The sequence below is a fragment of the Pseudomonas sp. FSL L8-0168 genome, from assembly GCF_037976155.1.
GTDB classification, from domain to species: Bacteria; Pseudomonadota; Gammaproteobacteria; order Pseudomonadales; family Pseudomonadaceae; genus Aquipseudomonas; species Aquipseudomonas paracarnis.
In genome coordinates, this window is sequence record NZ_CP150262.1 from 4,149,049 (window position 1) to 4,206,719 (window position 57,671).

Here is a 57,671-nt window from a genome sequence, read left to right on the forward strand (position 1 = left end):
CCATGTTCTTCATCTGTTGCAGCTGGTCGCGGAAGTCTTCGAGATCGAAGCCCTTGCCCTTCTTCAGCTTCTTGGCCAGTTTGTCGGCCTTGTCCTTGTCGAGCGTGGCTTCGGCCTGCTCGATCAGGCTGAGCACATCACCCATGCCGAGGATGCGCGAGGCGATACGCTCAGGGTGGAACGGCTCGAGCGCTTCGCTCTTCTCGCCCATACCGATGAACTTGATCGGCTTGCCAGTAATGGCACGTACCGACAGCGCGGCACCGCCACGGGCGTCGCCGTCGACCTTGGTGAGGATCACGCCGGTCAGCGGGAGTGCGTCACCAAAGGCCTTGGCGGTATTGGCCGCATCCTGGCCGGTCATGGCGTCGACCACGAACAGGGTCTCGACCGGGTTGATCGCGGCATGCAGCGCCTTGATCTCGCCCATCATCTCTTCGTCGATGTGCAGGCGACCGGCGGTATCGACGATGACCACGTCGATGAACTTGAGCTTGGCTTCTTTAATAGCCGCGTTGGCAATGTCGACCGGCTTCTGGCTCAGGTCGGACGGGAAGAAGGTCACGCCCACTTCGCCCGCGAGCATTTCCAACTGCTTGATGGCCGCCGGACGGTACACGTCGGCCGATACCACCATCACGGATTTCTTCTTGCGCTCTTTAAGGAAGCGCGCCAGTTTGCCGGCGGTGGTGGTTTTACCCGCACCTTGCAGACCCGCCATCAGCACGACGGCTGGCGGCACGGCGCTGAGGTTCAGGTCTTCGTTGGCCGCGCCCATCAGGCTTTCGAGCTCGGCCTGGACGATCTTCACAAAGGCCTGGCCCGGGGTCAGGCTGCGGGACACTTCGGTGCCGACCGCACGTTCCTTGACCGAGTTGACGAAGTCCTTCACCACCGGCAAAGCCACGTCGGCTTCCAGCAACGCCATGCGCACTTCACGCAGGGTGTCTTTAATATTGTCCTCGGTCAGCTTGGCCTTGCCGGTAACGTGGCGCAGCGTCTGCGAGAGACGGTCAGTCAAGTTTTCAAACATGCGCGATCCTTTCAGGCCCTATTCATCGAAATGCAGGTAGACCGAGGTAATGGCGGCCCAGGCTGGGGGAAATCGCTATTAAAAACAGCGTTCGCCGAGCCTGCGGCGTGGGCAGGTCGCGGATTATAGCGAAGACTGCGCCCATGCACACCCGCTGTCTGGCCCGGGAGTCTTTCGTGCAACGCAGGTGTGTGCCAAACTCAACGCCTTTCGGGCTTGCCTACCAGGATTTATGCTCCCCTTGTCACCCAGTTTGCTACCCAGCCTCGCCGCCGCCATTTTGTATGCCGCTGCGACACTCTATCAGGGCACTCGTCTGGCCCAAGGCGCCAAAGCGGACAAACGTCTGCTCGTCGGCCTTGGCGTGCTGGCCCTGCTAGCCCATGCCGCCAGCCTGTTCACCCACCTGATGACCCCGGTCGGCCTGGGCCTGGACTTTTTCAGCGCCGCCAGCCTGATCGCCGCGGCCGTCATCGCGCTGACGCTGCTGGCCTGCTACCGGATTCCGGTGGAGAACCTGCTGGTGCTGCTATTCCCCCTGGGAATGCTCACGGTGCTGCTGGCGCAATTCACCCCTACTGGCACCGTACAGGTGATCGACGAGGAGCCGGGCATCCTCGCCCACATCCTGCTGTCCATCCTCGCCTACGGCATGTTCACCATCGCGGTGTTCCAGGCCCTGCTCCTGCTGCTGCAGGATCACCAGCTCAAGCACAAGCACCCGTCGGGGCTGATCAAGAACTTCCCGCCCCTGCAAACCATGGAAAGCCTGCTGTTCGGGTTCCTGTGGGCCGGCTGGACCCTGCTGTCACTGTCGCTGATCTCCGGCTGGCTGTTCGTCGAGAACCTGTTTGCCCAGCACCTGGTCCATAAAACCTTGCTGGCGTGCCTGGCGTGGGTCGTGTTCAGCGTGCTGCTGTGGGGGCGCAACCGCCTCGGCTGGCGCGGGCACAAGGCCATCCGCTGGACCCTGGCCGGTTTCTGCCTGTTGATGCTGGCCTATTTCGGCAGCAAGCTGGTTCGCGAATACATCCTGCATATCTGACGGGCAGTGATCATGGACAACTTGCCCTTAGGGCCGATGCTCGCCGTAATTGCCCTGCTGATCTTGTGGGCGGCGCTGTTTACTGCCATAGAAGCTGCGCAACAACACCTGCTGGCCCTGCGCCCTGGCACCCGCCAGGGCGACAAGGCGGCCGCCCGCCTGAGCTTCCCGCGCCATAGCCTGATCCTGTGCAACAGCCTGTGTCGCGCCGCCGTGGTGATTCTTTGCACCCTGCTGGCAATCTATGCCTGGGCAGAAAACGGGCCCTGGCTAGGCTGGCTGATTTCCTGCGCAGCGCTGCTGGTGTTGGCCGACTACCTGCCCCGCGCCCTGGCCACCCGTCACCCTCAGGCAGTGCTGGGCTTTGGCAATACATTGCTGGGCGTGCCGCTGAAAATCCTCTACCCCCTGGCCTGGCTGCTCAATGGCATCAGCCTGCTGTTATTGCGCCCGTTTGCACGCAAATCCGGCGTGGCGAAAAACAGCGACGAGCCCCTGCCCGACCATGATGACAACCCAGAGCCCGATACCGACGCCGACCGCACTCCCGGCCTGCCCGGTATCCATGCCCTGGACAACATCACGGTCAACGACATCCTGGTGCCGCGCAGTGAAGTGGACGGCATCAACCTCGATGAGCCAATAGAAAACATCATCGAACAGTTGCGCACCTCGCCGCGCACACGCCTGCCGGTGTTCCACAGCGACATCAACCAGGTGCAGGCCGTGCTCAACACCCGGCAGGTCCAACACCTGCTGCCTGACGCCAGCCTGACCAAAGAGGCCCTGCTCGCCGCCTGCCACGAGCCTTACTTCGTGCCGGAAAGCACGCCGTTGCAGCTGCAACTGCTGAACTTCCACAAACAACAGCGGCGCCTGGGCATGGTGGTGGACGAGTACGGTGAAGTGCTGGGCATCGTCACCCTGGAAGATATTCTGGAAGAGATCGTCGGCGAATTCGAAAGCGATCAGGCGGTGGATAACCCGCATATCGAAGCCCAGCCCGATGGCCGCTACATCATCGACGGCGCCGCTTCGATCCGCGAACTGAACAAAAGCCTGGGCTGGCACCTGCCCAGCGACGGTCCCAAGACCCTCAACGGCCTGGTGACCGAAGCGCTGGAAACCATCCCCGATTGCGCGGTGTGCCTGAAAGTCGGCCGCTATCGCCTGGAAATTCTCGAGACCGAGGACAACCGGGTGAGCAAAGTATTGATCTGGCATACCAGCCACGTGCCAGTGGCCGCCTGACCTCAGCAGGCTCAACCCGGTCAATGTGGGAGCTGGCTTGCCTGCGATGCAGGCGACTCGGTCCTTCAGTTGAACCGAGGTGATGCTATCGCAGGCAAGCCAGCTCCCACATTGATCCAGTTCCAGGCCATAGATCCTCACCAGCCCCTTGTTGGATCCTTAGCCCCCTTCCTATAATCCCTGCGGCTTACCCAAGCCCCGCCCGACCGCGTGCTACCCGCACTCAGCGTGTCCTGGCACCGCCTTACCATGTCCGACCGGCGTTTGCTCCCATCCCGAGCCGCTCCGCGCATAGCCCTGATCCATGGGTGTTCGACCAATAATAATCCGCGTCCAAACGCGCAATAACCGTCAGGGATAACGTTATGAGCACCACCTACCAAGAGGCCGCGAGCGCCGCACCTGCCAACTCGACCGCCCGCGTCGCCACCGCGAGCATCGTCGGCACCGCCATTGAGTTCTACGATTTCTACATCTACGCCACGGCTGCCGCTCTGGTGATCGGCCCGGTGTTTTTCCCACAGACCTCTGGCACCGCACAGATGCTGGCGTCGTTTCTGACCTTCGGCATCGCCTTTATCGCCCGGCCACTGGGGTCGGCGTTATTCGGTCACTTCGGCGACCGCATCGGCCGTAAATCAACCCTTGTGGCTTCGCTGCTGCTGATGGGGGTGTGCACCACCTTGATCGGCTTGTTGCCGGGCTACGACAGCATCGGCGCCTGGGCCCCGATTCTCTTGTGTGTTCTGCGCTTCGGCCAAGGCCTCGGCCTGGGTGGAGAATGGGGCGGCGCGGCCTTGCTGGCGACCGAGAATGCCCCCAAGGGCAAGCGCGCCTGGTTCGGCATGTTTCCCCAACTGGGCCCGTCGATAGGCTTCCTGGCGGCCAACGGTTTGTTCCTGATTTTGGCCATGAGCCTGAATGACGAGCAATTTCGCAGCTGGGGCTGGCGCATTCCGTTCATCCTCAGCGCCGCGCTGGTGATGGTGGGCCTGTATGCGCGCCTCAAACTGCATGAGACGCCGGTGTTCGCCAATGCAGTGGCCAAGGAAAAACCCGTGAAAGTGCCGCTGGTGGAACTGTTCAGCCAGCATTGGCTGCCGGTACTGCTGGGCGCCGCGTCGATGGTGGTGTGCTATGCGCTGTTCTACATCACCACGGCGTTTTCGTTGAGCTACGGCGTTTCCACCTTGGGCTACAGCCGTGAAACCTTCCTCGGCCTGCTGTGCTTTGCGGTGCTGTTCATGGGGCTGGCAACGCCATTGGCCGCCTTGGCCAGTGATCGCTACGGGCGCAAGCCGGTGCTGATTGTCGGCGCGGTCCTGGCAATTCTGTCGGGCTTTACCATGGAGCCGCTGCTGACCCATGGCTCGACCTGGGCCGTGGCGCTGTTTCTGGCGTTGGAGCTGTTTTTGATGGGCGTGACCTTCGCACCGATGGGCGCCCTGCTGCCGGAATTGTTCCCGACCCGCGTGCGTTATACCGGTGCATCGGCAGCGTATAACCTGGGTGGGATCGTGGGGGCCTCGGCGGCGCCGTTCTTCGCGACCAAGCTGGTGGCGATGGGTGGTTTGAGTTATGTCGGGGGATATGTATCGGCAGCAGCGTTGCTGAGTTTGATTGCAGTGCTGTGCCTGAAAGAGACGCGGGATAATGATTTGAACAAGGTCGCCTGACCCCATGCTCGTTCCCAAGCTCTGCGTGGGAATGCAGTTAGGGACGCTTTGCGTCCCCAAGCGCGACGCAGAGCGTCACAAGAGGCATTCCCACGCAAAGCGTGGGAACGAGCGTGGAGGCTTAGAGCTCTACAACAACAGCCTTGGAAGCACGGGTCGCCTTGGCACGAGCCGCTTCAATCGACTCGTCCCGCGCCAGTGCCACGCCCATACGGCGCTGACCATTCACTTCAGGTTTGCCAAACAGACGCAACGCTGTATCCGGCTCGCTCAGCGCGGCGCCGAGGTTGGCGAATGCGGTCTGGGTGGACTGCCCTTCCACCAGGATCACCGCAGACGCCGAAGGCCCGAACTGACGGATCAACGGGATCGGCAGGCCGAGGATGGCGCGCGCGTGCAAGGCAAACTGCGACAGGTCCTGAGAAATCAGGGTCACCAGGCCAGTGTCATGGGGGCGCGGCGACACTTCGCTGAACCACACCTGATCGCCTTTGATGAACAACTCCACACCAAACAGACCACGACCGCCCAAGGCTTCGGTCACGGCTTTGGCTACGCGCTCTGACTCTGCCAGGGCAATCGGGCTCATGGCCTGCGGCTGCCAGGACTCCTGATAGTCGCCCTTCTCCTGGCGATGCCCTACCGGCGCGCAGAAGGTGGTACCGCCGATGTGGCGCACGGTCAGCAGGGTGATTTCGTAGTCGAAGTCGATAAAACCTTCGATGATCACCCGGCCCTTGCCGGCACGCCCGCCCTCTTGGGCGTAGTCCCAGGCTTTCTGCACGTCATCAGTGCTGCGCAACAGGCTCTGGCCCTTGCCCGACGAACTCATCACCGGCTTGACCACGCACGGGAAGCCCAGGTCCTGGACAGCCTTACTGTAGGCTTCGAAGGTGTCGGCGAAGTGGTATGGCGAGGTCGGCAGGTCCAGTTCTTCGGCGGCCAGGCGACGGATGCCTTCACGGTTCATGGTCAACGACGTGGCGCGGGCGGTCGGAATGACGGTAAAGCCTTCGGCCTCCAGTTCCACCAGGGTCGCGGTGGCGATGGCTTCGATTTCCGGCACGATAAAGTGCGGTTTCTCCGCCTCGATCACCGCACGCAATGCGGCCCCGTCAAGCATGTTGATCACATGGCTACGGTGCGCCACCTGCATGGCCGGCGCGTTGGCGTAGCGATCCACGGCAATCACTTCAACGCCCAGGCGTTGCAGTTCGATTACCACTTCCTTGCCCAGCTCACCGCAGCCACACAGCAAAACGCGGGTCGCGGTTGGCGACAATGGAGTTCCGATTCGGGTCATCTCAGGTCCTCAGGGGAGCGGATCATGGGGGAGAAAGGCCGGCATTTTACATGAACTGTAAAAATTGGCCTCAGTTGGCGATGGCCCGTCGGCGGATGCGCCAGGCCATGATCAACCACACCACGGTGACACCGGCGAACTTGGACACCAACGCCGTGCCCGCCACCGCCGGCGTCAGTGCGCCGATCAGGCCGAAAAAGATAAAGGTATCGAGGGGAATGCTCAGCGCCGAACTTATCCACAGGCGGTCATGCAGCGGGCGCTTGGTGATGCTGAACACCAGCCAGTCGATGCATTCGGACACCGCAAACGCCGTGGCACTGGCCAGGGCGATGGACGGGTCGGAGGTGATATAGGACAGCACCAGTGCCGCCAGCATGGCGATGATTGCGCCATGGCCGAAGCGGGTTTGCACCATGTCGCGCAGGATAAATACCAGGCCGCCCCAGGCGGACCAGATGATGTCCAGGTGTGGGGCGGTGGAGAAGGCGAAGTTGATCAGCACGACGCTGCTGATGTAGGCGATCAGGAAAAACATGGAGGATGGACCTGTGGGCAATGCCGCACAGGGTACACAATTACAAGGATGTCGTCTGGCAGGGCCTCATCGCAGGCAAGCCAGCTCCCACATGTGAGGGTATTCACACATCAAGGGTGGGAGCTGGCTTGCCTGCGATGGCGGCCTGTCAGGCGCCAGATTTCCCAGGGGTCATCCACATCATCCCACTCGCCACCGCCCGCTCATGGCACAACCCCAGCACCACCCGGCGCTCGGCGTTGTCCATGCGGCTCCAGCGCGTGATTTCATCCACATTGCGCTGGCAGCCGGTGCAGATATCGTCATCATTCAGTGCGCAAATGCTGACGCAGGGCGAGGCGACCGGTCGTTCAATCGTGCTCATTCCTGCTCGACCAGGTCACGGGCATAACGCTGCGAGTTATGCACATAGTGCGCGGCGCTGGCTTCAAGCATGCGCTTTTGCGCCTCGGTCAGCTCACGCACCACTTTGCCCGGCGAACCCATGACCAGCGAGCCGTCGGGGATTTCCTTGCCTTCACCGATCAGCGAGTTGGCGCCGATGATGCAGTGCTTGCCGATCTTGGCGCCATTGAGGATCACTGCGTTGATGCCGATCAGGCTGTAGTCGTCGACGGTGCAGCCGTGCAGCATGGCGTTATGGCCAATGGTCACGCCGGTGCCAAGGGTCAGCGGGTAGCCCATGTCGGTGTGCATCACGCTGCCGTCCTGCACGTTGCTGTTCTTGCCGATCAGGATCAGCTCGTTATCGCCACGCAACACCGCGTTGAACCAGACGTTGGCGCCCTCCTCCAGCTTGACCTTGCCCACCAGCGTGGCATTCGGTGCAACCCAACTGTTGGGATGGGTCTCGACGCGGGCGTCGCCCAGGCGGTATTTCATGGTTTTTCCTCACGGCATGCCATTTAAACGATGGCTTATAGATTGATGAAGCTCTTGGGCGGATGGTGCAGGCTGATCTTGGCATCGTCATAGAGCAGGTTGATCAGCTCGACAATCATGATTGCCGTCAGCCCCCAGATTTTGTATTCGCCGAACCGGTAGCTGGGCACGTACCAACTACGGCCCTGGTAATCAATGCGGTGAGTATGTTCGCGTGGGTCCTGTCGGAAAAAGTCCAAAGGCACGCTGAAAACGGCGGCAATCTCGGCGTCGTTGGCCAGGTATTCGACGTAATCGGGGACCACGCCCACATAGGGCGTTACGCGGATGCCGTGCAGGGAAATCAGCGGGCTCAACGGGCCGATGACTTCAACCAGCCCCGGCGGCAGGCCGATTTCTTCTTCGGCTTCGCGCAAGGCGGTAAAGATCAGGTCCGGGTCTTCGGGGTCGCGGCGCCCGCCGGGAAAGGCCACTTCGCCACCGTGGGTCGACAGGCCGCTGGCGCGCAGGGTCAGGATCAGCTCGGGTTCGTCACTGCGGGTAATCGGCACCAGCACCGCAGCCTCGGGGAAACGCCCGTCGGTTTCCAGAGTGTGGGGGGTGTGGTTGCTTACCCGGCGAAGTAGCTCGTCCAGCATGAGTCATCTCGGTCTGTTGGCTACCTTGCATCATGCACCAAAGCGTGCGAGCGCCCAACCCCAAAACCGCAGCGCTGTCGCGAAACGACAACTTGCAGGAACGCCCGGCACCGAGCCAAGATGTGCCCATTGTCCAGGAACCCCAGCATGAATTTCTGCAGCCAGTGCGGCAAACCGGTAACCCAACGCATTCCCGAAGGCGACGCACGCCTGCGCTATGTATGCGACCACTGCTCGACCATTCATTACCAGAACCCCAATATCGTCGCCGGTACCGTGCCGGTATGGGGCGACCAAGTGCTGCTGTGCCGCCGCGCCATTGAGCCACGCCTGGGTTACTGGACCCTGCCCGCAGGCTTTATGGAAAATGGCGAGACCGTCGAACAGGCCGCCATGCGTGAAACCCTGGAAGAAGCCTGCGCCCGGGTGCGCAACCTGAGCATCTATACCCTGATCAACGTGCCGCACATCAGCCAGGTGCATATCTTCTACCGCGCCGAACTGATCGACCTGGACTTCGCCGCTGGCCAGGAGAGCCTGGAAGTGAGGCTGTTCGACGAAGCCGACATCCCTTGGTCCGAGCTGGCTTTCCGCACGGTCGGGCGTACCTTAGAATGCTTCTTCGCTGACCGTCGCCAACAGGCGTACCCGGTACGTAGCGAATCTGTGCCACCGCTGTCCAAGCCCGCCCAATAACAAGCCGGCCAATGTCGCCAAAGGGATACCGTTTCAATGCGTTGGTTGCTTGCTCTGATCTGCCTGTCGTTCGCCACGCTGTCCCCGGCCTCCACGGTGCAAACCCTTGGCGGTAAAACGGTCGAGAAAGTCCTGGTACTCAAGTCCGCCCACCAGCTGCAGCTGATCAACGACGGCAAGCCGTTCAAGACCTATCGCATTTCCCTGGGCAAGAACCCCAAGGGCCACAAGCTGATCGAAGGCGACCGCCGCACACCCGAAGGCCTCTACTGGATCGACTGGCGCAAGACCAGCGACCGCTTCAACCTGGCCATGCACATTTCCTACCCGAACATCAGCGACGCCGCCCGCGCCCGCCGCGAAGGCGTGAAGCCAGGCAGCATGATCATGATCCACGGCACCCCCGACACCGAAGACTACCCGGAACAGTGGTTCCACACCCTGGACTGGACCGACGGCTGCATCGGCATGCGCAATGTGGATATGCGCGAAGTGTGGAACCTGGTCAAAGACGGCACCCTCATCGAGATTCGGCCGTAATCGCGTGCCGTTCGTAAAATAATTCGAAAATAATTCCTGCCCCAGGCAGCGCCTGCCGGTGAATACCAGTTCACCGCGCGGGACCCTGCACTTGTGCGCGCCACAAAGACCTCTCTAATACCACTTGATACCAAGCCCCATTAAAGCGCCCTGAAACCGGGATTCGCACCGTTTTGGTAGCATTGACATGGTATTTAAGTGGTATTAGTTTTCGGCCATTACCGGGCGACAACACTCCAATAACGCATCGGAAACCTGACAGATGAACCCCATCCTGGCCCTGCGCCCCGACGATAAGCAATCCACGCCGCTGTACCTGCAACTGGCCCGCAGCCTTGAAGCAGCGATCCATGCCGGCCAGTGGAAATCCGAACAGGCCCTGCCTTCGGAACGCGCCCTCAGCGAGCAACTGAGCATCTCGCGGGTCACCGCCCGTAAAGCGCTGGAAGTGTTGCTGGCTCAAGGCCTGATCCGTCGCAGCCAAGGCTCCGGTACCTTCATCACGCCGCGCCTGGAACAACCCTTGTCACGCCTGTCGGGGTTCAGCGAAATGCTGCGGCTCAAGGGGTTTGTGCCCACGTCTCAGTGGTTGGAGCGCGACATCACCCCGCCGACCCATGAAGAACTGATCCGCCTGGGCCTGTCGCCCACCGACAAAGTGGCGCGCCTCAAGCGACTGCGCAAAGCCGATGACACGGTGATGGCGATTGAAATGACCGCCATGCCGGCCTCGGTGTTGCCCCATCCCCAGGCCATCGGCAATTCGTTGTACGAATACCTGGAAAGCATCGGCAAGCCCATCGTGCGCGCCTTGCAGCATATCCAGGCGATCAATGCCTCGGATGAGTTCGCCGCGCTGGTCGGCATCGCCCCCGGCACCGCCATGCTGCTGATGACCCGCGTGGGCTATACCGCCGATAACACGCCGATTGAAATCACCGACACCTACTGCCGCAACGATTACTACGACTTTGTCGCAGAACTGCGCCGCCATGATTACTCCGCCGAATTGCGAACTTAGAGAACTGCCCATGACTGAAGACAATATCCTCACGCCCAGCGGCTGGATGCGTGGTCGCCTGGTGCACGAGCACGGCAAGGTTGTCGCCATTGACGGCACGCCGTGCGACCCGGCCGACAACGACCTGCCCTACCTGCTGCCGGGCTTTATCGACCTGCATGTGCATGGCGGTGGCGGCGCGGACATCATGGAAGGTGCGGGCGCCTTCGAGACCATTACCCGTACCCACGTGCGTTTTGGCACCACCTCGCTGCTGGCCACCACCATGACGGCGCCGGTGGAAGAAATCTCCCGCGTGCTTGGTGAGCTCGGCACGTTCTGCGAACAGCGCCCAGCCGGCAGCGCCCGCGTACTCGGCGTGCACCTGGAAGGCCCCTACATCAATCCGGGCAAACTCGGCGCCCAACCCAACTTCGCCCACACCGCGTTGATGCAGGAAGTGGAAGCCTACCTGCGCCTGGCGCCGATCCGGGTGATCACCATCGCCCCGGAAATCGCCGGCCACGACGGCCTGATCCGCGCCCTCAGCGAACGCGGCGTGCGCATGCAGATCGGCCATACCCTGGGCAGCTATGAAGAAGGCGTTGCCGCCCTGGCCGCTGGCGCCACCAGTTTCACCCACTTGTACAACGCCATGAGCCCGCTGCATCACCGCGAACCCGGCATCGTCGGCGCCGCGCTGGCCCACGCCCAGTACGCCGAGCTGATCCCGGACTTGCTGCATGTGCACCCTGGCGCCATGCGCGTGGCGTTGCGCTCGATTCCCTGCCTGTATTGCGTCACCGACTCCACCGCCGCCGCCGGCATGCCCGACGGCGAGTACAAGCTGGGCAGCCACACCGTGACCAAATGCCTGGGCGGCGTGCGCCTGGCCGATGGCACCCTGGCCGGCAGCACCCTGACCATGGACCAGGCGCTGCGCAACCTGGTGAAAATCGGCCTGCCCATCAGTGAAGCCTCACAACGCCTGTCGCAATTTCCTGCGGACTACCTGGGCTTGCAAGAACGCGGCCGCCTGCAACCGGGCAGCTTTGCCGACTGCGTGCGCCTGGACCGCTCCCTGACACTCACCGACGTAATGGTCGAAGGAGACACCATTGACTTCAAAAATGCTTGAAGAGGCCCTGGCCTCCTGCGACGCCGTCGCGGCCCAACTGCAACGCCTGGACCCGATGCTGGAAGAAATCGCCGGCCGCCTGCGCCGCCAGCCACCACAGGTGGCGATGACCATCGCCCGCGGCAGCTCCGACCATGCCGCCAGCTACTTCGCCTACCTGGCCATGCAACACGTGGGCATTCCGGTGGCGTCGCTGCCGATGTCGGTGGTGACCCTGTTGCAGGCGCCGATGAAAGTCAGCGGCCAAGTGGCGTTTGGTTTCTCTCAATCGGGGCAGAGCCCGGACCTGGTCAACAGCCTGCGCCTGCTACGCAAGCGGGGTGCCTTGAGCATCTCGATGGTCAACGCCGAAGACTCACCGCTGGAAGCCGCGTGTGAATTTCATGTGCCGCTGTGCGCCGGGCCGGAACTCAGCGTGGCCGCCACCAAGAGCTTCATCGCCACCCTGAGCGCCAGTGCACAGTTGGTCGGCCACTGGAATCAAGAAGCCGACTTGCTGCAAGCCTGTCAGGCCTTGCCCGAGGGCCTGCGTGACGCCGCCAGACAGGATTGGCGCCTGGCCGTCGACGCCCTCAAAGGCAGCCAGCGCTTGATGGTGATCGGCCGTGGCGCCGGGTTTGCCATCGCCCAGGAAGCCGCGCTCAAGCTCAAGGAAACCTCGGCGATCCAGGCCGAAGCGTTCAGCAGCGCCGAAGTGCGCCACGGGCCGATGGCCTTGATCGACGAGAACTACCCTCTGCTGGTGTTCGCCCCACGCGGCGCCGAGCAGGCCGGCCTGCTGAGCCTGGCCGCCGACATGCGCCAACGCGGCGCCCGCGTGCTGCTGGCCGCGCCGGACGATATCGCCGAACGCGACTTGACGCTGAGCCGCGCCGAACACCCGAGCCTGGACCCGATCCTGGCGATCCAGAGCTTCTACGTGATGGCCGCCGGCCTGGCGCAGGCACGGGGCATGGACCCGGACCAGCCGCGCCACCTGAGCAAAGTCACCCGCACGCACTAAAGCGGCGTTTTCCTGATGAGTACCGTGCCCATGCCCAACAACAATAATCCATTGACCCTTAGCGCCCCCTTGAGTGGGCCGGTGCTGGCCCTGAACCGCGTCCCCGACGAAGTGTTCGCCAGCGGCGCCATGGGCGACGGTATCGCTATCGACCCGCTGAACGACTGCCTGCAGGCGCCCTGTGACGGCGTGATCATCCACGTCGCCCGCACCGGGCACGCCCTGACCATCCGCGCTGATAACGGTGCCGAAGTACTGATGCATGTGGGCATCGACACCGTGGAACTCAATGGCGAAGGCTTTGCCTTGCTGGTGAAGGAAGGCGCACGGGTGAGCGAGGGTCAGCCGTTGGTGCAGTTTGATCTGGACCGCATTGCGCGCCAGTGCAAGAGCCTGGTGAGCTTGATCATCCTGACCAACAGTGAGCGCTTTGAGCTGCAACCGATTGCAGGCAAGACGGTGAAGGTCGGTGACGCGCTGATGCGGATTGCCGTGCGCACATCCGCACCGGTTAACACCGCTGTGGATAACTCGGACGCGCAAGTGAGCGCTACAGTGCGCATCACACACCGTGGCGGATTGCATGCACGCCCTGCTGCACTGATCCGCAAGACTGCTCAGGGTTTCAGCAGCCAGTCACAGCTGCACTTCGGTGATAAGACGGCGGCTTGCGACAGCTTGATCGGCCTGATGGGGCTGGGTATTGGTGAAGGTGACGAGGTACGGGTGAGCTGTCGCGGCAAGGATGGCGAGGCGGCGTTACAGGCATTGGTCGCCGCGCTGTCCGTGGCGATCCACGAGGAACACCACACGCCGGTCGCCGCCACACCACGCCGGGCGAATACCGAAGCCAATGTGCTGCAAGGCGTCTGCGCCGCGCCGGGCTTGGTATGTGGGCCGCTGTTCCGCCTGGCGGGCATCGAGTTGCCGGAAGATACCGACCCCCATAACGTCGACGAACAACTGCAAAGACTGGATGTGGCTCTTGAGCAAGTGCGTGGCGAAATCCGCAACACTCTGGAACTGGCCCGCCAACGCAAGAACGTCGAAGAAGAGGAGATCTTCGCCGCGCACCTCGCTCTGCTGGAAGACCCGACGTTACTCGACGCCGCCAGCGCAACCATCGAACAGGGCAGCGCCGCCACCCACGCCTGGCGGGATGCGATCCAGGCCCAGTGCGCCGTGCTGCTGGCATTGGGCAAGCCACTGTTTGCCGAGCGCGCCAACGACCTGCGCGACCTGCAACAACGGGTGCTAAGGGCGTTGCTGGGTGAAGCCTGGCATTTCGAATTGCCGGCGGGGGCGATTGTCAGTGCCCATGAGCTGACACCTTCGGACCTCCTGCAATTGAGCGCGCAACAGGCTGCGGGCATCTGCATGGCCGAAGGCGGTGCGACCTCCCATGTGGCGATTCTGGCCCGGGGCAAAGGCCTGCCATGTCTCGTCGCCCTGGGCAATGAAGTGCTCGACGTACCCCAAGGCCAACGGGTGGTGCTCGATGCCGCCAACGGCCGCCTGGAACTGGCCCCCAGCGAAGCGCGCCACGCCGAAGTTCACCAGATTCGCGAAACACAGAAGTTGCGACGCCAGCAGCAACAGGTCCAAGCCCGGCAATCGGCGAACACCACTGACGGCGTGACGGTTGAAGTCGCGGCGAATGTCGCCTCCAGCGCCGAAGCCCAAGTGGCGTTTGACAACGGCGCCGACGGCGTCGGCCTGCTGCGCACCGAATTCCTCTTCGTCGACCGTCGCACCGCGCCGGATGAGCAAGAACAGCGCCAGGCTTATCAGGCCGTGCTGGATGCCATGGGCGACAAGTCGGTGATCATCCGCACCATCGATGTGGGCGGCGACAAGCAGCTCGACTACCTGCCGCTGCCCGTCGAGGCCAACCCGGTACTGGGCCTGCGCGGTATTCGCATGGCTCAGGTACGCCCGGAACTGCTCGACCAGCAACTGCGCGCCCTGCTGCAAGTTACCCCGCTGGCGCGTTGCCGCATCCTGCTGCCGATGGTCAGCGAGGTGGATGAACTGCTGCAGATCCGCCAGCGCCTGGATGAACTGTGCGCGGAGTTGGAGCTGACGCAACGCCCCGAACTGGGCGTGATGATTGAAGTGCCCGCCGCCGCGCTGATGGCTGAACAGTTGGCTGAACACGCGGACTTTTTGTCCATCGGCACCAATGACCTGTCCCAGTACACCCTGGCCATGGACCGCGACCACGCAGGCTTGGCCGCCCGTGTTGACGCGCTGCACCCGGCGCTGCTGCGGCTGATCGCCCAGACCTGCGCCGGTGCGGCGAAACACGGCCGTTGGGTCGGCGTGTGCGGTGCCCTGGCGTCGGATCCGCTGGCCACGCCAGTACTGGTTGGCCTGGGAGTCACCGAGCTGTCGGTAAGCCCGCCGCAGATCGGCGAAATCAAGGACCGCGTCCGCCACCTGGACGCGGCGCAATGCCGGCAACGGAGCCTTGAGCTGCTCGACCTGAGCAGCGCCAAGGCCGTTCGCCAAGCCTGTCAACACCACTGGCCGCTGAGCTGAAAACAACAAGAATAGGGAGACACGCCATGTACCAACACTTTATCGAAGGCCTGCAACGCCTGGGCCGCGCACTGATGCTGCCGATTGCGATCCTGCCAATCGCCGGCTTGCTGCTGCGCCTGGGCGACACCGACTTGCTCAACATCGCGGTGATGCACGATGCCGGGCAGGCGATCTTCGCCAACCTGGCGCTGATCTTCGCCATCGGCATTGCCGTGGGTTTTGCTCGCGACAACAACGGCACCGCCGGCCTGGCCGGGGCGATTGGCTACCTGGTGATGATCTCCACACTCAAGGTGATGGACACGTCCATCAACATGGGCATGCTCGCCGGTATCGCCAGCGGCCTGATGGCGGGCGCGCTGTATAACCGCTTCAAAGACATCAAGCTGCCGGAGTACCTGGCGTTCTTTGGCGGACGACGCTTTGTACCGATTGTCACCGGCTTTTCGGCGGTGGGCCTGGGCGTAATCTTTGGCCTGATCTGGCCGCCGATCCAGCACGGCATCAACAGCTTCGGCGTATTGCTGATGGAAAGCGGCAGTCTGGGTGCGTTCGTATTCGGCGTATTCAACCGCCTGCTGATCGTCACTGGTTTGCACCACATCCTCAACAATATGGCGTGGTTCGTGTTCGGCACGTTTACCGACCCGACAACCGGCGCGGTGGTGACCGGCGACCTGACCCGCTACTTCGCCGGCGACCCGAAAGGCGGCCAGTTCATGACCGGTATGTTCCCGGTGATGCTGTTCGGCCTGCCGGCGGCGTGCCTGGCGATGTACCGCAACGCGTTGCCGGAGCGGCGCAAGGTCATGGGCGGGATCTTCCTGTCGATGGCGCTGACCTCGTTCCTGACCGGGGTGACCGAGCCGATTGAATTCGCCTTCATGTTCCTCGCACCGTTCCTCTACTTACTGCATGCGCTGCTGACCGGCCTGTCGATGGCCGTGACCAATATGCTGAATATCCACCTCGGCTTTACCTTCTCCGGTGGTTTTATCGACATGGTGCTGGGCTGGGGCAAGTCCACCAATGGCTGGCTGGTGGTACCGGTGGGCCTGGCCTACTCGGTGATCTACTACACGGTGTTCAGCTACTGCATTCGCCGCTTCAACCTGAAGACACCGGGGCGTGAAGATATCCAGGTGGTGCAGGCCGAAGCGATGAGTGACAACCAGCGTGCGACGGCTTATATCCAGGCGTTGGGTGGTGCGCAGAACCTGCTCAGTGTCGGCGCTTGCACTACGCGCCTGCGCTTGGACATGGTGGATCGCAACAAGGCGGTGGATGCTGAACTGAAAGCGCTGGGTGCCATGGCTGTAGTGCGCCCGGGTAACGGCGGCAGTTTGCAGGTGGTGGTTGGGCCGATGGCCGATAGCATTGCCGATGAGATTCGCTTGGCGATGCCGGGGTTTGTTGCCGCAACGCCTGTAGCGGTTGCGCCTGTGGATAAGCCGGTGGCGGTGAATGTACACGAGGCCGAAAAGTGGCTGAATGCCCTGGGTGGCCGAGAGAATGTGCGCCAACTGGAAGCGGTAGCGATGACCCGGTTGCGGGTGGAGTTGGGGGATGATTCGGTGCTGTCTGAAGCGGACCTCACTGCGCTGGGTTGCAAGGGTGTGAGCCAGCTGGATAGCGGGGTTTGGCACTTGTTGATTGGTGACAAGGCTTTAGGTTTGGGTGAGGCTTTGGAGCGGTTGGTTACCCGCCCTATCAACGCCTGACCGATCGTTCCCACGCTCTGCGTGGGAATGCCGCCCCGGACGCTCTGCGTCCCGCCCTGCGCAAGGGTGACGCTGAGCGTCACAGGATGCATTCCCACGCGGAGCGTGGGAACGATCAGTTAGCCGTGGCTGCTGACACTTCGTGAAGATCCAGCACCCGATCCACCATCAACTGGATCCCTTCCACCATCCGATGAATCCCCAGCACTGCATCACGCAGGGGGCCGTCGACATCAAAAGCCAGTTGACCCGCCAGTGACTGCACGGATGCCAGGTCTTGACCGATCGTTCCCACGCTCTGCGTGGGAATGCCGCCTCGGACGCTCTGCGTCCCGCCCTACGCAAGGGTGACGCTGAGCGTCACAGGATGCATTCCCACGCGGAGCGTGGGAACGATCAGTTAGCCGTGGCTGCTGACACTTCGTGAAGATCCAGCACCCGATCCACCATCAACTGGATCCCTTCCACCATCCGATGAATCCCCAGCACTGCATCACGCAGGGGGCCGTCGACATCAAAAGCCAGTTGACCCGCCAGTGCCTGCACGGATGCCAGGTCTTGGGAGGCGTTGGCGAGCAGGGTTTCGCTGTTCAGGTTGGTTAGGATGGTGAAGATTTGGTCGGTGGGCTGGGAATCAGATGGGGGATTTGGGCTGTCTTTGATCATGGTAAACCTCTGGTGTGAAGTAAGAACTACCAGCATCACTTGCAGATGATGGGTGGCAGCTGTGTGCGGGCCTGCAAGACCGAGAATCACCAGCAAGTCTCGGTAGACCCGAAGGTCTCCCGCACACAGCCGCCATAAATGGCGACCATGAAAAAGCGCCGCAATTATAAAGGCGCTTGTGACTAACTGGTGAGGTTTCGGCGGGCTTGCAGTCCCGGTCGCTGAATTGGCAGCGACTGACGAAGGTCAGTGGTACCCGTTCCGAGGGACAACCTGAAAGGCTTGTCGGAAAGTTCTGAGGCGCCTGCACCGGCGCCATCGCAGGCAAGCCAGCTCCCACAGTGGGTTGATGCATGACAGACAACACGATCAAACTGTGGGAGCCGGGCTTGCCCGCGATGAGGCCTTCACAGCCAACAAAAAACCCGCTGACCAAACGGGCCCAGCGGGTTTCTTGTTTATACAGCCCACGAATCAAAAATCCGCCAACTGCCACACCTCATACGCCGGTGTCTCATACGGGTGACTGAGTTTCAAAGCAGCCACGACAGCCGCAATCAACTCATCCGCCACCACCAGCTCAACCTTCCACTCTTCAACCACTTCAACCTGGCCGACCTGCCCGATAAACGGCTGGCTGCCGTCCAACGCGCGGAATTGGCCCTGGCCCAGCACTTGCCAGGCGCAGCTGTCGTAGTCGCCGATGCGCCCGCCGCCGGCTGCGAAGACGGCGGTTTTTACCGTCTCCACATGGCTGTCGGGTACGAAGAAGGCGAGCTTGTACACGGCCTTAGTTCACCCACACGCGAGCGTTGCGGAACATGCGCATCCAGGCGCCGTCTTCGTTCCACTCTTCCGGGCGCCACGAGTTTTGCACGGCGCGGAACACGCGCTCCGGGTGCGGCATCATGATGGTCACGCGGCCGTCGCGGCTGGTAAGGCCGGTGATCCCGCGCGGCGAGCCGTTCGGGTTGGCCGGGTAGCTCTCGGTGACCTTGCCGTGGTTGTCGACGAAACGCAGGGCCACGGTGCCGGACAGGTCGGCTTCAAGCAGCGCTTCTTCGCTGCTGAATTCGGCGTGGCCTTCACCGTGGGCGATGGCGATTGGCATACGCGAACCGGCCATGCCCTGCAGGAAGATCGAGTTGGACTCCTGCACCTGCACCATGGCGACACGGGCTTCGAACTGCTCGGAACGGTTACGCACAAAGTGCGGCCAGAACTCGCTGCCCGGGATCAGTTCGCTGAGGTTGGACATCATCTGGCAACCGTTGCACACACCCAGGGTGAAGCTGTCGTTGCGTTCGAAGAAGCCCTGGAACGCATCGCGGGCACGGCTGTTGAACAGGGCCGACTTGGCCCAGCCTTCACCGGCACCCAGCACGTCGCCGTAGGAGAAACCACCGCAGGCCACCAGGCCTTTGAACTCATTGAGGTCAACGCGACCAGCGAGGATATCGCTCATGTGCACGTCGATCGCATTGAAGCCGGCGCGGTCGAATGCCGCCGCCATTTCCACCTGACCGTTGACGCCTTGCTCACGCAGTACGGCAACCTGTGGGCGAATGCCCTTCTTGATGTAAGGCGCTGCGATGTCCTGGTTGACGTCGAAGCTGAGCATGGTGCTCAGGCCCGGGTTGTCTTCTTCCAGGATCACGTCGAATTCCTGCTCGGCGCAGTCGGCGTTGTCGCGCAGACGCTGGATCTGATAGCTGGTCTCGGCCCACTGGCGTTGCAGCAAACGACGCTGACCGGTAAAGACCGTGTCGCCGTTGAAGGAGATATTGACTTCGCCGTTGTTGATCGGCTGGCCAATCACCGCCACGCACTCGGCCAGGCCAGCGGCGCTGAACTGCGCGAGCACGTCTGGGGTAGCGTCCTGGCGTACCTGGATCACTGCACCCAATTCTTCGTTGAACAGGATGCCGTTGATTTCGGCAGCATCCTCGGCAACGCTGTCGAGCACGATGTTCAGGCCGCAGTGACCGGCGAAGGCCATTTCGACGACGCTGGTCAGCAAACCACCGTCGGAACGGTCGTGGTAAGCCAACAGGTGGCCGTCGGCGTTCAGGCCCTGGATCACGGCGAAGAAGGCCTTGAGGTCTTCGGCGTCGTCGACGTCCGGGGCCTGCTTGCCGAGCTTGCCGTGGGTTTGCGCCAGGATCGAGGCGCCCATGCGGTTCTGGCCACGGCCCAGGTCGATCAGGATCAGGTCGGTGGTGCCCTTGTCCATGCGCAGTTGCGGGGTCAGGGTCTGGCGGATGTCGGTGACCGGCGCGAAACCGGTAACGATCAACGACAGCGGCGACGTGACGCTCTTGTCGGTGCCGTCTTCGTTCCAACGGGTGGCCATGGACATGGAGTCCTTGCCCACCGGAATGGTGATACCCAGTTCCGGGCACAGCTCCATGCCGACGGCTTTAACCGTGTCGTACAGGCGTGCATCTTCACCCGGGTGACCGGCAGCGGACATCCAGTTGGCCGACAGTTTGATGTCGGACAGCTTGCCGATACGCGAGGCAGCGATGTTGGTGAGGGTTTCACCAATGGCCATGCGGCCCGACGCCGGAGCGTCCAGCAGGGCCAGCGGCGTGCGCTCGCCCATGGCCATGGCTTCACCGGTGTACACGTCGAAGCTGGTGGCGGTGACGGCAACATCGGCCACCGGCACCTGCCATGGGCCGACCATTTGGTCACGAGCCACCAGGCCGGTGATGGTGCGGTCGCCGATGGTGATCAGGAAGCTTTTGCTCGCCACGGCCGGATGGTGCAGCACGCGTTCGATGCTGTTGGCCAGGTCCAGCGTGCTTGGGTCGAAATCATCGCCCAGTTCAGCTTCACGGTTGGCCGAACGGTGCATGCGCGGGGCCTTGCCCAGCAGCACTTCCAACGGCATGTCCACGGGGCTGTTGCCGAAGTGGCTGTCGGTGACGGTCAGTTGCGGCTCGGCAGTGGCTTCGCCGACCACGGCAAACGGGCAACGCTCGCGTTCGCAGATGGCCTGGAAGCGTGCGAAGTCTTCAGGACCGACGGCCAGTACGTAGCGTTCCTGGGATTCGTTACTCCAGATTTCGTGCGGGGCCATGCCCGGCTCGTCGTTTGGAATGTTGCGCAGCTCGAAACGGCCACCACGGTCGCCATCGTTGACCAGTTCCGGGAAGGCGTTGGACAAACCGCCAGCGCCGACGTCGTGGATGAAGCTGATCGGGTTCTTGTCACCCAACTGCCAGCAACGGTCGATGACTTCCTGGCAACGGCGTTCCATCTCAGGGTTTTCGCGCTGTACGGAAGCAAAGTCCAGATCTGCCGAGCTGGTGCCGGTGGCCATGGAAGAGGCCGCACCGCCGCCCAGGCCGATCAGCATCGCCGGGCCGCCGAGCACGATCAGCTTGGAGCCGACCAGAATCTCGCCTTTCTTGACGTGTTCTTCACGGATGTTGCCCATGCCGCCGGCCAACATGATCGGCTTGTGGTAGCCGCGCACTTCATCGCCACGCGGGGTGGTGATGGACTGCTCGAAGGTCCGGAAGTAGCCGGTGAGCGCTGGTCGCCCGAATTCGTTGTTGAACGCGGCGCCGCCCAGCGGGCCTTCGATCATGATGTCCAGCGCCGTGACGATGCGCTCAGGCTTGCCATACGGCACTTCCCACGGCTGTTCAAAGCCCGGGATCTGCAGGTTGGACACGGTGAAACCGGTGAGGCCCGCCTTGGGCTTGGCACCACGGCCGGTGGCGCCTTCGTCACGGATTTCGCCGCCCGAACCGGTGGCTGCGCCCGGGAACGGGGCAATCGCGGTCGGGTGGTTGTGGGTTTCAACCTTCATCAGGATGTGCACCGGCTCCTGCACCGCGCCGTACTGGCGGGTTTCCGGATCCGGGAAGAAGCGACCGGCGACGGAGCCGACGATGACCGAGGCGTTGTCCTTATAAGCCGACAGAACGCCTTCGCTGTGCATCACGTAGGTGTTCTTGATCATGCCGAACAGGCTTTTTTCCTGGCTTTGGCCGTCGATGTCCCAACTGGCGTTGAAGATCTTGTGACGGCAGTGCTCGGAGTTGGCCTGGGCGAACATCATCAGTTCGATGTCGTGGGGGTTGCGCTTCAAGCCGGTGAAGGCGTTGACCAGATAGTCGATCTCGTCTTCGGCCAGGGCCAGGCCCAGCTCGGTGTTGGCCTTCTCGAGGGCGGCGCGGCCGCCGCCGAGCACGTCAATCGCGGTCAGCGGCTTCGGCTCGGCATGGCTGAACAGGCCGGCAGCCTGTTCCAGCTGGCTGACGATGATCTGGGTCATGCGGTCGTGCAGGCTGCTGGCGATCAGTTCGGCTTCGGCATCGCTGAACTGGCCGGCGACATAAAAGGCGATCCCACGCTCCAGGCGCTGGATTTTATCCAGGCCGCAGTTGCGGGCGATGTCGCTGGCCTTGCTCGACCAGGGCGAGATGGTGCCGAACCGTGGCAGAACCAGGAACAAGCGGCCAGTCGGCTCTTGAACGGGAACGCTTGGGCCGTACTTCAGAAGGCGTGCCAGCACTTGCTGTTCGTCGGCGGTCAAGACGCCGGTTACGTCGGCGAAGTGAGCAAATTCAGCGTACAGGCCTGTAACAGCTGGAACCTTCTGGCTCAGTTGCTCAAGGAGTTTGCTGTGGCGAAAGGCAGAAAGGGCAGGAGCGCCGCGCAGGATCAACATCTTCGGGACAGCCTCGGGAAGGGGTGTGCTTTGAGGCCGTGCATTCTAGCGTAAACCTTCGCCAACGGCACCCGAAACGCTACCGGTGGCCGCCGCCGAACGTCAGTTGGCACGCTTTGCCTGCGATCACGGCGTGATGCAGGGCATTGGGCGCAGTTATTTTAACCGTCACAATCGCTCGCCAAGCCCCGTTTCTGCGGGCTGCAGCACAGTTTTACGCTGGCTAGCAGACAAGTGCGCCGCTGTCGAGATATGGCGCCGTGAGCCGTTTGCGTATACTGCGCAGATGTTCTTCCCAACTGTTTCGCGCCTGCGATGCGTCAAATGGCTCATCGCCACCTTGCTCTTCCTGATGCTCAGTGCCTGTGTTGATAAACCCAGCACACTGGAGCGAATCAAGGAGGATGGCGTATTGCGGGTGGTCACTCGCAACAGTCCCGCTACGTATTTCCAGGATCGCAACGGTGAGACCGGCTTCGAATACGAACTGGTCAAGCGCTTTGCCGACGACCTGGGGGTGAAGTTGGAAATCGAGACGGCCGACAACCTCGACGACCTGTTCAGCCGGCTGGGCAAACCCAATGGCCCGGTACTCGCCGCCGCCGGCCTGGTGAGCAGCGACCAGCGCCAGCAGCAGGTGCGCTTCTCCCACCCGTACCTTGAAGTCACCCCACAGATTATCTACCGCAACGGCCAATCGCGTCCCACCAATGCCGCCGACCTGGTGGGCAAGAAGATCATGGTGCTCAAGGGCAGCACCCACGCTGAACAACTGGCGGCGCTGAAAAAACAGAACCCGGCGATTGAATACGAAGAATCCGATGCCGTTGAGGTGGTGGATTTGCTGCGCATGGTCGACGAAGGGCAAATCGACCTGACCCTGGTGGACTCCAACGAAGTGGCCATGAACCAGGTGTACTTCCCCAACGTGCGCGTGGCCTTCGACCTCGGCAATGCCAGCAATCAAAGCTGGGCCGTGGCAGCAGGCGACGACAACAGCCTGCTCAACGAGATCAACAGTTACCTGGACAAGGTCGAGAAGAATGGCACCTTGCAACGCCTGAAGGACCGCTACTACGGGCACGTCGATGTACTCGGCTATGTCGGCGCCTATACCTTTGCCCAGCACCTGCAACAACGCCTGCCCAAGTATGAGAAACACTTTCGTGCGTATGCCAAGGCCGAGAAAGTCGATTGGCGGCTGCTGGCAGCCATTGGTTATCAGGAATCGCTGTGGCAACCCACGGTCACCTCCAAGACCGGCGTGCGCGGCCTGATGATGCTGACCCAGAACACCGCGCAAGCCATGGGCGTGTCCAACCGCCTGGACCCCAAGCAGAGCATCATGGGCGGCGCCAAGTACCTGGCCAGAATCAAGGATGAGCTGGACGACAAGATCGCCGAGCCCGACCGCACCTGGTTCGCCCTCGCCGCCTATAACGTGGGCACCGGCCACCTGGACGACGCACGCATCCTGGCGAAAAAAGAAGGCCTGAACCCAAACAAGTGGCTGGACGTGAAGAAGATGCTGCCACGCCTGTCGCAGAAGCAGTGGTACAGCAAGACCCGCTACGGCTACGCCCGCGGCGGCGAGCCGGTGCATTTTGTGGCCAACATCCGGCGTTACTACGACATCCTCACCTGGGTGACCCAGCCGCAGCTGGAGGGTAACCAGGTGGTGGAAGGCAACCTGCATGTGCCGGGCGTGGACAAGACCAAGCCACCGCAAGACAGCCCGCAACTCTGATCACGACAGCCCGCACACAGCAAATCTCTGTGGGAGCCGGGCTTGCCCGCGATGGCGGCCTGACAGTCAAGGTATTCGGCGCCTGACACACCGCTATCGCGGGCAAGCCCGGCTCCCACATTTGATCATCGTCGCCTTATAGGCTGGTGAGCAGGTGGAGCACGCCGCCCGGCAGTACCATCACGGCGGGTATACCCGCGGCCTTCAACGCCGACTCATCCAAACGCCCCGCCTCGCGCAATTGCACGCGCACCCGCGTGAGTGCCACGCGCTGCTGTGACGTGACGTTACCCTCCCCGCCCAATGCACTCACCACATCGGCCGACAACAGGCTCGGCGGCGTCGGCGTGACCGTCTCGGCCACCAAATCAGGCGTCAGGGCTTTCCAGAACGCCCGCTGCAATTTCTCGAACATGCTCAGTGCTCCATGATAGGTGAGGTTTCAACGGTGGCCGCGTGGTACAGGCGCAGGGCCTCGCGCACTTGGTCGGCTTCTTCCAGGCCCAGCACTTGGCGGGCAATGATCTGGCAGTCGTGCAGGTCCAACTCGCGCACGGTGGCCTTGATGGTGGGGATCAGCGGCACGCTGACCGACAGCTCATCCACGCCCAGGCCAATCAACACCGGCACCGCCAGGGTTTCGGATGCCAGCGCACCACATACGCCCACCCACTTGCCGTGGGCATGGGCCGCCTTGACAGTGATGTCGATCAGCCGCAGCACCGCCGGATGAAAACTGTCGGCCTGGCTGGCCAGGCGCGGGTGATCGCGGTCCATGGCCAGGGTGTATTGGGTGAGGTCGTTGGTGCCGATGGAGAAGAAATCCACATGGGGCGCAAACACATCCGCCATCAACGCCGCACTCGGCACTTCGATCATGATGCCCAGCTTGGGGAGTTCACTCAGGCCAAGCGTCTGCGCTTCCTCTTCGAGCATTTTGCGCGCCAGATGCAGCTCCGACAGCAGGCTGACCATCGGCAACATGATATGCAGCCGCGCCAAACCTGCACTGGCAAGAATCGCACGCAACTGTTCACGCAACAGTTCGGGACGTTCCAGGCACAGGCGGATCCCACGCAGGCCAAGGAATGGGTTGGTCTCGCTTTCCATCGGTACATAGGCCAAGGGTTTATCGCCGCCCACATCCAGGGTACGCACCACCAGATTGCGCTCGGGGCCGAGGGCGCGGGCGATGGCGCTGTAGGTGTCGGCCTGCTCCTCTGCGCTCGGGGCACGGTTGCGTTCCAGGTAGAGGAACTCCGAACGCAGCAGACCCACGCCTTCAGCGCCCAGGGTCAGTGACTGTTCCACTTCCTGCAATGAGGCGACGTTGGCTGTGACCTCGATGTGGTGACCGTCGCGGGTGACCGCCGCCTGTGAGGCCTGTGCCACTTCACGCTGCAGCCGTAGCTTTTGCTGTTGACGAACCGCCTGCAGTTGCTCGATTTCAGCCAGATTCGGCTCCAGCTGCAGCTCGCCTTTATCGGCATTGAGCAGTACCCGCTTGCCGTTGGCCAAGGCCAATACTTGACTGGGTACACCGCAAAGGGATGGCAGGCCGAGGGCCCGGGCGAGGATGGCCACGTGGCTGGTAGCCCCACCGGCGACCGTGACGAAGCCCAGCACTTTGCTGGTATCCAGGCCGGCGGTTTGTGAGGGGGTCAGTTGTTCGGCGACCAGAATGGCGCACTCCGGCAGCTCCATGGAACGCTCCGGCACCCCCAGGATCAACTTGAGCACGCGCTGGCCGACGTCGGCCAAATCCGCCGCACGCTCAGCCAGCAGCGTTTTACCCAAGCCTTCGAAGAGCCTGGCGGTCGCCACCGTGGCCGTATTCCAGGCAAAGGCCGCGCTCTTGCCTTCGGCCAGCAGGCTATGAGCTTGTTCAAGCAGGGTCGGGTCTTCGAGCAGTTCCTGGTGGGCGCGGAAAATCTCGGCCTGGGCGCTGCCGGCCGCCTTGGCCTGCAACGCTTGCAGCGCCTCGTTTGCCGCCCGCAGGCCACGGGCCAATGCGGTACGTTCGAAGGTTTCTCCCGCACCGGCTTCGGGAATGTCGAGCGTCGGTTCAGCCACCTGGACCACCTGGCCGAACGCCGAGCCCGGCGACGCACAGACGCCTCGCAACACGGACGCCGAAGACGCCGACGCAGCGGGCTTGCTGATTTTCTCGACGGCTACCGGCAGCGTCTCGCCACAGCCGTCGAGCAACAACGCCACCAGCGCCTGGATCGCCGCCTCGGCATCTTCCCCCGCCGCGCTCACTTGCACGCTGTCGCCCTGGGAGGTCTGCAGCGCCATGATCGCCACAAGCGACTTGGCATTCGCGCTCAGGGTTTGCTTGTGCAGAAATATGCTTGAACTGAACCCCTTCGCCGCCTGAGCAAACACCGCCGCAGGGCGGGCGTGCAAGCCGCTGGCGTTGGGCAGGGTTACTGGCTTGGAGAACAGCGCATTGCCCTCCTCCTCGTCCACCTCTGCGGGTATCTGCCCCGGTGAGACCTGCAACAGTGGCTGGCCGGACTCGACCAGCGCCTGACCGGCCACCAACGGCACAAACGGCTCGCCGCTTACAATGAGCATCAACGTCAGCAGGCTACGTGCATTGAGCGCCACATAGTCGGCATCGAATTCGATCAGCGGCTGCCCGGCCTCCACCCGCTGGCCCTCCTCGACCAGCCGGGTGAAGCCCTGGCCCGCCAGGTTCACCGTGTCCAGGCCAATATGCAGCAATATCTGCACACCGTTATCGGCGGTGACGCTGACGGCGTGGCCGCTGTCCTGAATGTTGCTGACCACCCCGGCCAACGGCGCGCAGAGGGTCTGCGAAGTGGGGTCGATGCACAGGCCATCGCCAATCACGCGGCCGGAAAATACCGGGTCGGGGACCTGATCCAGCGCCAGCAAAACCCCGGACAAGGGTGCCAGCAGTTCCAGGGGTTGAGATGTGGTCATGACTTCACCTGTTTGTGTTGTTCTTTAAAAATCATTGAGTCGATGCAAGGTTGAGGATGACGAAGATCAAAGGTGGGAGCGGGCTTGCTGTGGCGAGCAAGCTTGCTTGCGCTGGGGTGCGAAGCGCCCCCAAAAGCCTGCGACTGCTGCGCAGTCGAGCGGGAGCAAGCTCCCTCGCCACAGCAAGCCCGCTCCCACACAAGCCCGGATTACTTCCACCAATATTCGACCTGCACACCGACGTTCGACCCATGCCGCGCCGTGCCATAGGCGCCGGTGTCGGACAAAGCCGAGCCCGCCGCCAGCTCATTGGCCGCACGCTTGGCCGCTTTATTCCAGGACGCATAGGTGTAATACAGCCGTACTTCCGGCCGCGCCCAGAACTCAGGGCCTTTGGGCGACCAGGTCGGGGCGAAGGTAAATTTGCTCAATTTGCGCGTACCGCCGGTGGCCTCGACCTGATCGTGCCCCAGCTCAGTGACCAGTTTGAATTGCTCGCTGAGCGCATACGCCGGGCGTACACCCAGGGACATCCAGTTCTGATCCTGACGCCCAGGGCGCACATCTTTCTGGTACACAGCTTCAACTTGTCCACCGAAACGCGGTGTCACCTGCCAATCAAAGAACTCCACGGCGCGGTAACTTTTGCTGCTTTTGTCCAGCGTGGTATTGCCGGTGTAACCCAGGCCGGTGCCAGGGCCTTCGCCGTACTGCAGGGCAAACTTGTTCTTGCCGCCCAGGAAGGCCGCTTGTACATGCTGCGCCGTCAGCGCCCAGCCACTGTTGGTGTCACGCCCACCGGCCTTGGCGATGTAGCTCAAGCCAAGTTCCAGTTCGCCACCGGGGTTGGTCTTGAAACCGGCGACGTTGAAGTCGTGACGGGTGGCGTATTCCTTCTGGTACAGGTTGTCCTTGCGCGACAGGGCGTAGCTGTATTTCAAGCCGCCGATCAACACGTCCTCGATCCCACCACCGGTGGCGCTCTGGTTCCAGTAGTAGAAGTCGGAAATATGGATGTCGTTACGTTTGTAGTAACGCCGCCCGGCCCACAGCGAACCGCCATTGAGACTGGGCAGGTTGGACCATTGCGCATACATCTGCGGCATGCGCGCCGAGCCGTTGTTTTCACCCTGGAACTTCAGGGCGCGGTCGTACCGGTTGTAGAGGGACGCCATGGCATCGACGCTGAACACAGAACCGTCGTAGAGGGTCAGCAAATCCTGACGCAGTTCCAGCTCGGCGTACTGCTCGCATTCGTTACCCAGGCGGTATTTGGTTTGCGCACCCGGCAGTTGGAAACATTGCTGCTTGCCGCTGCCCGTTGACGTGCCCACGCCGCTGCGCAAATACCCGGCAAACTCCAGGGCTTGCGCGCCAACAGGCACCGTGAGGCAGGAGGCAATAAGGCCCAGCTTTATTGTTGTTTTCATGAAACGCTCCTTTTATTTTTATTGTTTTTTCTTACTGTCTTGCATGACGCGATCCCTGTAGGAGCGAGCTTGCTCGCGAAAAACTTCCTGCCTCCACGCAACACCTGGAGGGGCGCGTTTTCGTTGACGATCTTCGCGAGCAAGCTCGCTCCTACAGGGGGTGTTTCAATCAGTCAGGTGCAGCACGAAGGATTCATAAGGACGTAACAGCACAGTGCTCGTGCGCAGGGGGCAGTCGGGGTAGTTGCTGATCAACAGGCGTTGCTCGCTCTCGGCGTTGATCACGCTTTCTGGCAGCTGGATCTCGCATGGCGATCCATAGAAGTTGTTGAGTACCAACAGGCGCTCGCCGTGGCCTTCACGCAGGTACGCCCAGACCTGGAGATGGTCTTGCAGCATCGGGCGGTAAACGCCTTGCTGTATCAGCGGTTCGCGACGGCGCAGATCGATCAGCCTGCGGTAGTGATGCAGCACCGAATCCGTGTCATCCACCTGGCTTGCGACGTTGATCTGCGCAGCATTCGCGGGAATGCCGATCCAGGGTTCACCGCGGCTGAACCCCGCGTTCGCTTCGGTGCTCCACTGCATGGGCGTACGCCCGTTATCGCGGGACTTCTGCATGATCGCCGCCATGCTCGAGGCTTCGGACTCTCCCGCGTCGCGCTTGAGGCGGAAGATGTTCAGGGTTTCCACATCGCGGTATTGCGAGATGCTGTCGAAGCCTGGATTGGTCATACCCAACTCTTCGCCCTGATACACATACGGCGTGCCCTGCAAAAAGTGCAGCGCCGTGGCAAGCATCTTGGCCGAGACCACGCGGTATTGGCCGTCGTCACCAAAGCGCGAGACCACCCGTGGCTGGTCGTGGTTGCACCAGAACAACGCGTTCCAGCCGCCGCCGGCCTGCATGCCCATCTGCCAGTCGGAGAAAATCTGCTTGAGTTGCAGGAAGTCGAAGTCAGCCTTCACCCACTTTTGCAGGTTGGGGTAATCGACTTTCAGGTGGTGGAAGTTGAAGGTCATCGACAGTTCTTTAGACGCTGGATTCGAGTAGCGAATGCAGTGTTCCAGGCGGGTGGATGACATCTCGCCCACGTTGATAAGGTCATGGCCTTCAAAGACTTCACGGTGCATTTGCTGCAAGTATTGGTGCACGTTCGGGCCGTCGGTATAGAAGCGGCGGCCGTCGCTGTTGTCCTCGGGGAAGTCGGCGGGCTTGGAGATCAGGTTGATCACATCCAGGCGGAAGCCGCCCACGCCTTTGTCGCGCCAGAAGCGCATCATCTTGAACACTTCGGCGCGCACCTGGGGGTTGTCCCAATTGAGGTCGGCCTGTGTATGGTCGAACAGATGCAGGTAGTACTGGCCAGTCTGCGCTTCGTACTCCCAGGCCGAGCCGCCGAACTTGGATTCCCAGTTGTTCGGCTGGTCGCGCCAGATGTAGAAGTCACGATAGGGATTGTCGAGGCTGCTGCGCGCCTGCTGGAACCATTCGTGTTCGATGGAGGTGTGGTTGACCACGATATCGAGCATCAGCTTGATGCCACGCTTGGCGGCTTCGCTGATCAGCAGGTCGCAGTCGGCCATAGTGCCGTAGCTGGGGTCGATGGCGTAGTAGTCGCTGATGTCGTAGCCGTTGTCGCGCTGGGGCGAACGCAGGAACGGGGTGACCCACAGGCAATCCACGCCCAGCCATTTGAGGTAGTCGAGTTTGTCCACGATGCCCAACAGGTCACCGGTGGCGTTACCCGCGTGGCTGTGGAAGCTTTTGGGGTAGATCTGGTAGATCACCGAGTGTTGCCAGGTTTGCATGGTGGGTTCCTTCAGTAGAGTTGGGTGCTGGCCCTTCCGGCCTCATCGCAGGCAAGCCAGCTCCCACACTTGAATGTGTTCACACATCACTGTGGGAGCTGGCTTGCCTGCGATAGCGATCTTCAGGCGACCCGGTAACCAGGCCGAATGATCTTCATGCTCAACATGCACGTCAGCGCAAACGGCACGACCATCGCCACGACCATGCCGATCACGAACATCGGAATCGCGCTCGGCACGATCGAGATAAACCCGGGCAACCCGCCGACGCCGATGGCCGAGGCCTGCACCTTGTTCAACGACAGAAAAATGCTGCCCAGCGCCGAGCCCAGCAGCGCGGCATAGAACGGAAATTTGAAGCGCAGGTTCACGCCGAACATCGCCGGCTCCGTGATGCCGAAGTAAGCGGAAATCGCCGAGGTGGAGGCCATGCTTTTGTCCCGAGCATTGCGGGTCATGTAGAACACCCCGAGCGCGGCGCTGCCCTGGGCCAGGTTGGACATGACGATCATCGGCCAGATAAAGGTGCCGCCCTGAGTGGAGATCAACTGCAGGTCGACGGCGAGGAACATGTGGTGCATGCCGGTGATTACCAGCGGCGCATAGAGCAGGCCGAAAATCGCGCCGCCGATCATCGGGGCGATCTCGAACAGGGTCACCAAACCTTCGGTGATCAGGATGCCAAGGTGACGGGTCACCGGGCCGATAATCGCCAGGGCCAGCACGCCGGTGACGACGATAGTGGTGATCGGCACCACCAGCAGTTGAATGGCATTCGGCACCCGCGCCCGCAGCCACTTTTCGATCACGCTCATGACAAAGGCCGCCATCAGGATCGGCAGGATCTGCCCCTGGTAACCGACTTTCTCGATCTGGAACCAGCCGAAGATATCGAAGTACGGCAGGCTCTGGCCGTCGAGGCCGGCAACCGCCTTGCCGTAGTTCCAGGCGTTGAGCAGGTCCGGGTGCACCAGCATCAGGCCCAGCACGATGCCGAGGATTTCACTGCCGCCGAACCGCTTGGCCGCCGACCAGCCCACCAGTGCCGGCAGGAACACGAAGGAGGTGTTGGCCATCAGGTTGATCAGGCTCCACAGACCATCCAGGTTCGGGTAGGCCTCCAGCAGCGTCTTGCCTTCGATGAACATGCCCTTGGCGCCCATCAGGTTGTTCACGCCCATCAACAGGCCGGCAATGATCAGCGCGGGCAGGATCGGCATGAACACATCGGAGAACACCCGCACCAGACGCTGCATGGGGTTGGTCTTGTCGCCGCCGGCTTTCTTGACGTCGGCAATGGTCGACGCGGCCAGGCCGGTCAACTCGCGCAGGGCGGCGTAGACCTTTTCCACTTCGCCGGGGCCGATCACCACCTGGAACAGGCCACCGGTAAAGAACGAGCCCTTGACCAGATCGACCTGGTTAAGGGCACTGCTGTTGACCAGGCTGGGGTCCTTGAGCGCCAGGCGCAGGCGGGTCACGCAATGGGCGGCCTGCTCAAGGTTTTCGCGGCCCCCGAGGTTGTCGAGAATCTCGCGGGCAATCGTTGAATAGTCGTGGCTCATGCTCGTTTTCCACTGTGATTGTTTTTATGGGTGGCAGTCGTTGGCAGCACGCCGAGGAGGGAAAAGTACTCGTCTGTACGAGTTAAATCAACAACTCGTCTGTACGAGTTACATTTTTGTTTATGCCTGCGAGCTTTCTGTCAGATTTTTCCCCGGCTCGCACCGCTGTCCAATGGACAAACCCCACCTCTGCCACTATGGTTCCTGCCTTGAACGCGCAGTCCACCTTCATAACGCCGGGCAAGAGCCATCCCATGAGCAAATACAACCAGATCTATACGGATCTGCTTGCCAGCATCACCACCGAGCGCCTGCAACGCGGTACGCGCCTTCCCTCTGAAACCGAACTGATGGACGCCTACCAGGCCAGCCGTGGCACCGTACGGCGCGCCATCGAGCAGTTGCAGGAACGTGGCTTTGCGCAAAAGATCCACGGCAAGGGCACCTTTGTGTTATCGCCCAACCCGATCGAGTTCCAACTGGGCGGCATCGTCAGCTTCCACGAAACGCACGCTGACCTGGGCGATGACGTACGTACTGACGTCGTCGAGTTCACCCAATTCCCGCTGGAAGGTTCTCTGCTACAACACATCGAAGCCGAGCCGGGCACACTGATCACCCGCATCAAACGGGTACGCCGTATCGGCGGCAAGCGGGTGATTCTCGACATCAACCACTTCGTCGCCGACCTGCTCCCCGGCCTGGACCGCTCGATTGCCGAGCAGTCGATCTACGCGTTTATCGAGCAAACGCTGCAGCTGCAGATCAGCTATGCGCAGCGCACCATCGAAGCCTTGCCGCGCAGCAAGGACGACCAGGCGCATCTGGATCTGGATGGGCAAAGCCATGTGATTGTGGTGAGCAACCAGACGTTCTTGCAGGATGGAAGGCAGTTCGAGTACACCGAGTCGCGGCATACGTTGGATAAGTTTTATTTTTCGGATGTGGCACGGCGCTAAACCCGGCTGCTCCCTGGGGCTCGCTTAAACCCGGCCCCTCACGACACCGAGATACTCCTGGCCAAGCCTGCTGCCCATGCGCCGGCCATCTTTTCCCCCACGGCTTCGAACTCCGGGTGGGTACTTCGATACTCGGATAGCTCCGCCATAGCGCGACTCATGCCATCGTCCACTCTGGCGAGCAATTCGTTACAGCGCGCCTGCGTCAAACTGCACGAACTGCGCCCGAACTGCACAAGCATCTTGCGCTTTGGCCACGCCTTCGAACCGCCAAGCAACAGCCCCATGATGTCGTTGCCGGCGTAGACCGTAGTGGTCACCAGGTCATAAACGGGGGCAAGCCAGACATCGGCATCCTCGGCGCAGTTTTCATAAAGCAAGCCGAAGTTTTTCAGGTGTGCATCACCGTTCTGAATACCGGCCGAGAGCGCCACCATTATGAAAAAGTCTTCAAGAGCCCTGGCTACCCGGCTTGGCGTGACAAATGACCTGATCAGTTTTGCGCACCCTTGATAGCTGCCGTCATATTTTTTCCCGGTTCCCCATCCCGATAGAACACACATATCCTCAAATCCGAGGTAGGCGTTTTCACCGATGTCGAACCGCTTCACTACCAGAAACTTCCCGTTATGACTGAGCTGGACCTCAGGCACCTCAAGACCACAATGGTATGCGGCACGCATGCAGAAAAATTCATTGGCCGCCAACTGAGGAACGTCCGACTCATTGAACGCCTTTACCAAATGCGTGGCGCCCTTGTGGGTAAGACGTTCAATATCAGCAGCCATATCGCCAACATCGCGAACCAGCACTTTCGGCTGAACGCCCGACACCCCTGAATAAGCGGCGTAGGTTTTCAGAAGCTCATCGAACAGGTCTTCAGCCCCGTCGTACACCAGCAGGTCAGCCAGCCTGACCCCAGGCAACGACGCATCACCCGCTTGATGGGCAACGCTGATACGACCCAATTGGTGCGGACCTACGATGCCCAATAAAGCAAAGTCATCAAAACCGCGCACCGATTTGCTGAAACGCCGTACGAGTTCGGCCTTGAGATGCCCTTCAGGAATGTGCATCTCAAACAACGGGTGAATGCCGTACTCCCAGTTGTAGCTTTCCAGGCGCACCGGCATGGTCAAGGACACTGCTTGCTCTTGGGCCACCGTGTCGTTATACGAAAAAATCGAGTCACGCTGATTTTCATTACGTCGCCCGAGCGTTCCAGCAGGCACACCGTTGGTGCCGATGTACAACCGATCACGTTGGCTAGTCATGGACACCTCCTGCCTTCAATTCGTCGAGAGTCATGCGTCGAGGATTGGGGGTGGCGGTCAATTCGTATCCCAAGCCTTCAAGAATCGCTGCGACCTTGCGAATACCTATTTCAGGGATGGTATTGTTTTCGATCCCCGAGATGGTGGCGCGACTCATGCCGTGCCGCTGTGCTAGCTGACTTTGCGAAAGGCCTGCGGACTTTCGCAGGGTTTTGATCAGAATTCCTAGATCCTCCACCTATATCGCATCCTATACAATGCAAAACCTCATAAATTACAATTTTGCATAATATACAATGCATTTTGTATTGAACAGCTTCCTTGATGTACAGAGGATGAGTTCTTCTAACCTACTCGCCTAACATGCAAAAACCCCGGCACATGGCCGGGGTTCTGTTATTCAGTCCTCACCTGCTATCGCAGGATCATTCCCACTCAATCGTCGCCGGCGGCTTGCTCGACACGTCATAAGTAACGCGCGAAATACCTTCGATCTCATTGATAATCCGGCCGCTGACCGTCTCCAGCAGTTCGTAAGGCAGGTGAGCCCAACGCGCCGTCATGAAGTCGATGGTCTCTACGGCACGCAGCGCAACAACCCATGCGTAACGACGACCATCGCCGACAACGCCCACCGATTTCACCGGCTGGAACACCACGAACGCCTGGCTGACCTTGTGGTACCAGTCGGCCTTGCGCAGTTCTTCGATGAAGATGTGGTCGGCGCGGCGCAGCAGGTCGGCGTATTCCTTCTTCACTTCACCCAGGATACGCACACCCAGGCCCGGGCCTGGGAATGGGTGGCGGTAGACCATGTCGTACGGCAGGCCCAGTTCCAGGCCCAGACGGCGGACTTCGTCCTTGAACAATTCGCGCAGCGGTTCTACCAGCTTGAGGTTCATTTCCTCAGGCAGGCCACCCACGTTGTGGTGGGACTTGATCACGTGGGCCTTGCCGCTTTTGGCGCCGGCCGATTCGATCACGTCGGGGTAGATGGTGCCCTGGGCGAGGTACTTGATGTTGTCCAGTTTGTTGGACTCGGCATCGAACACGTCGATGAAGGTGCGGCCGATGATCTTGCGCTTCTTCTCCGGGTCGGACTCGCCGGCCAGGTTGTTGAGGAACTGGTCCTCAGCGTTGGCGCGGATCACCTTGACGCCCATGTTCTCGGCGAACATGGCCATCACTTGCTCACCTTCGTGCAGGCGCAGCAGGCCGTTGTCGACAAACACGCAGGTCAGTTGGTCGCCGATGGCCTTGTGCAGCAGTGCCGCTACAACCGAGGAGTCAACGCCGCCGGACAGGCCAAGCAATACGTTGTCAGTGCCGACCTGGGCGCGCACTTGGGCGATGGCATCTTCAGCAATTTTCGACGGGGTCCACAGGGCTTCACACTCGCAGATGTCGAGGATGAAACGCGACAGGATGCGCCCGCCTTGCTTGGTGTGGGTCACTTCCGGGTGGAATTGCACGCCGTAGTAGCGACGCTCGTCGCTGAACATGCCGGCAATCGGGCAGCTCGGGGTGCTTGCCAGGATGTGGAAGTCTTCCGGCATTTTGGTGACCTTGTCACCGTGGCTCATCCACACGTCGAGGCCGAACAGGCCGTCGGCGTCGATGTGGTCTTCGATGCCGTCCAGCAGGCGGCTCTTGCCGACCACGTCTACACGGGCATAACCGAATTCACGCAACTCGGAACCTTCAACCTTGCCGCCCAGTTGCTCGGCCATGGTCTGCATGCCGTAGCAGATGCCGAACACCGGCACACCCAGGTCGAATACCGCCTGCGGGCAGCGCGGGCTGTTGGCTTCGTGAACGGACTCGGGGCCACCGGCGAGAATGACGCCTTTGGGTGCGAATTCGCGGATCGCTTCATCGTCCATGTCGAACGGGTGCAGTTCGCAGTACACGCCGATTTCACGCACGCGGCGGGCGATCAGTTGGGTGTACTGGGAACCGAAGTCGAGGATCAGGATGCGGTGGGCGTGAATGTCGAGGGCCATGAAGTCAGTCTCGTCTAATGAATCAGAAACAACTCGGGGCTGAAGAACAGCCCCGGTTACTTAACATTTTGCTGGAAGGCTCAACCTACACGGTAGTTTGGCGCTTCCTTGGTGATCTGCACGTCGTGGACATGGGATTCAGCCATGCCGGCGCCGGTGATCCGCACGAACTCTGGCTTGGTGCGCATTTCTTCGATGTCGGCACTGCCGGTGTAGCCCATCGAGGAACGCAGGCCGCCCATCAGTTGATGGATGATCGCGCTCAGGGTGCCTTTGTACGGCACACGGCCTTCGATGCCTTCCGGTACGAGCTTCTCGGCGCCTGCCGAGGAGTCCTGGAAGTAACGGTCGGAAGAGCCTTGCGCCTGGGACATGGCGCCCAGCGAACCCATGCCACGGTAAGCCTTGTACGAACGACCCTGGAACAGTTCGATCTCGCCCGGCGCTTCTTCGGTACCTGCGAACATCGAGCCCATCATCACGCAGGAGGCACCGGCGACGATGGCCTTGGACAGGTCACCGGAGAACCGGATGCCACCGTCGGCGATCAAGGGTACGCCCGTGCCTTCAAGGGCGGCGGCGACGTTGGCGATGGCGCTGATCTGCGGCACGCCCACACCGGCGACGATACGCGTGGTGCAGATGGAGCCTGGGCCGATACCGACCTTGACTGCGTCGGCGCCCGCTTCGGCCAGGGCCTTGGCGGCAGCGCCGGTGGCGATGTTGCCGCCGATCACCTGCACGTCAGGGAAGTTCTGCTTGACCCAACGCACGCGGTCAATCACGCCTTTGGAGTGGCCGTGGGCGGTGTCGACCACTACCACGTCAACACCGGCGGCGACCAGGGCCGAGACCCGATCACCAGTGTCTTTACCGGTACCGACGGCAGCGCCAACACGCAGACGACCTTGGTCATCCTTGCTGGCCAGCGGGTAAGCCTTGGCTTTTTCGATGTCGTTGACGGTCATCATGCCTTTGAGGGCGAATTTGTCGTCGACGATCAGCACGCGCTCGATGCGGTGCTTGTGCAGCAGTTCGCGCACATCGTTCTTGTCGGCGCCTTCCCTGACGGTGACGAGGCGCTCTTTAGGCGTCATCACTTCACGGACGGTGACTTCAAGGCGGTTCTCGAAACGCACGTCACGGGAAGTGACGATGCCGACCAGGTCGCCATCGTGCAGCACCGGGACGCCGGAGATGTTGTGCATACGCGTGAGTTCGAACAGGTCACGCACGGTGGCGTCAGCTTCGATGGTGATCGGATCTTTCACCACGCCGGCTTCGTAACGCTTGACCTTGCGCACTTCGGCAGCTTGCTGCTCGATGGTCATGTTCTTGTGGATGATGCCGATGCCGCCTTCCTGAGCCATGGCAATGGCCAGACGGGCTTCGGTGACGGTGTCCATGGCAGCGGAAACCAGGGGAATATTCAGCTCGATGCCACGGGTTAGGCGGGTCTTGAGACTGACTTCGTTAGGAAGCACCTCGGAATAACCGGGCACTAGGAGAATGTCGTCGAATGTCAGAGCTTCTTGGCTGATACGCAGCATCGCGGGGGCTCCCGAGCGGGAAAATGGAAGCGCGCCATTATATACATGCACCCTGCCCGGCTCAATGTAAAACTCTGACAAACTTGGTAATACTGATAGATGGATTAAAGCTCGACTTTGACCCAGCTCATTTTCTGGTCCAACCAATCGGCAAATTCGTCGATAAAGCTCTGCTTGAACCCCGCCTCCGCCCAGTTGTTGAAGATGAACCCCAGGTTGGAAAACCCGCATTCCTGCAGGAACAGAAAACCGTTGATGTCATCTTCATGCCCACACAGCGGGCAGGTGAAGTTGTCGGTGTGGCCAGGCATCCAGTCTTCCAGGCTTTCGAACAGCGCCTCACCAACTTCCTTCAGGCATTCCGGGCAACCGGCTTCTTCAAGAAACCCCTTGGCCGGGGTATAGATGCAACGCTTGTAGATGATCTCCAGGCCATTGACCGGCTCGTTGAACGGCAGCGCCTCGGGGTGCAGCACCACGGCGCGGGCGCCATCGGCCAGGGCGTAGCCCATGCGGTTGCCGGTACGCCCGCAAGTGGTGAGTTCTTCCTTGATGATGTTCTTGCGCACCAGCCAGCGCACAATCGCCCGGGCGCGGGGTTCGTGGACGGGCAAGGTGGAGATTTTCGGGACAAGGATGCTTTGGGAGTTCATGGGAGTCCTGCGGTGTGGCTATTGGCGCCATCGCGGGCAAGCCCGGCTCCCACAGTTGATCGCATTCCAATGTGGGAGCCGGGCTTGCCCGCGATGACGCCCGGGAGGACGGCAGCTTAATCCCTGAAAAAATCAGGTCAAGTACTCACATACCGCCCGATCAACGCAATACCACTGGCCAATACCAACCAGGTCACCAACCGCACGAACGCCTCCCGGGACAGCCGCATCGTCAGCCTGCGCCCACACCACAGCCCCAGGGCCATCGCCGGCAACAGACAAACCGCCAACATCAATAACGGCAAATCTGCATACACCCCGGCAATCAGGAACAAACTCAAACGCACGACCGTGCTGCAACTGATCAGCGCGCTTTGCGTGGCCCGCGCCGCGTCTTTGGGTAAACGGCTGTTAAGGTAAATCGCATATAAAAAGCCGCCACTGCCAAATAGCGCACCAAACAGGCCACCCACAGTGCCCATGGGAATCGACCAGCCCGCCGCCAATTGAGTCGGCCGTGCTTTCACCGCCAGGCTGTAAATCGCGTAGGCACTGATAAACAGCCCCATCAACAACAGCAACAAGTCCGAATGCAAGTTGAGCAAAAACCCCACGCCCAGGCTGCAGCCGATGGCCATGCAGGGCAGCAACCGCAACAGTTCCGGCTTGTTCACATCGTGCCGCGCTTGCAGCAGGCCGCCAAACGCCGCGACAAAATCCAGCAGCACCAGCAACGGGATGATCTTCGACAGCGGCATGAATAGAATCAGGATTGGCCCGGCGACCAAGGCCGTCCCGAACCCGGCAATGCCAAACACCACATAGGCCAGCACCACACCCAGGCCGATCACCAGCCAATCCACAGCCCCGAACGACCACTGACTCATCAACTCAACCAGGCTCATGGGTTATTCCTTGTTGGACATGGCCTTCACTTTAGCCATTGTCTACTGTTGCGACTAATATCTTCAAAGCCAGCCACTCATCTCAAAAAGGCATGACTCGTGATCTCCACGCGGCAACTGCGTTACTTCGTCGAAATCGCCGAGAGCGGCAGCTTCAGTGCCGCGGCCGAACGCCTGTTTGTGGCGCAGTCGGCCTTGAGCCGGCAGATCAAGGAACTGGAAAATCAACTTCAAACCCCATTGTTCGAACGCACCGCACGCCAACCGCGGCTCACAGCGGCCGGTGAAGCGTTCTACCCACGGGCGCGCAATTTGTTGAGTGAGTTGCTCAAGGCCAGCGAAGTGGCGACCCTCGTAGGCAATGGCCAGCTTGGCACGCTGCGCCTGAGTCACTCGAGCACCGTGCCGATGAGCGGCGCGTTATTGCACGGCATCAGCAACTGGCTAGAGCGCTGTCCGGGCGTGTCGGTGGATATTGCCAAGCTCTCCTCCGAAGCTCAGTTGGAGGATATCGCCGAGGGTCGCCTGGACGTCGGCCTGCTACGCTTGCCCGTACTGCGCCAGCGCGACGGCGTGCGTGTGCTGCCGTTGTACACGGAGCCGTTGGTGCTGGCGGTGCCGCCGAATCATCCGTTGGCACGCAGCGACGCGCCGGTGGAGTTGGCACAGCTAAAGGACCAAGCGTTTATCTCGATCCCCCATCCCCAACGCGGCGGGCTGAGTTATCTGTCGGCCGAATTGTGCATGCGTGCAGGTTTTTTCCCCAAGGCCGCACGGGTGATGTCGCGCAAGACCACGCAGTTGCAATTGATCCAGGCCGGTTTCGGTATTGCCTTGTTACCAAAATCCATGCAGGACATCGCCCCCGCCAACCTGCACTTTTTACCCCTGGCCGACCCGGACTGCCACAGCACCGTGGCCCTGGCCTGCGCGCAAGTGCAGAGCCCGCTGGTGGAGCAATTCTGTCAAACCCTGCACGAATGCCTATAAACTGCCGCCCATGATTAAAGATCCTTTTGCCCGTTTGGGCCTGGACCGCGAAGTCCTGACTGTCAGCCAGCTCAACGGCCGTGCGCGGGTGTTGCTGGAAGACGTGTTCACCAATATCTGGGTGGAAGGCGAGATCTCCAACCTCGCTCGCCCAGCCTCCGGCCATGTGTATTTCACGCTCAAGGACAGCGGGGCCCAAGTGCGTTGTGCGCTGTTTCGCAACAACGCTGCACGCGTACGCCAGGCGTTGAGGGACGGGCTGGCGGTGAAGGTGCGCGGCAAGGTCTCGTTGTTCGAGGGCCGTGGTGATTACCAACTGATCCTCGATACCGTGGAGCCAGCCGGTGACGGTGCGCTGCGCCTGGCCTTTGATGCACTGAAGGAAAAGCTGAGCGCCGAAGGCCTGTTCAGTGCCGAACGCAAGGTGGCGCTGCCGGTGCATCCTCGGCGCATCGGCATTATCAGCTCGCCCACCGGCGCGGTGATTCGCGACATTATCAGCGTGTTCCGCCGCCGCGCGCCGAACATTGAACTGACCCTGATCCCTACCGCCGTGCAAGGCCGCGAAGCAATCCCGCAGATCGTGCGGGCGCTGAAACTCGCCGACGCTCGTGGTTTCGACGCGCTGATCCTGGCCCGTGGCGGTGGCTCCCTTGAAGACTTGTGGTGCTTCAACGAAGAGGCGGTGGCCCGTGCAGTTGATGCCTGTGTTACCCCTATCGTCAGCGCCGTTGGTCATGAAACCGATGTGTCCATCAGCGACTTCGTGGCGGACGTCCGCGCCCCTACTCCCTCCGCCGCCGCCGAGTTGTTGGCTCCCGACGCCAGCCATCTGGTGCGCCAGGTAGAAAACCTGCAGCGCCGCCTGGTGATGCTGATGCGCAACCGCCTGAGCCACAGCCGCCTGCGCCTGGAAGGCATGGCCCGGCGCCTGCGTCATCCGGGCGAGCGCTTGCGCCAGCAGGCCCAGCGTCTGGATGACCTGGACATGCGCTTGCGCCGTGCCTTTGAGCGCAGCCTCAATACCCGTCGCGAGCGCTTGATCCGCCTGGAGACCCGCCTCGCCGGCCAGCACCCGGGCCGTCAACTGGCACTCTTGCGCCAGCGCCTGGACAGCCTCGCCGAACGCCTGCCCCGCGCCATGCGCGAAGGTCTCAAGGCTCGGCGTCTGCAACTGCAGAGCCAAGTGCAGACATTGCAGGTGGTCAGCCCGCTGGCGACCCTGGGCCGCGGCTACAGCATCCTGTTGGACGAGCGCGGCCAGGCGATTCGCAATGCCGCGCAAACCCACACCGGCCAGCGCCTCACCGCGCGCCTGGGTGAAGGCCAATTGCAAGTGCGGGTGGAAGACAACCACCTGACACCCGTCACCCTTTCATTATTGGATTGATCGATGCCACGCCTACTGAGCCTGTTGATGCTGTTGTGCCTCACGTTTAATGCCCACGCCGACAGCTACATCACGCGAACCCTGAACAAACCGGTGCCTGGCGGCGTGGCCGTCGTCGAGCTGGGCCCTTCGGCCACGGCGCCGAAAGCCACTTACCAGGGCAAGCCGGTGCTGGTGGTCAAGGAGCAGGACAACTGGCTGGCCATTGTCGGCATCCCGTTGACGGTCAAGCCCGGCAACGAGCGCATCAGCAGCGGTGGGCGCAACCTGCCGTTTATCGTCGGCTACAAGAAGTATCCGGAACAGCGCATCACTTTGAAGAACAAGAGCCAGGTCAACCCTGACCCGGCCCAGCTCAAGCGCATCGAAGGCGAACTGGCTGTGCAGCTCAAGGCTTACCGCAGTTTCAGCCCGAACCTGCCGAGCAACCTGGTGCTGGATAAACCGGTGAGCGGGCCGTTGTCGAGCAAGTTCGGCGTGCGACGCTTCTTCAACGGCGAAGAGCGCAACCCGCACTCGGGCCTGGACTTCGCCGTGCCGGCCGGTACGCCGATCAAGACGCCCGCCAACGGCAAGGTCATTCTGGTGGGCAATTACTTCTTCAATGGCAACACGGTGTTCGTCGACCATGGCCAGGGTTTTATCAGCATGTTCTGCCATATGTCCAAAATCGACGTGAAGGTGGGCCAGCAACTGGTGCGCGGCGCGGTGGTGGGCAAGGTGGGTGCGACTGGCCGGGCGACTGGCCCGCACATGCACTGGAACGTCAGCCTGAACGATGCACGTGTAGATCCAGCGATCTTTATCGGCGCGTTCCAACCCTGATATCAAATGTGAAACTACGGGCCTCATCGCGGGCAAGCCCGGCTCCTCCATTGGAAGGCTGCCCAGTGTGGGAGCTGGCTTTCCTGCGATGGTGCAAGCCGTCGCCTCAATTGCGCACCTGACAAACCCACAGCAACAAAAACACACACCACTCGAAATTACGGCAATAAAATCTCGATTTTCGAGACAGCAAAAGAACTTATCTCAATTTTTCTCGACTGCTTGCCATCTTTCACCCCGGCGGTTAGGGTTGAGCTTATGAAAACCTCTCACACCCTCATTCAGCTCCGCCAGCACCGCAGCCTGTGCCTTGTCAGCGCACGACTGCCAGGCTGAATCGATCTGCCTCGTCCTAAAGTTTTATCCCCAATAACAGTTCTACGGCAGGCCGCCTTTTTTCGGCCCCTACAACCAAGGATTTTCCGATGAGCATGCTCAAAGACCCGTCTTCGAAATACCGCGCGTTCCCGACCATCGACATCCCGGACCGTACCTGGCCGTCGAAGACCATCACCCAAGCGCCGATCTGGTGCAGCTCCGACCTGCGTGATGGCAACCAGTCGCTGATCGAGCCAATGGACGCGGTGAAAAAGCTGCGCTTCTGGAAGACCCTGGTGGCCGTTGGCGTAAAGGAAATCGAAGCCTCGTTCCCTGCCGCGTCGCAAACCGACTTCGACTTCGTGCGCACCCTGATCGAAGACAACCACATCCCCGAGGACACCACCATCCAAGTGCTGACCCAGGGTCGTGAAGACTTGATCGCACGCACCTTCGAATCTCTGCGCGGCGCGAAGAAAGCCATTGTGCACTTGTACAATGCCACCTCGCCGTCGTTCCGCCGCATCGTGTTCAACCAGGACAAGGACGGCATCAAGGCCATCGCGGTCAACGCCGCCAAGCTGTTCGTCAAATACGCCGCCCAGCAGCCGGAAACCCAGTGGACCTTCGAATATTCCCCAGAGACCTTCAGCGCCACTGAGCTTGAGTTCGCCAAGGAAGTCTGCGACGCGGTGATCGAGGTGTGGAACCCCACGCCTGAGCACAAGATGATCCTCAACCTGCCCGCCACGGTTGAATGCGCCACCCCTAACATCTATGCCGACCAGATCGAGTGGTTCGGTCGCCATATCAACCGTCGTGACAGCGTGATTATCAGCCTGCACACCCACAACGACCGTGGCACTGGCGTGGCGGCCACCGAGTTGGGCCTGATGGCCGGCGCTGATCGTGTGGAAGGCTGCCTTTTTGGCAACGGCGAGCGCACCGGGAACGTCGATTTGGTCACCGTGGCGCTGAACATGTACACCCAGGGCCTGGACCCGCAGTTGGACTTCTCGGACATTGACGGCGTGCGCAAAGTGGTCGAGGAATGCAACCAGATCCAGGTGCACCCACGTCACCCGTATGTCGGCGATCTGGTACATACCGCGTTCTCCGGCTCGCACCAGGACGCGATCCGCAAAGGCTTCTCCCAGCAGAAAGACGATGCGCTGTGGGAAGTGCCGTACTTGCCGATCGATCCTGCGGACATTGGCCGCAGCTACGAGGCCGTGATCCGTGTGAACAGCCAGTCAGGCAAGGGCGGCATCGCCTACCTGCTGGAGCAGGAATACGACATCAGTTTGCCCCGTCGCATGCAGATCGAGTTCAGCCAGGTGGTACAGGCCGAAACCGATCGCGTGGGCCTGGAGATGACCGCGCCACAGATCTACGCCTTGCTGCAGCGTGAGTACTTGCAAGCCAACACGCCGTACGCGCTGGTCAGCCACCGCCTGCAGGAAGAGAACGGCAACAGCTTTGTCGAGGTGGAAGTCTCCGGCAAAGGCCAGGGCGAAACCAACTTGCACTGGAAAGGCAAAGGCAACGGCGCGCTGGAAGCCTTGGTGGCCGGCTTGCCGATTGGCGTTGAAATCATGGACTACAACGAGCATGCGATTGGTGCGGGTACCAATGCCAAGGCGGCGGCTTACATTGAACTGCGCGTGAACGGCGAACGCCCGGTGCATGGGGTGGGGATCGATGAAAACATCACTACCGCCAGCTTCAAGGCGCTGTTCAGTGCGCTGAACCGCTCGTTGAGCCAGTTGGAAGCCAAAGCGGCGTAAGCATTGCCGTAATGCAAAAGGCCCCTGGGTGAGAATCCAGGGGCCTGATCGTTCCCACGCTCTGCGTGGGAATGCAGCCCTGGACGCTCTGCGTCCGCCCTTAGAAGCGGTACGCAGAGCGTCCCAAGAGGCGTTCCCACGCAGAGCGTGGGAGCAATCTCAGAGCCTCAGACAAACTGAAAGCTATCGGCATCCAGATTCGCCGGGAATCGTGTACGGTAAGCCGCCAGCTCCGCCGCATCCAGGATCACCTGGAACACCCCATCCGCCTCCCCTGCACTCAGCAAAGTCTCACCCTGGAAATCCAACACCTGGCTATCGCCGGTGTAGGCAAACCCCTTGCCGTCGGTGCCCACCCGGTTCACCGCCGCCACGTAACACAGGTTCTCAATGGCCCGTGCCGGCAACAGCCGATTCCAATGCTGACGCCGAGCGCCCGGCCAGTTGGCGGTGTACAGCAGCAGGTCCGTATCCTGGGCGTCGCGGCTCCACACCGGGAAGCGCAGGTCATAACAGATCAGCGGGCGAATGCGCCAACCCTTCAACTCGAACTGCACCTGGCGCTCGCCGGGGGTGTAATGGTCATGTTCACCGGCCATGCGGAACAGGTGGCGCTTGTCGTAATGCAACACCTCGCCATCCGGCCGCGCCCACAGCAGACGGTTGCGGTGGCTGCCATCGGCGGCCTGGATGATCACACTGCCGGTAATCACGGCCTGATACTTTGCCGCTTGGGCTTGGAGCCAATGATGGGTGGGGCCGCTTTCCGGCTCGGCGAGGGCTTCTGATTCCATGGAAAAACCGGTGGTGAACATCTCTGGCAGCACAATCAAGTCGGCGCCTTTGGCCTGCTCCAGCAGCAACTCGAAGTGTTCAAAGTTGGCTTGGCGGTCATGCCAGACCAGGCTCGTCTGCACCAGGGCAATGTTCAGATTGGGCAGTGCACTCAGATCGCGCATAGTTTTTCCGCCGCTTGTCGCAACGTCTCCTCGCGTTTGGCAAAGCACAGGCGCACCAGGCGCTGGCCTTGGGGTGGGTGCTGGTAGAACACCGAAACCGGAATGGTCGCCACGCCATTTTCGCGGGTCATCCACAGGGACATGGCGACGTCATCCAGGTCTGGGCGAATCTGCGAGTAATCCACCAGTTGGAAGTAAGTGCCGGTCACCCGGGTAAAGCTCAAGCGCGATGGCGCCAGCAGGTCGCAGAACAGGTCACGTTTGGCCTGGTAAAAAGCCGGCAGTTCGTCGACATGCTCCGGATGTTCGGCCATGAAGTCTGCCAAAGCGTACTGCAAAGGGGTGACGCCGCAAAAGTTGACATATTGATGCACCTTGCGCAGTTCAGCTGTCAGGGCCGGCGGCGCGACCACGTAACCGGTTTTCCAGCCGGTCACGTGATAGGTCTTGCCGAAGGAGCTGACTACAAAGGCGCGCTGATACAGTTCCTGATGGGCCAATATGCTGACGTGGGGCACACCGTCGAATACCAGGTGTTCGTAGACCTCATCGCTGACCAGATAAATATCACGGTCGCGGATCAGTTCGGCCAACTGGTCCAGCTCGGCGCGGCTGATCAGCGCGCCGGTGGGGTTATGTGGCGAGTTGATGATGATCATGCGCGTGCGCGGTGAGAGCGCGGCCCTGATCTTGTCAAAGTCGAGGGCGAAGCCTTGCAGGCTCAATTGCACATGCACGCAGCGACCACCGGCCAGCTCGACCGACGGCTCGTAGCTGTCGTAGCTGGGGTCGAACACGATGACTTCATCGCCGTTGCGGATGACCGCCTGGATCGCGCAAAAGATCGCCTCGGTGGCGCCTGGGGTGATGGTCACTTCGCTGTCGACATCCACTGTGACGCCATAACTGCGGGCGATCTTGGCCGCCACTTGCTGACGCAACACGGGCAGGCCGGTCATCGGTGCGTATTGGTTATGGCCGAGGGCGATATGCTTGCCCACGGCATCGAGTAAACCTTGCGGGCCATTGAAATCCGGGAAGCCCTGGGACAGGTTGAGTGCGCCGGTTTCAGCGGCGAGTTGCGACATGGTGGTGAAAATGGTCGTGCCGACATTCGGCAGCTTGCTGGTGATCATCGGAAGCCCCTGCAGGTGAGCCACAAGTTTTAAGCTGCCCACTGCATCGGGTCAAGGCACAAACGGTCGCGCATAAAAAAGGGCTCCAAAGGAGCCCTCTCTTGCAGCGTGTCGCTTACAACGCAAAGCTGCCGTTATTTCTTGTCGCGGCGCTTCTTGTCGGCTTTCTTGTGGTGAGTCATCAAACGACGCTTCTTGTTCACCTGACGGTCAGTCAGTGTGTTCTTGTTGCCTTCGTATGGGTTCTCGCCACCCTTGAACTCGATACGGATCGGCGTACCGACCAGTTTCAAGACTCGACGGTAAGTGTTTTCCAGGTAACGCACGTAGGACTTGGGCACCTTCTCGATCTGGTTACCGTGGATCACGATAATCGGCGGGTTGGCACCACCCAAGTGGGCGTAACGCAGTTTGATCCGGCGGTTGTTGACCATCGGCGGCGCGTGCTCGCCCACCGCGTCTTCCAGGATCTGGGTCAGGCGGTTGGTCGGCCAGCGGGTAACCGCGGACTTGAACGAGTTCTGTACGGACGCGTAGAGGTTGCCCACGCCGGTGCCGTGCAGTGCCGAGATAAAGTGGATATCGGCGAACTCGACGAAGAACAACCGACGCTGCAGCTCGATTTTGACGAAATCGCGCTCGCTCGGCGTCATGCCGTCCCACTTGTTGATCGCGATTACCAGGGCGCGACCGGCTTCCAGGGCAAAGCCCAGCAAGTTGAGGTCGTGGTCCACCACGCCTTCGCGGGCGTCCATTACGAAGATCACCACGTTGGCGTCTTTGATCGCTTGCAGGGTTTTGACCACGGAGAACTTTTCAACTTCTTCGTGGATCTTGCCGCGCTTGCGCACACCGGCGGTGTCGATCAGCGTGTACTTCTCGTCGTTACGCTCAAACGGGATGTAAATACTGTCGCGCGTGGTGCCGGGTTGGTCATAGACGATAACGCGGTCTTCACCGAGCATACGGTTGACCAGGGTCGACTTGCCGACGTTCGGGCGGCCGATGATAGCGATCTTGATACCGTCTTTTTCGCTCGGGCCAGGAATGCGCTTGGCTTCCTCACCTTCAGCGACGATCTCTTCCTCGCCCTCTTCTTCCTCGACGTCATCCTTGGGGAAGTCGCGCAGGGCGATTTCCAGCATCTGGGTGATGCCGCGACCGTGGGCACCGGCGACCGGGATCGCATCGCCCAGGCCCATCGGGCTGAATTCGGCACGGGCTGCCTCAGGATCGATGTTGTCGATCTTGTTGGCGACCAGATAGGAGCGCTTGTTGCGCTTGCGCAGGTGCTCGCCAATCATCTGGTCGGCAGCGGTATAGCCCGCGCGGGCGTCCACCAGGAACAACACGACATCGGCTTCTTCAATGGCCAGCAGTGACTGCTCGGCCATTTTTTCGTCCATGCCATGCTCGTCACCGGAGATACCACCGGTGTCGACAATAATGTAGGAGCGCCCTTGCCACTTTGCCTCACCGTATTGGCGATCACGGGTCAGACCGGACAAGTCGCCGACAATGGCGTCGCGAGTCCTGGTCAGGCGGTTGAACAGGGTGGACTTGCCGACGTTAGGTCGGCCCACCAGGGCGATTACGGGAACCATGCGGCTCTCCACTTCGTTATTTCAGAAAATACAAAAGCCGCTGCAGGGCAGCGGCTGGTGCTCGGGGCAGCATCGTCAGATGCCGCATGCCCCGCCGAAGCAGGGCCGCCTGGGGGTTACCCCAAGCATAGTCAAACCTTTACTTGATGGTCAGGGCTTCCAGCTTGCCGCCGTTGCCATACACATAAAGCATGTTACCCACCACCAGCGGACGCGCACGCAGGCCGTCGCTGTCGATACGCTGGCGACCGACAAAACGACCGTCCACCTGGCTCAGCAGGTGCAGGTAGCCTTCGAAGTCACCCACCGCGACGTAGCTGGAAAAGACTTCCGGTGCCGACAATTGACGGCGAGCCAGGGAGTCATTGCTCCACAGTGCAGTGGTGGAACGCTCATCCACACTTTCAACGGTGCCGGATGCCAGGCTCACATAGACGCTGCCAAACCCTTGGGCGACACCCGCATAGCTGGAGGCATCACGCTGCCAGTTGATGCGACCGCTTTGCAGGTCCAGCGCGGCAACACGACCCTGGTAGGTGGCGACGTAGAGGGTCTCACCCGACAGCAGCAAGCCGCCGTCGATGTCTACAACGCGATCCAGTTCGGAACGACCTTGCGGGATGGCCACACGAGTTTCCCAGGCCGGCACGCCGTTCTGGGTATTCAGGGCAACCACTTTACCGGTCGACAGGCCAGCAACGGCCAGGTTGTTGGTCACAATCGGACCACTGGTACCGCGCAGGGTCAACACCGCTGGGGTGCTGTCGTACAACCAGCGTTGGTCGCCGGTGGAGGCATCCAGGCCGATCACGCGGTCATCCTGGGTTTGCACCACGACGATATCGCCGTTGGTCGCCGGTGCCGAGAGCACTTCACTGGTCACGCGAGCGCGCCATTTCTCTTCACCGGTGCTGGAGTCCAGCGCGACCACGTCACCCTTGAGGGTACCGATCAGCACCATGCCGTAGCCGACGCCCACACCGCCGGAAACCGGCAGTTCGAGGTCTTTCTTCCACTTGACGTCGCCGCTCATGCGATCCATGGCAACCACGACACCAGTGGAATCAGTAGCCACGATGTTGTCGCCGTCAATCGCCGGCTGCAACAGGTTGTAGAGGTCGCCCTGCCCATCACCAATGGATTGGCTCCATTGTTTTTGCAGGACCACTTCTTCCTTGAAGCTGGTCAGCTCGGCAGGAGGCAGTTCTTTTTTGCTGTTGCTGCTGCAACCCGCGGCCAAAACGGCCAGAGCCAGCAATGCTGCATGTTTCCAACGGATCACGTCACGCATCCCCTTTGGCCAAGTCGTCGAGCTTGATTTGTAAGCCACCGACCGCCGCTTCATCAGACAGCGCCGCCTTGGCTTTTTGGTACGCAGCATGGGCTTCGTCGGTACGACCCAATTGGACCAACAGGTCGCCCTTGAGCTCTTCGCGAGTGGCCACGAATGCCTTGTCAGCATCGCCGTCGAGCAGTTTGAGTGCTTCGTCAGCCTTGTTCTGTGCCGCCAATACCTGTGCCAGGCGCTGACGTGCGATTTCACCCAGGGTCGGGTTGGTCGGCTTGTCGGCAATGGCCTTCAGCTCGGTGACGGCGTCATCCAGCTTGCCGGTATCGACCGCGACTTTCGCGACGAACAGGCTGCCGTACTGGGCGTAGGTGCTACCGCCGAATTCGTTCTTCAGCTTGCCGGCCAGATCCGCCACCTGCGCAGGGTCAGGCTTGCCGTCCGGGGTCAGGGTAGTTTCCAGCAGTTGCTGATAAACGATCGAGGCACCTTGGGACTGGTTGGCCTGATACTTGGTCCAGGCTTGCCAGCCGAACACCACCACTAGCGCCAGCAGGCCGCCTGTGACCAGGGGCTTGCCGTTACGCTGCCACCAGTCCTTGAACTCGGCCAGTTGCTCATCATCAGTACTCGACACCCCAATACTCCTTAATCGCTAAATTCGGCTGTTCGACAGCTTCAACCCTGCACGATGCAGGTGGCCAAGTGCGCAGCGAGCGCATCAAAGGCAATGTTCTGTTGTTCACCCTGGCCACGCAGGGGTTTGAAACCTATCACTTGCTGGGCCAGCTCGTCATCGCCGAGGATCAGTGCGTAAAGCGCACCGCTCTTGTCGGCCTTCTTGAACTGGCTCTTGAAGCTACCAGCGCCGGCATTGATCTGCAGGCGCAGGTTGGGCAGTTGGTCACGTACTTTTTCGCTCAAAGCCAGGGCCGCCAGTTCGGCAGCCTCGCCGAAAGCGCACAGGTACACGTCCACCTGACGGGAAATCTCTTCCGGAACCTGCTCCAAGGTTTCCAGCAGCAGGATCAGCCGCTCGATGCCCATGGCAAAGCCTACGCCGGGGGTCGGCTTGCCGCCCATTTGCTCGACCAGGCCGTCGTAGCGACCACCGGCACACACGGTGCCCTGGGCGCCGAGCTTGTCGGTGACCCACTCGAACACGGTCTTGCTGTAGTAGTCGAGGCCACGCACCAGCTTGGGGTTGATCACGTAGGGAATACCGGCTGCATCCAGACGAGCCTTGAGGCCCTCGAAATGCACGCGGGACTCGTCGTCCAGGTAATCAGCCATTTTCGGCGCATCGACCAGCACGGCCTGGGTGTCGGCGTTCTTGGTATCCAGCACGCGCAACGGGTTGGTCTTCAGACGGCGTTGGCTGTCTTCGTCCAGTTTGTCCAGGTGGGCCGACAGGTACTCGACCAGGGCTTCGCGATAGCGACCCCGGGACTCGCTGGTGCCCAGGCTGTTGAGTTCAAGCTTGACCGCATCGCGGATGCCCAGTTGGCCCCACAGGCGCCAGGTCAGCACGATCAGCTCGGCGTCGATGTCCGGGCCGTCCAGGTTGAAAACTTCGCAACCGATCTGGTGGAACTGGCGGTAACGGCCTTTCTGCGGGCGCTCGTGGCGGAACATCGGGCCGATGTACCAGAGCTTCTGGGTCTGGCCACCACCGGTGATGCCATGTTCCAGTACGGCACGCACGCACGCGGCCGTGCCTTCCGGACGCAGGGTCAGGGAGTCGCCGTTGCGGTCTTCGAAGGTGTACATCTCTTTTTCGACGATGTCGGTCACTTCACCGATGGAGCGTTTGAACAGCTCGGTGAACTCGACGATCGGCATACGGATCTGCTTGTAACCGTAGTTATCCAGCAGGCGCGCGACAGTGCTCTCGAAGTAGCGCCACAGTGGCGTCTGCTCCGGCAGGATGTCGTTCATGCCACGAATGGCTTGCAGAGACTTGCTCACATCAGATCCTTAAATTCGTTCAATCAGCCGCGAGCGATCAGCGCTGCGTCAGCGGCGACCTTCTCGGCCGCTTTCTCGCGGATCAGCTTTTCCAGCTCGTCCACCAGATTGTCATTCGTTAGCTTCTGCGACGGCTTGCCGTCGATGTAAATCAGGTTTGGTGTACCACCGGTCAGGCCCACATGAGCCTCTTTGGCCTCGCCCGGCCCATTGACCACACAACCAATCACTGCGACATCCAGCGGCACCAGCAGGTCTTCGAGGCGCAACTCCAGGTCGTTCATGGTTTTCACCACGTCGAAGTTCTGCCGCGAGCAGCTCGGGCAGGCAATGAAGTTGATACCACGGGAACGCAAACGCAGGGATTTTAGAATGTCGTAACCGACCTTCACTTCCTCAACGGGGTCTGCCGCCAGGGAGATGCGGATAGTATCGCCAATCCCTTCGGCGAGCAGCATACCGAGACCCACCGCAGATTTCACTGTGCCTGAGCGCAAACCGCCAGCTTCGGTGATACCCAAGTGCAGCGGCTGCACGATTTCCTTGGCCAGCAGGCGATAGGCTTCTACCGCCATAAACACGTCGGAAGCTTTTACGCTGACCTTGAAGTCCTGGAAATTCAGACGTTCAAGGTGTTCAACGTGGCGCAGGGCCGACTCGACCAGCGCCGCCGGAGTGGGCTCGCCGTATTTCTTTTGCAGGTCTTTTTCCAGGGAGCCGGCGTTGACGCCGATGCGGATCGGAATACCGCGATCACGGGCAGCGTCCACCACAGCACGCACGCGGTCTTCACGCCCGATGTTGCCGGGGTTGATACGCAGACAGTCCACACCCAGTTCGGCCACGCGCAACGCGATCTTGTAGTCGAAGTGAATGTCGGCAACCAGCGGTACCTTGACCAACTGCTTGATACGACCAAAGGCCTCGGCTGCGTCCATGTCTGGTACGGAAACTCGCACGATGTCCACACCGGCCGCTTCCAGACGGTTGATCTGGGCCACGGTGGCCGCTACATCGTTGGTGTCGCTGTTGGTCATGCTCTGCACTGCGATAGGGGCATCGCCACCCACCGGCACCGAGCCGACCCATATCTTGCGAGATACGCGACGTTTGATTGGAGATTCGCCGTGCATGACTATTGTCCCAACTTGAGGCGAGCGGTCTCGCCACTGGTGAACGGCGCCACGTCTACAGGCTGGCCGTTGTAGGCCACTTGCGCGCCACGGGCGAAGCCCAGACGCAGCGTCAAAGGAGGCTTGCCGCCCTGGTCAAGCGTATCGCCCTTACGCTTCAAACCGCTGAACAGCACTTTGCCGTTGCCATCGGTAACTTGCGTCCAGCAGTCAGCGATGAAGGTAATTTGTACGCGCCCGTCGCCGGCGATCAACGCCGGAGTGGTGGGAGGCGACATCGCCGGCGCTGCGGGTGCGGCTGGCGCAGGGGTCGCAGGTGCAGGAGCCGCCGGAGCCTGTGCCACGGGTGCTGCGGGAGCGGTCGGAACAGCCGGAGCCGGTACCGCAGCAGGGTCCACGCCAGCATCTGGCGTGGGCTGTTCGGCAGTGGCCGGCGCTTGCGGCGCGGCTTGCCCTTCTACCACGGCCTGGTCTTCCGGCTCGTCCAGCGGATGAATCTGGGTGGTGCCATCGGCGCTTTCGACTTCGACGTGCTCCATGGCGTTGCTGGTCAGGTCTTTGCTGCGCAGGGAGGCTTGGTCTTGCCACCAGACGAAACCGCCGCCGACCACGGCAACCAGCAACAACAGGCTGACAATCCGCAAAATCGTGTGGGAAACCCGCGTTGGCTCTTCGATGCGCCCAAGGCCATGGACATTACTGCCCTGTGCATCGGTACCGGTGAACTGGTCGAATTCCTGCACCAGTACGGCCTGGTCGATACCCAACAATTTGGCGTAGGCGCGGATATAGCCGCGGGCAAAGGTATGCCCAGGCAGCTTATCGAACGCGCCGGCTTCCAGGTTGGCCAGGGAGGTGCTGGTCAAATTGAGCTTGAGGGCCACTTCCGCCAGCGACCAACCATTGCTTTCGCGGGCCTGGCGCAAGGTTTCGCCTGGGTTGACGCGATTAGCTGCTACATCTTCCGGGTGCGCGGCTTTCATCATTGCTCCGACAGGTATTGCTGATATTCCGGCGTACCGGGATAGAGTCGTTCGAGTTGCTGGCCAAAACGTGCGGCCGTGTCGTGTTCTTCATGAACCGTCGCCAGGCGCACACCGAGCAATAGACTACGTGCATTTTGCCCGCTGAGCAGGCTAAAACGCTCGTAATAGTCACGTGCCGGCACATAATGCCTGTCTTCGTAAGACAACTCAGCCATTTCGAGTAATGCCCGTGGCTGGCGACTGTTCAGGTGCAGGGCTTTTTCCAGTTGCTGGCGGGCGCTGTCGCGCTGGCCGAGGCGCATCGAGGTCACACCAAGGTTCTCGAACACCCGCGAACGCTGCGGGTAGAGAGTATCGGTGGCGGCTTGCTGGAAATAACGTGACGCCAGGTCATACCGTTTCTGCTCGAACAGGAAACTGCCGTAGTTATTCAGCAGCCGCGGATCGGCAGGGCGGGAGGCCAGGGCCTTGTGAAAATAGCGGTCGGCCAGCTCGGGCTCAGCCTGAGCCTGAAACACCAGGGCCAGCGCGGCGTTGGCATCGGCATCATCAGCGTCCAGCTCAAGGGCCTTTTTCAACGGCACCTTGGCCTGCTCGCTCATGCCTTGGCGCAGGTACCCCAAACCCAGTTGCACATAGGCAACCCGCGCCTCATCACGGCCTTTATCAGTGCGCAACGGGCTGTCATGGCCCGATGAAACGCAACCGGCCACGAGGCCGGTAAACAGTAAAAGCAGCGCAAGGCGCAAGGGCATAGAGATCCTCTCAGATTCGATTCACAGCGATTTGCGGCAAATCTTCAGCGGCGTTAAGTTCGCGCACGGCGATATAACGTTCACTGCGGCGGGTGCGGTCCATCACCTGCCCTACCAATTGGCCACAGGCGGCATCGATGTCTTCACCACGAGTGGTTCGCACAGTGACGTTATAGCCGGCCTGGTGCAGTTGATCCTGGAAACGACGGATGGCGTTGTTGCTCGGCCGCTCGTAACCAGAATGAGGAAACGGGTTGAACGGGATCAAGTTGATCTTGCACGGGGTGTCCTTGAGCAATTCGATCATCTCGACCGCGTGCTCCAGCTTGTCGTTGACGTCCTTGAGCATGGTGTACTCAATGGTCAGCACACGCTTCTCACCCAGGGTCGCCATATAACGCTGGCACGATTCGAGCAGCATCTTAAGCGGATACTTCTTGTTGATCGGCACCAATTGGTTACGCAATGCGTCATTAGGTGCGTGCAGCGACAACGCGAGGGAGACGTCGATGTGCTTGGCCAGCTCATCGATCATCGGTACCACGCCGGAGGTCGACAGGGTCACACGGCGCTTGGAGATGCCGTAGCCCAGGTCGTCCATCATCAAATGCATGGCCGCAATCACGTTGTCGAAATTCAGCAGCGGCTCACCCATGCCCATCATCACCACGTTGGTGATGGCACGGTCGACGGTCGCCGGGACGCTGCCAAAGGATTTGTTGGCAATCCAGACTTGGCCGATGACTTCGGCGGCGGTGAGGTTGCTATTGAAGCCTTGCTTGCCGGTGGAGCAGAAACTGCAGTCCAGGGCACAGCCTGCCTGGGACGAAACGCACAAAGTGCCACGTTTGCCCTGGGGAATGTACACGGTCTCGACACAGCTGCCGGACGCCACGCGCACTACCCACTTACGGGTACCGTCGCTGGAAATGTCCTCGCTGACCACTTCGGGACCACGCACCTCGGCAATGGCCTTGAGCTTGTCGCGCAGGGCCTTGCTGACGTTCGTCATGGCGTCGAAATCGTCGACGCCAAAGTGGTGAATCCACTTCATTACCTGACCGGCACGGAAACGCTTCTCCCCGATTGAGTCGAAGAATTTCTCCATTTCCGGCTGAGTCAGACCCAGCAGGTTGGTTTTAACAGTCGATGTAGTCATGGATTCACCCTCACTCTTTAAGCCGATGCTTAGCGAGCGGTTACTTCAGTAGCAGCGAAAAAGTACGAGATTTCGCGAGCAGCAGCAGCTTCGGAGTCCGAGCCGTGAACAGCGTTGGCGTCGATGGATTCAGCGAAGTCAGCACGGATGGTGCCAGCAGCAGCTTCTTTAGGGTTGGTAGCGCCCATCAGCTCACGGTTCAGAGCGATAGCGTTTTCGCCTTCCAGAACCTGGACAACAACAGGGCCGGAGATCATGAAGGCAACCAGGTCACCGAAGAAGCCACGAGCGCTGTGCTCAGCGTAGAAGCCTTCAGCTTCAGCCTTGGACAGTTGCTTGAGTTTCGAAGCTACAACCTTCAGGCCGGCTTTTTCGAAACGAGTGGTGATCTCGCCGATGACGTTTTTTGCAACAGCGTCAGGCTTGATGATGGAGAAAGTACGTTGAACAGCCATGGTGTAACTCCAGAAACGGTAATTTACGAAAAATTAAACCCGCGAATTATACGCGGGTTATTGGGTATTGCCTAACTGCGTAAAAAGGCGGCTCAGTCTGCTTCTTCGATCCACAGGCCTTGAATCGCCTCAAGGACCTTTTCGCCACCCCGGTCAGGGATGTCGTCAAAATCCGGCAGTGCCATTACGAGGTCGCGCAGCTTGACGAAGTTCACCGTAAGAGGATTGACCTCAGGATGAGCTTGCGCAAGTTGTATAGCGATTTCTTGTACATCAACCCATTTCAGGCTCATGACATTTCCTTGAATCAATGCGGCGCTTCGGCTGCATGGTTGAGCGAATATTTCGGGATTTCGACGGTGAGGTCTTCAGTCCCCACTTTCGCCTGACAACTCAGGCGCGACGTCGGCTCCAGGCCCCACGCCCGATCAAGATAGTCTTCTTCCAGGTCGTCAGCCTCATTTAGGCTGTCGAAACCTTTACGAATGATGCAGTGACAGGTGGTGCAGGCATTGACGCCGCCACAGGCACTTTCGATCTCGATATGGTTGTCATGAGCGACGTCGAGCAGGGACTTGCCGGTCTCAGCCTCCACGACCATGCCCTCAGGGCAATGTTCGGCGTGCGGTAGAAAAGTGACCTGCGGCATCAGTTATTCCTCAATTTCATTCAGGTTGCGGCCCGCCAGCGCGGCTTTAACCGTCTGATCCATACGGCGGGCAGCAAAGGCATCAGTGACTTGCGACAGGCGCTTGGTCTGTTGCTCGATGGCGTAACCATCGTTGCCTTTCATCAGTTCGGCCAGTTCCTGCATCTGCAGGTCAATGACCATGCGCTCTTCGGCATCCAGCAAGCGCTCGCCGTCGGCTTCAAGGGCGCCCTGCACCGCTTCGAGCAGGCGCTGGGCATCCACTTGTTGCTCACGCAATACGCGGGCGACCTTGTCGTCACCGGCATACTGGAATGAATCCTTGAGCATCTTGGCGATTTCGCCATCGGTGAGGCCGTAGGACGGCTTGACCTGGATGCTGGCTTCAACGCCAGACGCCAGTTCGCGCGCAGCGACACTGAGCAGGCCATCGGCATCGACCTGGAAGGTCACGCGAATTTTCGCCGCGCCCGCGACCATCGCCGGAATGCCACGCAATTCAAAGCGCGCCAGGGAACGGCAGTCGCTGATCAGCTCGCGCTCACCTTGCAGCACATGAATCATCATGGCTGTCTGACCGTCTTTGTAGGTGGTGAAGTCCTGGGCGCGCGCGACGGGGATGGTGGTGTTACGCGGAATCACCTTCTCCATCAGGCCGCCCATGGTTTCCAGGCCTAGCGACAGCGGAATCACGTCGAGCAACAGCAATTCGCCGCCATCACGCTTGTTACCAGCCAGGGTATCGGCCTGGATGGCAGCGCCGATGGCGACGACTTGATCCGGGTCGATTTCGGTCAGTGGTTGGCGCCCAAAGGCTTCGGCTACCGCTTCACGCACGCGCGGAACGCGGGTGGAACCGCCCACCATGACCACTGCGCCAACGTCCTCCAACTCGATACCGGAATCACGCACAGCACGACGGCAGGCCTTGAGGCTGCGGGCGACCATCGGCTCGATCAGCGCATCAAAGGCTTCGCGAGTCAGTGGGGCCGACCAATGACCGTAGCAAACGTCAACAGAAGCAGCGTCAGTCAGCGCCTCTTTGGCCGCGCAGGCAG

General features: G+C 60.9%; 51 protein-coding genes (2 of these 51 only partly in view). 16 read left to right on the top strand and 35 right to left on the bottom strand.

From position 1 onward, the window contains the following. On the bottom strand, nt 1-1,033 hold the 5' portion of the coding sequence (gene ffh / locus MHH62_RS18970; RefSeq protein WP_003193965.1) for a signal recognition particle protein. Its footprint begins 344 nt before the window's first position; the window shows 1,033 of its 1,377 coding nt (coding positions 1-1,033); its start codon is at nt 1,031-1,033; its stop codon lies off the left edge, out of view. 241 nt (nt 1,034-1,274) lie between these two features. On the opposite strand from ffh, the gene ccsA reads away from it, so the two are divergent. The 3 genes from ccsA (at nt 1,275) to MHH62_RS18985 (ending at nt 5,005) form a co-directional block, all read left to right on the top strand. Continuing rightward, a complete protein-coding gene (gene ccsA / locus MHH62_RS18975; protein ID WP_019817239.1) occupies nt 1,275-2,078 on the top strand; it encodes a cytochrome c biogenesis protein CcsA in 804 nt (267 codons plus the stop codon). A 12-nt stretch (nt 2,079-2,090) separates the two neighbouring features. After that, on the top strand, nt 2,091-3,329 hold the full coding sequence (locus MHH62_RS18980; protein WP_003193967.1) for a transporter associated domain-containing protein: 1,239 nt from the start codon (nt 2,091-2,093) through the stop codon (nt 3,327-3,329). A gap of 365 nt (nt 3,330-3,694) precedes the next feature. Continuing rightward, the gene (locus MHH62_RS18985) at nt 3,695-5,005 is read left to right on the top strand and encodes an MFS transporter (protein ID WP_003193968.1); all 1,311 of its coding nucleotides are present in this window, start codon (nt 3,695-3,697) and stop codon (nt 5,003-5,005) included. A gap of 121 nt (nt 5,006-5,126) precedes the next feature. Here the strand turns inward: MHH62_RS18985 and purT are convergent, their stop codons facing one another. The 5 genes from purT to MHH62_RS19010 form a co-directional block, all read right to left on the bottom strand. After that, nucleotides 5,127-6,308, bottom strand: a complete 1,182-nt coding sequence (purT, locus tag MHH62_RS18990; RefSeq protein ID WP_032902708.1) for a formate-dependent phosphoribosylglycinamide formyltransferase — start codon at nt 6,306-6,308, stop codon at nt 5,127-5,129. A 70-nt stretch (nt 6,309-6,378) separates the two neighbouring features. Beyond that, nucleotides 6,379-6,846 (bottom strand): preQ0 transporter, encoded by a 468-nt coding sequence (locus MHH62_RS18995; RefSeq protein ID WP_166406480.1) that lies wholly within the window; start codon nt 6,844-6,846, stop codon nt 6,379-6,381. A gap of 148 nt (nt 6,847-6,994) precedes the next feature. Next, the gene (locus MHH62_RS19000) at nt 6,995-7,210 is read right to left on the bottom strand and encodes a DUF1289 domain-containing protein (RefSeq protein ID WP_032902707.1); all 216 of its coding nucleotides are present in this window, start codon (nt 7,208-7,210) and stop codon (nt 6,995-6,997) included. After that, nucleotides 7,207-7,728, bottom strand: a complete 522-nt coding sequence (locus tag MHH62_RS19005) for a gamma carbonic anhydrase family protein (RefSeq protein ID WP_014719788.1) — start codon at nt 7,726-7,728, stop codon at nt 7,207-7,209. Before MHH62_RS19005 ends, MHH62_RS19000 begins: the two co-directional genes overlap by 4 nt. Before the next feature lie 35 nt (nt 7,729-7,763). Further along, nucleotides 7,764-8,366, bottom strand: a complete 603-nt coding sequence (locus tag MHH62_RS19010) for a CoA pyrophosphatase (protein WP_014719789.1) — start codon at nt 8,364-8,366, stop codon at nt 7,764-7,766. A gap of 147 nt (nt 8,367-8,513) precedes the next feature. Here MHH62_RS19010 and MHH62_RS19015 point away from each other — a divergent pair, with 147 nt between their 5' ends. From MHH62_RS19015 to nagE, 7 genes are all read left to right on the top strand, one after another. After that, on the top strand, nt 8,514-9,062 hold the full coding sequence (locus MHH62_RS19015; RefSeq protein ID WP_003193976.1) for an NUDIX hydrolase: 549 nt from the start codon (nt 8,514-8,516) through the stop codon (nt 9,060-9,062). A gap of 36 nt (nt 9,063-9,098) precedes the next feature. Then, nucleotides 9,099-9,602, top strand: a complete 504-nt coding sequence (locus tag MHH62_RS19020; protein ID WP_014719790.1) for a L,D-transpeptidase family protein — start codon at nt 9,099-9,101, stop codon at nt 9,600-9,602. 262 nt (nt 9,603-9,864) lie between these two features. Next, nucleotides 9,865-10,623 carry a GntR family transcriptional regulator gene (locus tag MHH62_RS19025; RefSeq protein ID WP_003193978.1) on the top strand — a complete coding sequence of 253 codons (759 nt, stop codon included), beginning with the start codon at nt 9,865-9,867 and terminating at the stop codon, nt 10,621-10,623. A gap of 10 nt (nt 10,624-10,633) precedes the next feature. Continuing rightward, nucleotides 10,634-11,740 carry an N-acetylglucosamine-6-phosphate deacetylase gene (nagA, locus tag MHH62_RS19030; protein ID WP_014719791.1) on the top strand — a complete coding sequence of 369 codons (1,107 nt, stop codon included), beginning with the start codon at nt 10,634-10,636 and terminating at the stop codon, nt 11,738-11,740. After that, nucleotides 11,721-12,743, top strand: a complete 1,023-nt coding sequence (locus tag MHH62_RS19035) for an SIS domain-containing protein (protein WP_014719792.1) — start codon at nt 11,721-11,723, stop codon at nt 12,741-12,743. The genes nagA and MHH62_RS19035 overlap by 20 nt, the downstream gene beginning before the upstream one ends. A gap of 30 nt (nt 12,744-12,773) precedes the next feature. Further along, entirely contained in the window at nt 12,774-15,284 is a 2,511-nt protein-coding gene (ptsP, locus tag MHH62_RS19040; protein WP_032902705.1) for a phosphoenolpyruvate--protein phosphotransferase, read from the top strand. A 26-nt stretch (nt 15,285-15,310) separates the two neighbouring features. After that, entirely contained in the window at nt 15,311-17,008 is a 1,698-nt protein-coding gene (gene nagE / locus MHH62_RS19045; RefSeq protein ID WP_014719794.1) for an N-acetylglucosamine-specific PTS transporter subunit IIBC, read from the top strand. Between the two features lie 115 nt (nt 17,009-17,123). Here nagE and MHH62_RS19050 read toward each other — a convergent pair whose 3' ends face one another. The 4 genes from MHH62_RS19050 to purL form a co-directional block, all read right to left on the bottom strand. Next, complete coding sequence (locus tag MHH62_RS19050) at nt 17,124-17,318, bottom strand: hypothetical protein (RefSeq protein ID WP_339233039.1); 195 nt, start codon at nt 17,316-17,318, stop codon at nt 17,124-17,126. An 86-nt stretch (nt 17,319-17,404) separates the two neighbouring features. After that, complete coding sequence (locus tag MHH62_RS19055; RefSeq protein WP_020301367.1) at nt 17,405-17,674, bottom strand: DUF6124 family protein; 270 nt, start codon at nt 17,672-17,674, stop codon at nt 17,405-17,407. Nucleotides 17,675-18,148: 474 nt separating this feature from the next. Then, on the bottom strand, nt 18,149-18,460 hold the full coding sequence (locus MHH62_RS19060) for an NIF3 1 (RefSeq protein WP_014719796.1): 312 nt from the start codon (nt 18,458-18,460) through the stop codon (nt 18,149-18,151). 4 nt (nt 18,461-18,464) lie between these two features. Further along, nucleotides 18,465-22,361, bottom strand: a complete 3,897-nt coding sequence (gene purL, locus MHH62_RS19065; protein ID WP_014719797.1) for a phosphoribosylformylglycinamidine synthase — start codon at nt 22,359-22,361, stop codon at nt 18,465-18,467. 286 nt (nt 22,362-22,647) lie between these two features. Here purL and mltF point away from each other — a divergent pair, with 286 nt between their 5' ends. Next, the gene (gene mltF / locus MHH62_RS19070; RefSeq protein WP_137270788.1) at nt 22,648-24,108 is read left to right on the top strand and encodes a membrane-bound lytic murein transglycosylase MltF; all 1,461 of its coding nucleotides are present in this window, start codon (nt 22,648-22,650) and stop codon (nt 24,106-24,108) included. Between the two features lie 136 nt (nt 24,109-24,244). On the opposite strand, the gene MHH62_RS19075 is transcribed toward mltF, so the two are convergent. The 5 genes from MHH62_RS19075 to treP form a co-directional block, all read right to left on the bottom strand. Next, the gene (locus MHH62_RS19075) at nt 24,245-24,523 is read right to left on the bottom strand and encodes a PTS transporter subunit EIIB (RefSeq protein WP_103452547.1); all 279 of its coding nucleotides are present in this window, start codon (nt 24,521-24,523) and stop codon (nt 24,245-24,247) included. Nucleotides 24,524-24,525: 2 nt separating this feature from the next. Continuing rightward, nucleotides 24,526-27,060, bottom strand: coding sequence for a phosphoenolpyruvate--protein phosphotransferase (gene ptsP, locus MHH62_RS19080; RefSeq protein ID WP_339231647.1), 2,535 nt, complete (start codon nt 27,058-27,060; stop codon nt 24,526-24,528). Nucleotides 27,061-27,269: 209 nt separating this feature from the next. After that, nucleotides 27,270-28,490: a carbohydrate porin gene (locus MHH62_RS19085; protein WP_339231649.1), complete on the bottom strand. Its 1,221-nt coding sequence runs from the start codon at nt 28,488-28,490 to the stop codon at nt 27,270-27,272. 165 nt (nt 28,491-28,655) lie between these two features. Continuing rightward, entirely contained in the window at nt 28,656-30,302 is a 1,647-nt protein-coding gene (gene treC / locus MHH62_RS19090) for an alpha,alpha-phosphotrehalase (RefSeq protein WP_073454185.1), read from the bottom strand. 122 nt (nt 30,303-30,424) lie between these two features. After that, entirely contained in the window at nt 30,425-31,867 is a 1,443-nt protein-coding gene (treP, locus tag MHH62_RS19095) for a PTS system trehalose-specific EIIBC component (RefSeq protein ID WP_103451177.1), read from the bottom strand. Between the two features lie 254 nt (nt 31,868-32,121). On the opposite strand from treP, the gene treR reads away from it, so the two are divergent. Beyond that, entirely contained in the window at nt 32,122-32,826 is a 705-nt protein-coding gene (gene treR, locus MHH62_RS19100) for a trehalose operon repressor (RefSeq protein WP_339231652.1), read from the top strand. 38 nt (nt 32,827-32,864) lie between these two features. On the opposite strand, the gene MHH62_RS19105 is transcribed toward treR, so the two are convergent. The 6 genes from MHH62_RS19105 to MHH62_RS19130 form a co-directional block, all read right to left on the bottom strand. Beyond that, nucleotides 32,865-34,100 carry a type II toxin-antitoxin system HipA family toxin gene (locus MHH62_RS19105; protein ID WP_339231654.1) on the bottom strand — a complete coding sequence of 412 codons (1,236 nt, stop codon included), beginning with the start codon at nt 34,098-34,100 and terminating at the stop codon, nt 32,865-32,867. Beyond that, complete coding sequence (locus MHH62_RS19110) at nt 34,093-34,338, bottom strand: helix-turn-helix transcriptional regulator (protein ID WP_003193996.1); 246 nt, start codon at nt 34,336-34,338, stop codon at nt 34,093-34,095. Before MHH62_RS19110 ends, MHH62_RS19105 begins: the two co-directional genes overlap by 8 nt. A gap of 187 nt (nt 34,339-34,525) precedes the next feature. Next, complete coding sequence (gene guaA / locus MHH62_RS19115; RefSeq protein ID WP_014719806.1) at nt 34,526-36,103, bottom strand: glutamine-hydrolyzing GMP synthase; 1,578 nt, start codon at nt 36,101-36,103, stop codon at nt 34,526-34,528. Between the two features lie 80 nt (nt 36,104-36,183). Next, nucleotides 36,184-37,653: an IMP dehydrogenase gene (gene guaB, locus MHH62_RS19120; protein ID WP_339231656.1), complete on the bottom strand. Its 1,470-nt coding sequence runs from the start codon at nt 37,651-37,653 to the stop codon at nt 36,184-36,186. Between the two features lie 104 nt (nt 37,654-37,757). Then, a complete protein-coding gene (locus MHH62_RS19125; protein ID WP_005791157.1) occupies nt 37,758-38,306 on the bottom strand; it encodes a hypothetical protein in 549 nt (182 codons plus the stop codon). Nucleotides 38,307-38,443: 137 nt separating this feature from the next. Beyond that, the gene (locus MHH62_RS19130) at nt 38,444-39,211 is read right to left on the bottom strand and encodes a sulfite exporter TauE/SafE family protein (protein ID WP_032903680.1); all 768 of its coding nucleotides are present in this window, start codon (nt 39,209-39,211) and stop codon (nt 38,444-38,446) included. A 99-nt stretch (nt 39,212-39,310) separates the two neighbouring features. On the opposite strand from MHH62_RS19130, the gene MHH62_RS19135 reads away from it, so the two are divergent. The 4 genes from MHH62_RS19135 (at nt 39,311) to leuA (ending at nt 44,521) form a co-directional block, all read left to right on the top strand. Further along, nucleotides 39,311-40,201, top strand: coding sequence for a LysR family transcriptional regulator (locus MHH62_RS19135; RefSeq protein ID WP_020301375.1), 891 nt, complete (start codon nt 39,311-39,313; stop codon nt 40,199-40,201). A 10-nt stretch (nt 40,202-40,211) separates the two neighbouring features. Further along, complete coding sequence (gene xseA, locus MHH62_RS19140) at nt 40,212-41,591, top strand: exodeoxyribonuclease VII large subunit (protein WP_014719810.1); 1,380 nt, start codon at nt 40,212-40,214, stop codon at nt 41,589-41,591. A gap of 3 nt (nt 41,592-41,594) precedes the next feature. Then, the gene (locus tag MHH62_RS19145) at nt 41,595-42,416 is read left to right on the top strand and encodes a M23 family metallopeptidase (protein ID WP_014719811.1); all 822 of its coding nucleotides are present in this window, start codon (nt 41,595-41,597) and stop codon (nt 42,414-42,416) included. Nucleotides 42,417-42,841: 425 nt separating this feature from the next. Beyond that, nucleotides 42,842-44,521: a 2-isopropylmalate synthase gene (gene leuA, locus MHH62_RS19150; protein ID WP_014719812.1), complete on the top strand. Its 1,680-nt coding sequence runs from the start codon at nt 42,842-42,844 to the stop codon at nt 44,519-44,521. A gap of 167 nt (nt 44,522-44,688) precedes the next feature. Here leuA and MHH62_RS19155 read toward each other — a convergent pair whose 3' ends face one another. From MHH62_RS19155 to hscA, 14 genes are all read right to left on the bottom strand, one after another. Continuing rightward, entirely contained in the window at nt 44,689-45,480 is a 792-nt protein-coding gene (locus MHH62_RS19155) for an amidohydrolase (RefSeq protein ID WP_198833075.1), read from the bottom strand. Then, entirely contained in the window at nt 45,468-46,616 is a 1,149-nt protein-coding gene (locus MHH62_RS19160) for a pyridoxal phosphate-dependent aminotransferase (protein ID WP_198833076.1), read from the bottom strand. Before MHH62_RS19160 ends, MHH62_RS19155 begins: the two co-directional genes overlap by 13 nt. Before the next feature lie 134 nt (nt 46,617-46,750). Beyond that, a complete protein-coding gene (der, locus tag MHH62_RS19165) occupies nt 46,751-48,220 on the bottom strand; it encodes a ribosome biogenesis GTPase Der (protein ID WP_005791167.1) in 1,470 nt (489 codons plus the stop codon). Between the two features lie 139 nt (nt 48,221-48,359). Beyond that, complete coding sequence (gene bamB / locus MHH62_RS19170) at nt 48,360-49,511, bottom strand: outer membrane protein assembly factor BamB (protein WP_014719815.1); 1,152 nt, start codon at nt 49,509-49,511, stop codon at nt 48,360-48,362. Beyond that, nucleotides 49,504-50,145 carry a YfgM family protein gene (locus MHH62_RS19175; RefSeq protein ID WP_014719816.1) on the bottom strand — a complete coding sequence of 214 codons (642 nt, stop codon included), beginning with the start codon at nt 50,143-50,145 and terminating at the stop codon, nt 49,504-49,506. Before MHH62_RS19175 ends, bamB begins: the two co-directional genes overlap by 8 nt. Before the next feature lie 41 nt (nt 50,146-50,186). After that, nucleotides 50,187-51,476: a histidine--tRNA ligase gene (hisS, locus tag MHH62_RS19180; protein WP_019817223.1), complete on the bottom strand. Its 1,290-nt coding sequence runs from the start codon at nt 51,474-51,476 to the stop codon at nt 50,187-50,189. A gap of 23 nt (nt 51,477-51,499) precedes the next feature. Further along, the gene (gene ispG, locus MHH62_RS19185; RefSeq protein ID WP_003175952.1) at nt 51,500-52,609 is read right to left on the bottom strand and encodes a flavodoxin-dependent (E)-4-hydroxy-3-methylbut-2-enyl-diphosphate synthase; all 1,110 of its coding nucleotides are present in this window, start codon (nt 52,607-52,609) and stop codon (nt 51,500-51,502) included. Nucleotides 52,610-52,611: 2 nt separating this feature from the next. Next, entirely contained in the window at nt 52,612-53,592 is a 981-nt protein-coding gene (locus MHH62_RS19190; RefSeq protein ID WP_339231661.1) for a RodZ domain-containing protein, read from the bottom strand. Beyond that, a complete protein-coding gene (pilW, locus tag MHH62_RS19195) occupies nt 53,592-54,350 on the bottom strand; it encodes a type IV pilus biogenesis/stability protein PilW (RefSeq protein WP_014719819.1) in 759 nt (252 codons plus the stop codon). Before pilW ends, MHH62_RS19190 begins: the two co-directional genes overlap by 1 nt. Before the next feature lie 10 nt (nt 54,351-54,360). Beyond that, nucleotides 54,361-55,509 carry a 23S rRNA (adenine(2503)-C(2))-methyltransferase RlmN gene (gene rlmN / locus MHH62_RS19200; RefSeq protein WP_003194014.1) on the bottom strand — a complete coding sequence of 383 codons (1,149 nt, stop codon included), beginning with the start codon at nt 55,507-55,509 and terminating at the stop codon, nt 54,361-54,363. 29 nt (nt 55,510-55,538) lie between these two features. Then, nucleotides 55,539-55,964, bottom strand: coding sequence for a nucleoside-diphosphate kinase (ndk, locus tag MHH62_RS19205; RefSeq protein ID WP_003175956.1), 426 nt, complete (start codon nt 55,962-55,964; stop codon nt 55,539-55,541). A 92-nt stretch (nt 55,965-56,056) separates the two neighbouring features. Further along, nucleotides 56,057-56,257 carry a Fe-S cluster assembly protein IscX gene (gene iscX / locus MHH62_RS19210; RefSeq protein ID WP_014719820.1) on the bottom strand — a complete coding sequence of 67 codons (201 nt, stop codon included), beginning with the start codon at nt 56,255-56,257 and terminating at the stop codon, nt 56,057-56,059. 14 nt (nt 56,258-56,271) lie between these two features. Further along, on the bottom strand, nt 56,272-56,613 hold the full coding sequence (gene fdx, locus MHH62_RS19215) for an ISC system 2Fe-2S type ferredoxin (protein WP_032895388.1): 342 nt from the start codon (nt 56,611-56,613) through the stop codon (nt 56,272-56,274). 3 nt (nt 56,614-56,616) lie between these two features. Continuing rightward, nucleotides 56,617-57,671 carry the 3' portion of a Fe-S protein assembly chaperone HscA gene (hscA, locus tag MHH62_RS19220; RefSeq protein WP_103451181.1) on the bottom strand. Its footprint extends 808 nt past the window's final position, so the window shows 1,055 of its 1,863 coding nt (coding positions 809-1,863); its start codon lies beyond the right edge, outside the window; its stop codon occupies nt 56,617-56,619.

Coding starts and splice junctions, on each gene's coding strand:
- MHH62_RS18980 (WP_003193967.1), top strand. CDS start 2,091: ATGGACAACTTGCCCTTAGGGCCGATGCTCGCCGTAATTGCCCTGCTG.
- MHH62_RS18985 (WP_003193968.1), top strand. CDS start 3,695: ATGAGCACCACCTACCAAGAGGCCGCGAGCGCCGCACCTGCCAACTCG.
- purT (WP_032902708.1), bottom strand. CDS start 6,308: ATGACCCGAATCGGAACTCCATTGTCGCCAACCGCGACCCGCGTTTTG.
- MHH62_RS18995 (WP_166406480.1), bottom strand. CDS start 6,846: ATGTTTTTCCTGATCGCCTACATCAGCAGCGTCGTGCTGATCAACTTC.
- MHH62_RS19000 (WP_032902707.1), bottom strand. CDS start 7,210: ATGAGCACGATTGAACGACCGGTCGCCTCGCCCTGCGTCAGCATTTGC.
- MHH62_RS19005 (WP_014719788.1), bottom strand. CDS start 7,728: ATGAAATACCGCCTGGGCGACGCCCGCGTCGAGACCCATCCCAACAGT.
- MHH62_RS19010 (WP_014719789.1), bottom strand. CDS start 8,366: ATGCTGGACGAGCTACTTCGCCGGGTAAGCAACCACACCCCCCACACT.
- MHH62_RS19015 (WP_003193976.1), top strand. CDS start 8,514: ATGAATTTCTGCAGCCAGTGCGGCAAACCGGTAACCCAACGCATTCCC.
- MHH62_RS19020 (WP_014719790.1), top strand. CDS start 9,099: ATGCGTTGGTTGCTTGCTCTGATCTGCCTGTCGTTCGCCACGCTGTCC.
- MHH62_RS19025 (WP_003193978.1), top strand. CDS start 9,865: ATGAACCCCATCCTGGCCCTGCGCCCCGACGATAAGCAATCCACGCCG.
- nagA (WP_014719791.1), top strand. CDS start 10,634: ATGACTGAAGACAATATCCTCACGCCCAGCGGCTGGATGCGTGGTCGC.
- ptsP (WP_032902705.1), top strand. CDS start 12,774: ATGCCCAACAACAATAATCCATTGACCCTTAGCGCCCCCTTGAGTGGG.
- nagE (WP_014719794.1), top strand. CDS start 15,311: ATGTACCAACACTTTATCGAAGGCCTGCAACGCCTGGGCCGCGCACTG.
- MHH62_RS19055 (WP_020301367.1), bottom strand. CDS start 17,674: ATGATCAAAGACAGCCCAAATCCCCCATCTGATTCCCAGCCCACCGAC.
- purL (WP_014719797.1), bottom strand. CDS start 22,361: ATGTTGATCCTGCGCGGCGCTCCTGCCCTTTCTGCCTTTCGCCACAGC.
- mltF (WP_137270788.1), top strand. CDS start 22,648: ATGTTCTTCCCAACTGTTTCGCGCCTGCGATGCGTCAAATGGCTCATC.
- MHH62_RS19075 (WP_103452547.1), bottom strand. CDS start 24,523: ATGTTCGAGAAATTGCAGCGGGCGTTCTGGAAAGCCCTGACGCCTGAT.
- ptsP (WP_339231647.1), bottom strand. CDS start 27,060: ATGACCACATCTCAACCCCTGGAACTGCTGGCACCCTTGTCCGGGGTT.
- MHH62_RS19085 (WP_339231649.1), bottom strand. CDS start 28,490: ATGAAAACAACAATAAAGCTGGGCCTTATTGCCTCCTGCCTCACGGTG.
- treC (WP_073454185.1), bottom strand. CDS start 30,302: ATGCAAACCTGGCAACACTCGGTGATCTACCAGATCTACCCCAAAAGC.
- treP (WP_103451177.1), bottom strand. CDS start 31,867: ATGAGCCACGACTATTCAACGATTGCCCGCGAGATTCTCGACAACCTC.
- treR (WP_339231652.1), top strand. CDS start 32,122: ATGAGCAAATACAACCAGATCTATACGGATCTGCTTGCCAGCATCACC.
- MHH62_RS19105 (WP_339231654.1), bottom strand. CDS start 34,100: ATGACTAGCCAACGTGATCGGTTGTACATCGGCACCAACGGTGTGCCT.
- guaA (WP_014719806.1), bottom strand. CDS start 36,103: ATGGCCCTCGACATTCACGCCCACCGCATCCTGATCCTCGACTTCGGT.
- guaB (WP_339231656.1), bottom strand. CDS start 37,653: ATGCTGCGTATCAGCCAAGAAGCTCTGACATTCGACGACATTCTCCTA.
- MHH62_RS19125 (WP_005791157.1), bottom strand. CDS start 38,306: ATGAACTCCCAAAGCATCCTTGTCCCGAAAATCTCCACCTTGCCCGTC.
- MHH62_RS19130 (WP_032903680.1), bottom strand. CDS start 39,211: ATGAGCCTGGTTGAGTTGATGAGTCAGTGGTCGTTCGGGGCTGTGGAT.
- xseA (WP_014719810.1), top strand. CDS start 40,212: ATGATTAAAGATCCTTTTGCCCGTTTGGGCCTGGACCGCGAAGTCCTG.
- MHH62_RS19145 (WP_014719811.1), top strand. CDS start 41,595: ATGCCACGCCTACTGAGCCTGTTGATGCTGTTGTGCCTCACGTTTAAT.
- leuA (WP_014719812.1), top strand. CDS start 42,842: ATGAGCATGCTCAAAGACCCGTCTTCGAAATACCGCGCGTTCCCGACC.
- MHH62_RS19155 (WP_198833075.1), bottom strand. CDS start 45,480: ATGCGCGATCTGAGTGCACTGCCCAATCTGAACATTGCCCTGGTGCAG.
- MHH62_RS19160 (WP_198833076.1), bottom strand. CDS start 46,616: ATGATCACCAGCAAGCTGCCGAATGTCGGCACGACCATTTTCACCACC.
- der (WP_005791167.1), bottom strand. CDS start 48,220: ATGGTTCCCGTAATCGCCCTGGTGGGCCGACCTAACGTCGGCAAGTCC.
- bamB (WP_014719815.1), bottom strand. CDS start 49,511: ATGCGTGACGTGATCCGTTGGAAACATGCAGCATTGCTGGCTCTGGCC.
- ispG (WP_003175952.1), bottom strand. CDS start 52,609: ATGCACGGCGAATCTCCAATCAAACGTCGCGTATCTCGCAAGATATGG.
- MHH62_RS19190 (WP_339231661.1), bottom strand. CDS start 53,592: ATGAAAGCCGCGCACCCGGAAGATGTAGCAGCTAATCGCGTCAACCCA.
- pilW (WP_014719819.1), bottom strand. CDS start 54,350: ATGCCCTTGCGCCTTGCGCTGCTTTTACTGTTTACCGGCCTCGTGGCC.
- rlmN (WP_003194014.1), bottom strand. CDS start 55,509: ATGACTACATCGACTGTTAAAACCAACCTGCTGGGTCTGACTCAGCCG.
- ndk (WP_003175956.1), bottom strand. CDS start 55,964: ATGGCTGTTCAACGTACTTTCTCCATCATCAAGCCTGACGCTGTTGCA.
- iscX (WP_014719820.1), bottom strand. CDS start 56,257: ATGAGCCTGAAATGGGTTGATGTACAAGAAATCGCTATACAACTTGCG.
- fdx (WP_032895388.1), bottom strand. CDS start 56,613: ATGCCGCAGGTCACTTTTCTACCGCACGCCGAACATTGCCCTGAGGGC.